Annotated in this window: 47 protein-coding genes and 3 pseudogenes (2 of these 50 only partly in view); 23 read left to right on the forward strand and 27 right to left on the reverse strand. The window is 72.8% G+C overall.

The features are described 5' to 3' along the window. The 7 genes from AQJ64_RS02205 to AQJ64_RS02235 all read right to left on the reverse strand — a co-directional run. Positions 1–2087 carry the 5' portion of a bi-domain-containing oxidoreductase gene (locus AQJ64_RS02205; RefSeq protein ID WP_055637922.1) on the reverse strand. Its footprint begins 85 nt before the window's first position, so 2087 of the gene's 2172 nt are visible here — the first part of the coding sequence; the start codon lies at positions 2085–2087; the stop codon falls past the left edge of the window. 25 nt (positions 2088–2112) lie between these two features. Further along, positions 2113–4038 (reverse strand): asparagine synthase (glutamine-hydrolyzing), encoded by a 1926-nt coding sequence (asnB, locus tag AQJ64_RS02210; RefSeq protein WP_055637923.1) that lies wholly within the window; start codon positions 4036–4038, stop codon positions 2113–2115. Positions 4039–4041: 3 nt separating this feature from the next. After that, positions 4042–5562, reverse strand: coding sequence for a Wzz/FepE/Etk N-terminal domain-containing protein (locus tag AQJ64_RS02215; protein WP_055637924.1), 1521 nt, complete (start codon positions 5560–5562; stop codon positions 4042–4044). Next, the gene (locus AQJ64_RS02220) at positions 5559–6935 is read right to left on the reverse strand and encodes a Wzz/FepE/Etk N-terminal domain-containing protein (protein WP_055637925.1); all 1377 of its coding nucleotides are present in this window, start codon (positions 6933–6935) and stop codon (positions 5559–5561) included. The genes AQJ64_RS02215 and AQJ64_RS02220 overlap by 4 nt, the downstream gene beginning before the upstream one ends. Beyond that, positions 6925–8196, reverse strand: coding sequence for a glycosyltransferase family 4 protein (locus tag AQJ64_RS02225; RefSeq protein ID WP_055637926.1), 1272 nt, complete (start codon positions 8194–8196; stop codon positions 6925–6927). The genes AQJ64_RS02220 and AQJ64_RS02225 overlap by 11 nt, the downstream gene beginning before the upstream one ends. Beyond that, the gene (locus AQJ64_RS02230; RefSeq protein ID WP_055637927.1) at positions 8186–9505 is read right to left on the reverse strand and encodes a nucleotide sugar dehydrogenase; all 1320 of its coding nucleotides are present in this window, start codon (positions 9503–9505) and stop codon (positions 8186–8188) included. Before AQJ64_RS02230 ends, AQJ64_RS02225 begins: the two co-directional genes overlap by 11 nt. A 73-nt stretch (positions 9506–9578) precedes the next feature. Then, on the reverse strand, positions 9579–11057 hold the full coding sequence (locus AQJ64_RS02235; protein ID WP_055637928.1) for a sugar transferase: 1479 nt from the start codon (positions 11055–11057) through the stop codon (positions 9579–9581). 790 nt (positions 11058–11847) lie between these two features. On the opposite strand from AQJ64_RS02235, the pseudogene AQJ64_RS02240 reads away from it, so the two are divergent. Then, positions 11848–12425 (forward strand): annotated as a pseudogene (locus AQJ64_RS02240) (superoxide dismutase). 138 nt (positions 12426–12563) lie between these two features. Then, complete coding sequence (locus tag AQJ64_RS02245) at positions 12564–13673, forward strand: winged helix DNA-binding domain-containing protein (protein WP_059202360.1); 1110 nt, start codon at positions 12564–12566, stop codon at positions 13671–13673. A gap of 144 nt (positions 13674–13817) precedes the next feature. Here the strand turns inward: AQJ64_RS02245 and AQJ64_RS02250 are convergent, their stop codons facing one another. The 3 genes from AQJ64_RS02250 to AQJ64_RS02260 form a co-directional block, all read right to left on the reverse strand. Further along, positions 13818–14609 carry a S1 family peptidase gene (locus AQJ64_RS02250; RefSeq protein WP_055635421.1) on the reverse strand — a complete coding sequence of 264 codons (792 nt, stop codon included), beginning with the start codon at positions 14607–14609 and terminating at the stop codon, positions 13818–13820. A gap of 244 nt (positions 14610–14853) precedes the next feature. Further along, positions 14854–17673 (reverse strand): AAA family ATPase, encoded by a 2820-nt coding sequence (locus AQJ64_RS02255; RefSeq protein WP_055635422.1) that lies wholly within the window; start codon positions 17671–17673, stop codon positions 14854–14856. A 322-nt stretch (positions 17674–17995) separates the two neighbouring features. Continuing rightward, on the reverse strand, positions 17996–18835 hold the full coding sequence (locus AQJ64_RS02260; protein ID WP_055635423.1) for a helix-turn-helix transcriptional regulator: 840 nt from the start codon (positions 18833–18835) through the stop codon (positions 17996–17998). 150 nt (positions 18836–18985) lie between these two features. On the opposite strand from AQJ64_RS02260, the gene AQJ64_RS02265 reads away from it, so the two are divergent. Next, a complete protein-coding gene (locus AQJ64_RS02265) occupies positions 18986–20656 on the forward strand; it encodes an AMP-binding protein (RefSeq protein WP_055635424.1) in 1671 nt (556 codons plus the stop codon). Further along, positions 20653–22239, forward strand: a complete 1587-nt coding sequence (locus tag AQJ64_RS02270) for an AMP-binding protein (protein ID WP_055635425.1) — start codon at positions 20653–20655, stop codon at positions 22237–22239. The genes AQJ64_RS02265 and AQJ64_RS02270 overlap by 4 nt, the downstream gene beginning before the upstream one ends. A 21-nt stretch (positions 22240–22260) precedes the next feature. Here the strand turns inward: AQJ64_RS02270 and AQJ64_RS02275 are convergent, their stop codons facing one another. After that, positions 22261–22968, reverse strand: a complete 708-nt coding sequence (locus AQJ64_RS02275) for a hypothetical protein (protein WP_055635426.1) — start codon at positions 22966–22968, stop codon at positions 22261–22263. Positions 22969–23139: 171 nt separating this feature from the next. Here AQJ64_RS02275 and gcl point away from each other — a divergent pair. Then, positions 23140–24754: pseudogene (gcl, locus tag AQJ64_RS02280) on the forward strand (glyoxylate carboligase). A gap of 101 nt (positions 24755–24855) precedes the next feature. Here the strand turns inward: gcl and AQJ64_RS02285 are convergent. The 3 genes from AQJ64_RS02285 to AQJ64_RS02295 all read right to left on the reverse strand — a co-directional run bounded on the left by AQJ64_RS02285 (position 24856) and on the right by AQJ64_RS02295 (position 27023). Further along, complete coding sequence (locus AQJ64_RS02285; RefSeq protein ID WP_055635427.1) at positions 24856–25101, reverse strand: hypothetical protein; 246 nt, start codon at positions 25099–25101, stop codon at positions 24856–24858. Between the two features lie 162 nt (positions 25102–25263). Then, positions 25264–26145 carry a 2-hydroxy-3-oxopropionate reductase gene (locus AQJ64_RS02290; RefSeq protein ID WP_276206678.1) on the reverse strand — a complete coding sequence of 294 codons (882 nt, stop codon included), beginning with the start codon at positions 26143–26145 and terminating at the stop codon, positions 25264–25266. A gap of 38 nt (positions 26146–26183) precedes the next feature. Continuing rightward, entirely contained in the window at positions 26184–27023 is an 840-nt protein-coding gene (locus AQJ64_RS02295; RefSeq protein ID WP_055635429.1) for a TIM barrel protein, read from the reverse strand. A gap of 192 nt (positions 27024–27215) precedes the next feature. Here AQJ64_RS02295 and AQJ64_RS02300 point away from each other — a divergent pair, with 192 nt between their 5' ends. The 6 genes from AQJ64_RS02300 to AQJ64_RS02325 all read left to right on the forward strand — a co-directional run bounded on the left by AQJ64_RS02300 (position 27216) and on the right by AQJ64_RS02325 (position 31160). Continuing rightward, positions 27216–27479, forward strand: coding sequence for a hypothetical protein (locus AQJ64_RS02300; protein ID WP_055635430.1), 264 nt, complete (start codon positions 27216–27218; stop codon positions 27477–27479). Beyond that, positions 27476–27844 carry a helix-turn-helix domain-containing protein gene (locus tag AQJ64_RS02305; protein ID WP_055635431.1) on the forward strand — a complete coding sequence of 123 codons (369 nt, stop codon included), beginning with the start codon at positions 27476–27478 and terminating at the stop codon, positions 27842–27844. The genes AQJ64_RS02300 and AQJ64_RS02305 overlap by 4 nt, the downstream gene beginning before the upstream one ends. A 90-nt stretch (positions 27845–27934) precedes the next feature. Beyond that, entirely contained in the window at positions 27935–28465 is a 531-nt protein-coding gene (uraD, locus tag AQJ64_RS02310) for a 2-oxo-4-hydroxy-4-carboxy-5-ureidoimidazoline decarboxylase (RefSeq protein WP_055635432.1), read from the forward strand. Continuing rightward, positions 28462–28857, forward strand: a complete 396-nt coding sequence (gene uraH / locus AQJ64_RS02315) for a hydroxyisourate hydrolase (RefSeq protein WP_055635433.1) — start codon at positions 28462–28464, stop codon at positions 28855–28857. The genes uraD and uraH overlap by 4 nt, the downstream gene beginning before the upstream one ends. 6 nt (positions 28858–28863) lie before the next feature. Continuing rightward, complete coding sequence (gene pucL / locus AQJ64_RS02320; protein ID WP_055635434.1) at positions 28864–29769, forward strand: factor-independent urate hydroxylase; 906 nt, start codon at positions 28864–28866, stop codon at positions 29767–29769. A gap of 11 nt (positions 29770–29780) precedes the next feature. Further along, entirely contained in the window at positions 29781–31160 is a 1380-nt protein-coding gene (locus tag AQJ64_RS02325) for an 8-oxoguanine deaminase (protein ID WP_055635435.1), read from the forward strand. A gap of 50 nt (positions 31161–31210) precedes the next feature. Here the strand turns inward: AQJ64_RS02325 and AQJ64_RS02330 are convergent, their stop codons facing one another. The 3 genes from AQJ64_RS02330 to AQJ64_RS02340 all read right to left on the reverse strand — a co-directional run bounded on the left by AQJ64_RS02330 (position 31211) and on the right by AQJ64_RS02340 (position 33497). Next, on the reverse strand, positions 31211–32050 hold the full coding sequence (locus tag AQJ64_RS02330) for a chitosanase (RefSeq protein ID WP_055635436.1): 840 nt from the start codon (positions 32048–32050) through the stop codon (positions 31211–31213). Positions 32051–32211: 161 nt separating this feature from the next. Beyond that, entirely contained in the window at positions 32212–32853 is a 642-nt protein-coding gene (locus AQJ64_RS02335; RefSeq protein WP_055635437.1) for a hypothetical protein, read from the reverse strand. Positions 32854–32903: 50 nt separating this feature from the next. Continuing rightward, complete coding sequence (locus AQJ64_RS02340; protein WP_055635438.1) at positions 32904–33497, reverse strand: histidine phosphatase family protein; 594 nt, start codon at positions 33495–33497, stop codon at positions 32904–32906. A 164-nt stretch (positions 33498–33661) separates the two neighbouring features. On the opposite strand from AQJ64_RS02340, the gene AQJ64_RS02345 reads away from it, so the two are divergent. Continuing rightward, positions 33662–36490, forward strand: a complete 2829-nt coding sequence (locus AQJ64_RS02345; protein ID WP_055635439.1) for a hypothetical protein — start codon at positions 33662–33664, stop codon at positions 36488–36490. 7 nt (positions 36491–36497) lie between these two features. On the opposite strand, the gene AQJ64_RS02350 is transcribed toward AQJ64_RS02345, so the two are convergent. Next, positions 36498–37706 (reverse strand): pyridoxal phosphate-dependent aminotransferase, encoded by a 1209-nt coding sequence (locus AQJ64_RS02350; RefSeq protein ID WP_055635440.1) that lies wholly within the window; start codon positions 37704–37706, stop codon positions 36498–36500. Between the two features lie 87 nt (positions 37707–37793). Between AQJ64_RS02350 and AQJ64_RS02355 the strand changes: the two genes are divergently transcribed. After that, complete coding sequence (locus tag AQJ64_RS02355) at positions 37794–38420, forward strand: winged helix-turn-helix transcriptional regulator (RefSeq protein WP_055635441.1); 627 nt, start codon at positions 37794–37796, stop codon at positions 38418–38420. Between the two features lie 60 nt (positions 38421–38480). On the opposite strand, the gene AQJ64_RS02360 is transcribed toward AQJ64_RS02355, so the two are convergent. The 3 genes from AQJ64_RS02360 to AQJ64_RS02370 form a co-directional block, all read right to left on the reverse strand. After that, entirely contained in the window at positions 38481–39290 is an 810-nt protein-coding gene (locus AQJ64_RS02360) for a hypothetical protein (RefSeq protein ID WP_055635442.1), read from the reverse strand. Next, positions 39290–40552 (reverse strand): VWA domain-containing protein, encoded by a 1263-nt coding sequence (locus AQJ64_RS02365; protein ID WP_055635443.1) that lies wholly within the window; start codon positions 40550–40552, stop codon positions 39290–39292. Before AQJ64_RS02365 ends, AQJ64_RS02360 begins: the two co-directional genes overlap by 1 nt. Positions 40553–40631: 79 nt before the next feature. After that, on the reverse strand, positions 40632–42140 hold the full coding sequence (locus AQJ64_RS02370) for an IucA/IucC family protein (protein ID WP_055635444.1): 1509 nt from the start codon (positions 42138–42140) through the stop codon (positions 40632–40634). A 95-nt stretch (positions 42141–42235) separates the two neighbouring features. Here AQJ64_RS02370 and AQJ64_RS02375 point away from each other — a divergent pair, with 95 nt between their 5' ends. From AQJ64_RS02375 to AQJ64_RS02385, 3 genes are read left to right on the forward strand one after another with little or no spacing between them, the layout of a single operon-like run. After that, on the forward strand, positions 42236–43774 hold the full coding sequence (locus AQJ64_RS02375) for an IucA/IucC family protein (protein WP_059202361.1): 1539 nt from the start codon (positions 42236–42238) through the stop codon (positions 43772–43774). Between the two features lie 33 nt (positions 43775–43807). Then, positions 43808–44722 (forward strand): HipA family kinase, encoded by a 915-nt coding sequence (locus AQJ64_RS02380; RefSeq protein ID WP_055638730.1) that lies wholly within the window; start codon positions 43808–43810, stop codon positions 44720–44722. After that, positions 44719–45012 (forward strand): Rdx family protein, encoded by a 294-nt coding sequence (locus AQJ64_RS02385; RefSeq protein WP_055638731.1) that lies wholly within the window; start codon positions 44719–44721, stop codon positions 45010–45012. Before AQJ64_RS02380 ends, AQJ64_RS02385 begins: the two co-directional genes overlap by 4 nt. Here the strand turns inward: AQJ64_RS02385 and aceB are convergent. Continuing rightward, positions 45002–46627 carry a malate synthase A gene (gene aceB / locus AQJ64_RS02390; RefSeq protein ID WP_055638732.1) on the reverse strand — a complete coding sequence of 542 codons (1626 nt, stop codon included), beginning with the start codon at positions 46625–46627 and terminating at the stop codon, positions 45002–45004. The genes AQJ64_RS02385 and aceB overlap by 11 nt on opposite strands. A gap of 93 nt (positions 46628–46720) precedes the next feature. Beyond that, entirely contained in the window at positions 46721–47338 is a 618-nt protein-coding gene (locus AQJ64_RS02395; RefSeq protein ID WP_055638733.1) for a nucleotidyltransferase family protein, read from the reverse strand. Between the two features lie 182 nt (positions 47339–47520). Between AQJ64_RS02395 and AQJ64_RS02400 the strand changes: the two genes are divergently transcribed. Further along, the gene (locus tag AQJ64_RS02400) at positions 47521–47835 is read left to right on the forward strand and encodes a DUF5955 family protein (RefSeq protein ID WP_063788881.1); all 315 of its coding nucleotides are present in this window, start codon (positions 47521–47523) and stop codon (positions 47833–47835) included. A gap of 229 nt (positions 47836–48064) precedes the next feature. Here AQJ64_RS02400 and AQJ64_RS02405 read toward each other — a convergent pair whose 3' ends face one another. Beyond that, positions 48065–48862 carry an IclR family transcriptional regulator gene (locus AQJ64_RS02405; protein ID WP_055638735.1) on the reverse strand — a complete coding sequence of 266 codons (798 nt, stop codon included), beginning with the start codon at positions 48860–48862 and terminating at the stop codon, positions 48065–48067. 251 nt (positions 48863–49113) lie between these two features. Here AQJ64_RS02405 and allB point away from each other — a divergent pair, with 251 nt between their 5' ends. Both allB and alc read left to right on the forward strand, forming a co-directional pair. Continuing rightward, positions 49114–50454 carry an allantoinase AllB gene (allB, locus tag AQJ64_RS02410; protein ID WP_055638736.1) on the forward strand — a complete coding sequence of 447 codons (1341 nt, stop codon included), beginning with the start codon at positions 49114–49116 and terminating at the stop codon, positions 50452–50454. 37 nt (positions 50455–50491) lie between these two features. After that, on the forward strand, positions 50492–51607 hold the full coding sequence (gene alc / locus AQJ64_RS02415) for an allantoicase (RefSeq protein WP_059202362.1): 1116 nt from the start codon (positions 50492–50494) through the stop codon (positions 51605–51607). A gap of 64 nt (positions 51608–51671) precedes the next feature. On the opposite strand, the pseudogene AQJ64_RS02420 reads toward alc, so the two are convergent. Further along, a pseudogene (locus tag AQJ64_RS02420) lies at positions 51672–52432 on the reverse strand (SDR family oxidoreductase). 110 nt (positions 52433–52542) lie between these two features. Here AQJ64_RS02420 and AQJ64_RS02425 point away from each other — a divergent pair. From AQJ64_RS02425 to AQJ64_RS02440, 4 genes are all read left to right on the forward strand, one after another. Continuing rightward, entirely contained in the window at positions 52543–53364 is an 822-nt protein-coding gene (locus tag AQJ64_RS02425; RefSeq protein ID WP_079061422.1) for an AIM24 family protein, read from the forward strand. 84 nt (positions 53365–53448) lie between these two features. Next, a complete protein-coding gene (locus AQJ64_RS02430) occupies positions 53449–54075 on the forward strand; it encodes a dihydrofolate reductase family protein (protein ID WP_055635814.1) in 627 nt (208 codons plus the stop codon). 142 nt (positions 54076–54217) lie between these two features. After that, positions 54218–54604 carry a guanyl-specific ribonuclease gene (locus AQJ64_RS02435; protein ID WP_059202363.1) on the forward strand — a complete coding sequence of 129 codons (387 nt, stop codon included), beginning with the start codon at positions 54218–54220 and terminating at the stop codon, positions 54602–54604. 220 nt (positions 54605–54824) lie between these two features. Continuing rightward, positions 54825–55514 (forward strand): SDR family oxidoreductase, encoded by a 690-nt coding sequence (locus AQJ64_RS02440; protein ID WP_055637528.1) that lies wholly within the window; start codon positions 54825–54827, stop codon positions 55512–55514. Here AQJ64_RS02440 and AQJ64_RS02445 read toward each other — a convergent pair. Then, positions 55450–57306 carry an ABC transporter ATP-binding protein gene (locus tag AQJ64_RS02445; RefSeq protein ID WP_055637529.1) on the reverse strand — a complete coding sequence of 619 codons (1857 nt, stop codon included), beginning with the start codon at positions 57304–57306 and terminating at the stop codon, positions 55450–55452. The two genes, AQJ64_RS02440 and AQJ64_RS02445, sit on opposite strands and share 65 nt — an antisense overlap. 46 nt (positions 57307–57352) lie before the next feature. Next, a protein-coding gene (locus AQJ64_RS02450) for an ABC transporter ATP-binding protein (protein ID WP_240512889.1) crosses the window boundary here: on the reverse strand, positions 57353–57671 show its 3' end. Its footprint extends 1379 nt past the window's final position; only the last 319 of its 1698 coding nucleotides appear in the window; its start codon lies beyond the right edge, outside the window; the stop codon is at positions 57353–57355.

Here is a 57671-nt window from a genome sequence, read left to right on the forward strand (position 1 = left end):
GACCGGAGCGGCACCGGCATCGGCCCGCCGGTCCGCACGGCCTTGACGAACGCCGCCAGTTCGGCGGACTGGCCCTTGTCCCGGGCCTTGGGCAGCCGCGAACTGACCCACCGCTTGCGGCCGTACACCGAGGCACGGACGAAGTCGTCGAGCCGCAGCACCTTGCCGTCCGCGACCAGGTCCAGCGTCTCCTTGGGGAAGCCGGGCGCGCCGCTGGTGACGTAGCTGATGGTGGCCGTCGACCCGTCCGGGTAGCTCAGTACGACCTGGAGGTCCTCGTTGCCGGACGTGGCGACCGCGTACACCGAGACCGGGTCGGCCTCCAGCAGCCAGCTCGCCGTGTCGATGAAGTGCCCGCCCTCGCCGGCGAACCGCGAGCCCTCGGTGCCCTGCCGGAGGTACCAGCTGCCGTGGTCCAGCCGGCCCGCGTTGACCAGGTAGCGCAGGCTCGCCGGACCGGTCCGGGCGCCGAACCGCTCCCTGGCCTCCTGGAGCAGCGGGGCGAACCGGCGGTTGAAGCCCACCTGCAACCGGTCGTTGCCGGACTCCTCCACCGCCGCGAGCACACCGGCCAGTTCGTCCTCGGTGAGCGCCAACGGCTTCTCCACGAACACCGCCTTGCCGGCCAGCAGCGCCCTGCGGGTCAGGTCGGCGTGCGAGCTGTGCCGGGTGACCACGAACACCGCGTCGATCGACTTGTCGCCGAGCACGGCGTCGAGATCGGTGGTCGCCCCGGCGAAGCCGAACTTGCGCTGCGCGTTGGCCGCGGACAGCGCCGTCGTGGTGACGACCGTGGACAGCTCGACGCCGTCGCGCTGGGCCAGATGCGGCAGCAGCATCGACGACGCGTAGTTCCCCGCGCCGACGAACGCCAGCCGCACCGGCGTCCCGGCGGCCCGGGCCGGCCTCGGCTTCACGTCCACCGTGGGCACGGCCACCGCCGGAGCCTTGGCCTCCACCCCCTGTCCGGGATACCGGAACAGCACGGCGACGGCCTTCAGTTCGCCGTCCTTCAGGCTCTGGTACGTCTCGACGGCGTCGTCGAAGTCGGCGATGTGGGAGACCAGGGGCTCCACGTCGACGCTGCCACGGGCGACGAGGTCGAGGAAGCACGCCAGGTTGCGGCGCTCGGTCCAGCGCACATAGCCGATCGGGTAGTCCCGCCCCTGGAGCTCGTACTCCGGGTCGTAGCGTCCGGGGCCGTAACTCCGGGAGAACCGGACGTCGAGCTCCTTCTCGTAGTACGCGTTCCACGGCAGGTCCAGACGGCACTTGCCGATGTCGACGACCCGGCCGCGGTCCCGGCTCAGCCGCGCGGCCAGCTCGACGGGCTGGTTGCTGCCGCCGCCGGCGGCCAGGTACACCTGGTCCACGCCGTGACCGCCGGTCAGTTCGGCGACGGCGGTCTCCACGGCCGCGGAGGCCGGATCGCCGCAGGCCACCGCGCCCAGGCGCCCGGCGAGCTCGCAGCGCACCGGGTCGGGGTCGGCCCCGACGACACGGACCCCCGAGGCGGCCAGCAGCTGCACCACCAGCTGCCCGATCAGCCCGAGGCCGATGACCAGCGCCACCTCGCCGAGCCGTGACTCGCCCTGGCGGACACCCTGCAACGCGATCGAGCCGACGGTGCCGAAGGCCGCGTGGCGCGGCGCGAGGCCGTCCGGCACCGGGGCGTAGAGGTTCTTCGGCACCCAGTTCAGCTCGGCGTGCAACGCGTGCTCGTTGCCGGCGCAGGCCACCAGGTCGCCGACCTTCACGTCGTCGATCCCGGCGCCCACCTGCTCGACCACCCCGCACAGCGAGTAGCCCAGCGGCGTGTAGGAGTCCAGCTTGCCCATCACCTTGCGGTAGGTGGCGGGCACCCCGTTGGTGGCCACGCTCTGCACGACCTTGGCCACCTGGTCCGGCCGGGAGCGGGCCTTGCCCAGCATCGACATGCCGGCCTCGGACACCTTCATCAGCTCGGTCCCGGTGGAGATCAGCGAGTAGGCGCTCCGCACCAGCACACCGTCCGGCTTGCACCCCGGCACCGGCACGTCGAGCAGCGCCAGCTCGCCGCTCTTGTAGTTCTGCACGACCTGTTTCACCCGAAGTCCTCTTGTCTCTACGCAGTCAGGAAGAGTTCTGGCCGGACCCGGAGGTCGCGCCGCGGTACCAGTACTCGAGGGTCAGCACATGCCACAGATGTTTGGAGAAGTCCCGGTGCCCGGCGGCGTCCTCGGCGACCATGCGCGCCAGCGCGTCGCGCCGCAGGAGCCCGGAACGGACGAGCTCGCCGTCGTTGACGACCTCGCGCACCAGCGGTGCCAGATCCCGGCTCATCCAGGCCCGCAGCGGGGCGCTGAACAGGCCCTTGGGCCGGTACACGATCTCCCGGGGCAGGACCGAGGCCGCCGCCTCCTTCAGGACCGCCTTGCCCTGCCGTCCGACGATCTTGCGGTCACCGGGCACGGCGAACGCCGCCCTGACCACCTCGACGTCCACGTACGGCACCCGCACCTCGGTCGAGGCGGCCATGCTCGACCGGTCGGTGTACGTGAGGTTCAGGCCCGGCAGGAACATCCGGGCGTCGCCCAGGCACATGCGGTTGACGAAGTCGTCGAGGTCGTTGTCCCGGTAGACGTCCGCGTGCTCGGTCAGCACGTCGTCGACCGTCCCGGCCAGGTCCGGGTCGATCAGGGCGAGCAGCTCGTCCCGGTCGTACATGGTGTAGCTGCGCCGGAACGCGGTCTCCTCCGGCAGATCGGCGAAGGAGAGGAACCGCTTCGCGAAGCGCACCGACCGGTACCCCCGGCGGCTCGTCGCGACCGGCAGCCGGTCCACGGCCGCGGACAGGCCGCGCCGCAGGGGCCGCGGGACGCGCTGGTAGCGCAGCGCGATCAGGTTGGCCAGGTGCTTGCGGTAGCCGGCGAACAACTCGTCGGCACCCATCCCGGAGAGCATCACCTTGACCCCGGCCTCCCGGGCGGCCGAGCAGATCAGGAACGTGTTGATCGCGGCGGGGTCGCCGATCGGCTCGTCCAGATGGTGCGTCATCTGCGGCAGCAGGTCGAGCACGTTCGGAGCGATCTCGATCTCGTGCAGGTCGACGCCGAACCGCTCGGCCACCTGCCGGGCGTAGCGCAGGTCGTCCGGCATCGCCTCGAACCTGGCGTCCTCGGCGCGGAACCCGATCGTGTAGGCGGAGATCCCGGGCCGCTCGCGGGCCGCCAGCGCGGTCAGATAGCTGGAGTCGAGACCGCCGGAGAGGAAGGTCGCCACGGGGACGTCGGAGAGCAGGTGGCGCCGGGTCGACTCCTCGACGACGGCCGCGACATCCGGCAGTTCACCGCTGCGGGCCCGGTCCCGGCCCTCGGCGGCGACGTCCCGGAGGTTCCAGTACCGGCCGCGCTCCACCCGGCCGTCGGGCCGGCACCTCAGCCAGCTCCCCGGCGGCAGCTTCTCCGCCTCGCGGAACGCGCACCGTGAGTCCGGCACCCAGTAGTACAGCAGCGAGGCCACCAGCGCCGCATGGTCCACCTGCAGCGACCCGCCGGTCACGGCGGCGAGCGCCTTCAGCTCGGAGGCGAACACCAGCCCCTCGCCGCGCCGCAGCAGGAACAGCGGCTTGATGCCGAGCTGGTCGCGGGCGAGCACCAGCTCACCGGTCCGCTCGTCGAAGATCCCGAACGCGAACATGCCGCGCAGCCGGGGCAGACAGTCGGTGCCCCAGCGCCGCCAGGCCTCCAGCAGCACCTCGGTGTCGGAGGTACCGCGGAAGCGCACCCCGGTGGCCGCCAGCTCGGCACGCAGCTCGGGCGCGTTGTACAGCTCGCCGTTGTACGTCAGGACGAGGCCGTCCGAGACCATCGGCTGGGCGCCGGTCTCGGACAGGTCGATGATGGCCAGCCGGCGGTGCCCGAGGTGCACTTCGCCGTCACCGGCGGAGTGGCTGTACCGGCCCGCTCCGTCCGGCCCGCGGTGGGCGAGGACATCGGTGAGCCGGTCGGTCACGGCCTTCCCGTCCGGCCATCGGTAAGTTCCTGCGATGCCACACATGACCTACTGAGCCTCCTGGTCGCTGTCCGGAACCCGTGCCGCCCACAGCGGCAGCCGCTCCGTCCGCCGCCGGTCCGTGTTCTTCTGCCGGGCCGGCCGCTCGTGCTGGCCACGCAGCGCGGTGTGCAGCCCGTCCCACAGCGTGCCGTCGGTCCGGTCCCGCGGATCGGGGTCGATCAGCACCACACCGATCACCGCGATGCGCTGGTCCGCGAGCTGCCGTGCCACGGTGTGCAGCCATGCGGCGCTGCCGTGCCCGGCCCGCACGACGAGCACGGTCTGCGTGCCGAGGTACTGCAGGTCGGTCCACGCCGTGCCGGGCGCCACCGAGCCGACGCCGATCCGGAGCTCCTGGGACGACCGGGCGGCGGCACTCCCGCCGCTGACCACGGTCGGGTCTCCCGGCTTCGGGCGGCGGCCCGCGAGCTGCCGGCCGGGCAGGCCGTCGACGACGACCACCGGCCCGTCCGCCGCCAGTTCTCCGGCGAGGGCCAGGGCGATCACGCTCGTGCTGCGCGCACAGCCCAGTTCCAGCAGCGACACCGGTTCCGCGGAGCCGCGTACGGTGCGGGCCAGGGACGCGGTGAGCCGTTCGCGTGTCGCCCGGATCCATCGGCGCTGCCACAGCCTGCCCGACCGGTGGGGCAGCTCCGCGATGACGGAGGCGCCGAGGTTCGCCGCGATCTCCCGGCGCAGCACGGGACGGTCCGCCACCACCGCGCCGACCGCGGCCATCGCGAGCCCGAGGAAGAGCCCGAGGAAGAGCCCGATCCCGGCGTCGGTGGCAGCGGCCCTGGGCAGCGAGCGCCGCACCGCGTACGGGGCGTCCACGATCTGCGTGCCGGCCACGAGCCGGGGGGTGCCGATGCTCGCCTCCGCGGCGCGCTGGCCGAAATCGGTGATCTGCGAGGTGAGTTCGGCCCGGCGGGCGTAGAGCGACTCCAGGTCCGCCGACGACTCCGGCCCGTTCGTCTGCGTTCCGTCCCCGATCGCCTTGTTGACCTGGGCCAGTTGGTCCTTCAGCTGGTCACGCTGGTCGATCAGGGCCTTGGCCTCGGCGTCCGCGGTCTCCTGTATCCGCTTCACATGGTCCGCGACGAACGCGTCGGCCAACGCCTTGGCGCGGGCCACCGCTTCCGCGTCGCTGTCACCGGTCACGGTGATCTGCAGCACGTTGTTGGTCAGACCGATCCCGCTGTAGTCCTGCATGAAGTCCTCGGCCCGTTCCTGGGACTTGAGGGACTTCAGGGCCTTGTCGGCGATCCGTGTGGTCTGCAGCAGCGCGACGTCGGTGCGGATCAGGGTGCCCGGGTCGTTCGGCTGGTCCTCCTCGTGCGCGACCAGCACCTTGGTCACCGCGGTCGGCGGCTGCGGCAGCAGGAACGCCACCGCCGCGCCGACGAGCAGCCCCAGCAGCGCGAGGGAGCACCACAGGCGGCGCCGTCTGCGCACCGCGGCCACCAGGGCCTGCAGATCGAGCAGTGGAGCGGCGGTCGACGACTCCGCGGTCGTACTCGTCGTCACCCTGTGACTCCCGTCGCGTCGTCCAGTTCGCCGTCGAGGTCCGCGAGCGCCGGTACGGCGGCGTGCCGGGCGTCGTCGGCCGACCGTGTGGCACGGACCGGGCCGGCGAGGATGATGCCGACGACCGTGTGCTTGGCGTCCGCACACGCCTCGGCGATGCCGGAGAGCTCCCCCGCGGTCCAGCTGCCGGCGCTGAGCACGACCAGGGCACCGGACTCGAAGCCGCGGTCCGGCACCATCGGCCGGGACACCGAGACCGCCACCGCCCGCAGCAGCGGATCGCTCCCGGCCTCGACGACGAGCTGCCCGGCGGCCCGGCCGGCGATCTCGTCACCCTCGGGGAAGACGACCAGCAGCCGTCGCGGGGAAGGAAGCTGCTCCCGCAGACGGGAGCACGCCCGGCGGTAGCGGATCCGCCTGCTGGCCTCGTCGCCGGACGTCTGCGGGGTCGGGATGTCCCACCGGACGTCGAGGCCCGCCAGCCGGCGGAGCCAGGCCCGTGGGCCACGGCCCTCCATCCGGTGCAGGGGCCGTTCAACGGGTACGTCGACGGTACCCAGCAGCGCCGAGCCCAGTGCCGCGGTGATCTCCGCTTCGCCGCGCAGCCGGCGGCTCATCCGCGCGGCGGTGAGATGGCCGACCACCGCGAACAGGAAGAAGAGCAGCGCTCCGCCGGCGATGAGCTGGGTCCTCGTCGGCGGTGCCTCGCCGGTGGGCCGGGCCGCCGACCCCATGACGACCATGTTCTTCGCCTGGTCCTCGGCCGGATCGGCCTGCTCCAGCGTGTTGATGGCCTCGCGCAGCGCGGTGCGCAGCTTCTCCAGCTCGGTGCGGGTCTGCACGCTCTCCACGGTCTGCCCCGGATCGGCCGCGTCGGCCAGCCGGCTGATGCGGCGGCTGGTGTCCTCCACCGACTTCTGGAGCGCGGCGAGCTCCTGTGTCGCCTCGGGGTCGGCGCTCTCGCTCGCGATCCGTGTGGCGTAGGAGACGAACTCCTTGGCCACCTGGTCGGAGAGCCGCTGGGCGCGCTCCGGGGTGTCGGCCGTGCCGGAGATCTTGATGATGTTCCCGTCGGTGGCCTTGGCGCTGACCTGCTCCTTCAGGTCGGCGCCGCTCACCCCGGTCCAGCCGAGCGTGGCGGCCGCGCGGTCGACCACCACCGAACTGGTGGCCACCTCCGTCTGCGTCAGCAGCTCGCGCTCCTCCCACGTTCCCGGCAGCAGCACCGATGCCGAGGTCGTGTAGCGCGGCGGAAACAGCAAGGAGGTGCCGTAGCCGGCGAGCGCACCCACCAGGGCGAGGAGGGTGAGCAGTCGCCGGCGCCGACGGATGATCCGCCCGATCGTGACCAGGCGTATGGTGTCATCGCTCAAAGGTGCGGCCTTCCCCTGCCCGGTCCGGGTCGCGCGCCGGCACCCGAGCGTGGTCACGGCAGGCGGCGGCGTAGGCGGCGAGCAGTGAGCGCTGGGAGTTGCGCCAGGACAGCGGTCCGCTGATCCGCTCCTGGCCGATCTTGCCCATCAGGGCCCGCTTCTCCGGATCGTCCAGCAGCTGCGCGATGAGCCCGGCGAACTCGGTCTCGTCGTTGGCGGACGCGTAGACGGCGGCGTCACCGGCGGAGACCCGCGCCTCCCGGAGGTCGAACGAGACGAGTGGCCGCCCCATCACCATGTACTCCAGGACCTTGTTCATGGTCGACACGTCGTTGAGCGGATTGTGCGGGTCGGGGGAGAGGCACACGTCCGCGGTGGACAGGTAGCGCACCAGGTCGGCGTCCGGGATGCGCCCGGTGAACTGCACCTGTTCCGAGAGCCCGAGCCGCCGGGACAGTTCCACCATCGCGTCGAAGGTGTCCCCGGCGCCGACGAACACCGCGTGCCAGTCGGTCCGCCCCAGTTCGTCGCGCAGCTTGGCCAGGGCCCGCAAGGCGTAGTCGACGCCGTCCTGCGGGCCCATGACGCCGAGGTAGCACAGCAGATGGGGCTTGCCGCGCTTCAGTTCCGGCTCGGGCGGTACGGGGTGGAAGCGGTCGATGTCGGGTGCGCTGCGCACCACGAAGACGTCCTCCGGCCGACGGCCGCCACGGCGCACCGCCACGTCCCGGTAGCTCTCGTTGGTGGCGAGCACGACGTCCGCGGCCCGGTAGGTCATCCGTTCCAGCGCGCACACGGCGCGGTAGAGCAGGTCCTGGCCGCGGTCGAACCGGGAGAGGTACAGCTCGGGCACCAGGTCGTGCTGGTCGAAGACGAACCGCGCGCCGCGCCGCTTCAGCCACAGGGCCGGCAGGAACAGCAGGTCGGGCGGGTTGCAGGCGTGCACCACATCGACCGGGCCGACCTTCCGGGCCAGCCGGACCGTGTGCCACAGCGCCGATCCGTACTCCCGCAGATATCCGGCCGGTCCTCCGGTGGCGGCGCGCAACGGGTAGCGGTGGATCCGCACCCCGTCGATCTCCGCCTCCGGCTCCGTGTCCCGCTTGCTCCCCCGAGGACAGATGACGTGCACCGTCCAGCCCGCGTCGCGCAGCGTGGTGCACTCCTGCCACACCCGCCGGTCGAAGGGCACCGACAGGTTCTCCACCAGGATCAGCGCGCGCCGGCCCGGCCGGTCGCCGCTGTTCGTTTCACCAGGCAAGGCCCATGTACCCCGGTTCGGCCCGGCGCACGTCGGCGTCGGGAAGGTGGATGAGGTCGACGATGACCGGGCCGCCGTCGCCATGGGGCAGCGCCGACAGCACGGCCGGATCCCTGGTCCCGACCAGGCAGACCTCGGCGTGATCGAGTACTTCCTCGACGGAGTCCGCGAGCAGCTGCGCGAGGTGCGGCAGCCGGGTCTCGATGTACTCGCGGTTCGCGCCGAGCAGCCGGGAGAGGCTCACGTTGGCGTCGTAGATCTTCAGGTCGTACCCCTTGCCGAAGAGCCGCTCCGCCAGCTCGACGAGCGGGCTCTCGCGGAGGTCGTCCGTGCCGGGTTTGAAGGACAGCCCGAACAGACCCGCCCGGCGCTTGCCGGTGCGCTCGACCAGATCCACCGCGCGTTGCAGATGGTCGGAGTTGGAGGGCAGTACATGGGACAGGATGGGCACCGAGACGTCGGCCCGCTGTGCCGCGTGGACCAGGCTGCGCAGGTCCTTGGGCAGGCAGGAGCCACCGAAGGCGAAGCCGGGCCGCAGGTAGGCGGGGCTGATGTTCAGCTTGCGGTCGGCCAGGAACACGTCCATCACCTGGTGCGAGTCCACCCCGAGTGCCTGGCACACCGCGCCCAGCTCGTTCGCGAAGCCGATCTTGAGGCCGTGGAACGCGTTGTCCGCGTACTTGATCGCCTCGGCCGTCGGGATCGGCACCCGGAACACCTCGCCGGGCAGACCGTCGTACAGCGCCAGCACCGCGTCGCCGCTGGCCGTGTCGAGTTCGCCGACGACGGTCTTGGGCGGGTCGAAGAAGTCCCGCACGCTGGTGCCCTCGCGCAGGAACTCCGGGTTGACCGCGACCCCGATGTCCACCCCGGCCGTGCCGCCGACGTACTTCTCCAGGATCGGCACCAGCAGGTTCAGGCAGGTGCCCGGCAGCATGGTGCTGCGGAACACGACGGTGTGCCGTCCTCCCCGCTCGGCCAGCGCGGCGCCGATCTCCTCGGTGACCCGCTCCAAGTACGTGGTGCACAGGCTGCCGTTGGGCTCCGACGGTGTGCCCACGCAGACCAGCGACACCTCGCTGTCCCGGATGGCCTCGCGGACGTCGCCGGTGGCGCGCAGCGCTCCGGTCCGCACGACCTCGGCGATGAGTTCGCCGATCCGCTCCTCGACCACCGGGGCCTGGCCGCCGTTGACCAGGTCGACCTTCACCTGGTTGACGTCGACCCCGATGACCTCGTGACCCATGCTGGCCAGGCACGCGGCCGACACGCAGCCCACGTAGCCGAGCCCGAAAACGCTGACTCTCATGACTCGTTCCTCCCCCCGGGCAGGCACTCCCGGCCTGCGGTCGGCACGCCGGCCGGACGACTGTTTGCGCACATCAGTAGGCCCCCTGCCCGTAGAGCACCGCACGCAGCGTCTTCCACAAGATCACTGTGTCCAGGGCGAGCGACCAGTCCTCCACGTACCGCAGGTCCAGCCGCACCGCCTCCTCCCACGACAGGTCACTGCGTCCGCTGATCTGCCACAGGCCGGTGAGCCCGGGCTTGACCAGCAGCCGCCGCCGGATGTCCGGGCCGTACGCGGCGGACTCCTCCGGCAGCGGAGGCCGCGGACCGACGAGCGACATCGAGCCGGTGAGCACGTTGAACAGCTGCGGGAGCTCGTCGATCGAGTACCGGCGCAGCACCGCTCCCACCCGGGTCACCCGCGGATCCCGGCGGAGCTTGAACAGCGGGCCGGCGCCCTCGTTGAGGTCGGCCAGCTCGGCGCGTGCCCCGTCGGCCCCGGCGACCATGGTGCGGAACTTGAGGATGGTGAACTCGCGGCCGTCCTTGCCGACCCTGCGCTGGCGGTAGAACGCCCCACCCCGGCTGTCCAGCACCACGAGCAGCCCGACGCACACCATCAGCGGCGCGAACAGCAGCAGCAGGATCGCCGCGCCCATCCGGTCGACGACCATCTTCACGGCCCGGCGGCCCCCGGTGAAGGTCGGCATGCTGACCCGCAGCAGCGGTATCCCGAGCACCGCGTCGACGTGCAGCCGCGGGCCGGCCACCTCCATCAGCACGGGGGCCACGACCATCTCGGCGTCGGTGCCTTCGAGGTTCCAGGCCAGCCGTTGCAGCCGCTCCGGTGACCAGTGCGGGTCCGGTGTGACCGCGACGACACGGTAGCCGTCGCCGTGGACGTGCTTGGCGACGTCCGCCAGCCGGCCGACGACCGGCACTCCGTCCAGCAGGTCACCGTCGAGCCCGGGACCGTCCGTCGTGCACACCGCGTCCACCCGCCAGCCGAGGTGCGGGAACTTGCGGGTGCGGGTGATCAGGTCGTGCACGGTGTCCGGGCTCCCGGCGGCGAGCACCGGTCGCAGACACTCTCCGTCCTTGCGCTGCTTGTGCAGCGAGAGCCGCAGCAGGTACCGCACGGTCATGGTGACGACCGCGATCGTGGGGATCGCGACGAAGATCCAGAGTTTGATGTTGCGTGAGGTGAGGGCGATCCCGCCGAGCGCCAGGACGACGGTCGCCGCGAACAGCGAGCGCCCGAGCCGGCGGAACTCCTCGGCGCCCTGGCCGAGCACGGCCGGCGCCCACGAACGGCTCACCGCGAGCGAGCCCAGCACCAGCAGCTCCGTGCCGAAGGCGAGAATCCCCCATTTCTCATGCCAGTTGGCCGCGTCTCGGGCCCCGAAGAAGTTGCCGATCGCGGCCACCACACAGGCGGTGGCCACGGTGTCGCTGGTGATCACGGTACGGCGGTACCGCTGTTCCCAGTCGATCGCGGGCTGGCTGATTGCCCCGTTCGCCAGACGCCCGCGTGCAGACGTGAACGGGCTGACAAGTCCCCCTTGCCGCACAGAACCCCCCAGGTCCCCAGTGGTTCGACGTGTTCGTCCAACACTGTTGCTCCCCCCGGGAGGCGCTCCCGCCCCCCGCACTGTTCTCCCCTCCGGGGCCCCCGCCCCCGCGCCGTGCCGTCGCTCCCCGCGAGAGGCCCCCGCCTCCCGCGCATGGCATCGCGGCTGTCTCAGAGCTGTTTGAACTCACCTCGGTGGCAGTGGACTCGCAGGTCCCGCCGAACGCTCGAGGTGTGCGGAACCCGTCGGAACCCCGGATGCTCCCCGCATCCCAAGTCCCTTGCCGGGCTCACGAATTGATCATCCCCACGCCTGGCGCCGGGGACGCGACTGCTGGTTTTCCGTAGCGCAGGACCTATAGATCATTAATGGTCGCCTCGTCTCCGAACAGCTGAAGCACGGTCAATCTAGACCATCAGACCCGGTATGAAGAGAGGATGTGTGTATTTTGTGCTCAACCTTTGAGACTTGATCGCTTTAGGGTTACCGAGGCATGGCCGAGCGCTGCCGGGCCGGTCACCGGGGGTGGCGGTCGGTTCCGGGGTGATCACTCAGAGTTGATCATGCCCCGCGAAGATCATGTATAAATATGGGCAAATCGCCCATGTCGGGCGATCGTGCAGGGGTGGTCACCCCCTCGGTGCGGATCCGGCATCTGGCCGAAGTTCATTCCGTGACGGGGGCGCGTTCGCGCGGGACGGGGTGCCGCGGAGCTTGATCGGGCATTGTTTGCCAGTGCTCTCAGTACGCAGCTGTACATCATTGGCAATAATGTCGGAGGACGTCGGACATGGCGATCTACACCCTCCCGGAGCTCCCCTGCGACTACGCGGCACTCGCCCCGGTCGTCAGCAGCCCCGAGATCATCGAGCTGCACCACGACAAGCACCACGCGGCGTACGTGAAGGGCGCGAACGACACGCTGGAGCAGCTCGCCGAGGCGCGGGACGGCACAGCATCTACTGGCACGACATGACCGGCGACGGCGGCGGCGAGCCCCTGGCGGCGGACGGTGTGGGCGAACTGGCGGACGCCATCGCCGAGTCCTTCGGCTCCTTCGCGGGCTTCAGGGCCCAGCTGACGAAGGCGTCGGCCACCACCCAGGGCTCCGGCTGGGGCGTCCTCGCCTACGAGCCGCTGGCCGGTCACCCCATCGTCGAGCAGGTCTACGACCACCAGGGCGACGTCGGCCAGGGCTCCACCCCGATCCTGGTCTTCGACGCCTGGGAGCACGCCTTCTATCTGCCGTACAAGAACCAGAAGGTCGACTTCATCGACGCGATGTGGGCCGTCGTCAACTGGCAGGACGTGGCCCGGCGTTACGCCGCCGCCAAGGAGCGCGGCGACAGCCTGCTGCTGGCGCCGTGACCGCGGGGCGGCCGCAGACGTCCTGCTCGTGATCGTCTTCTCACCCTTCACCGGCAGGCAGCACATGGGATGAGGACAGGACAGACCCACGGCAGGAGAGGACAGGAACTGTCCTCGTTCCCCGCTAACTTGCCCACCATGACGAACAAGACGTCCGCGCCCGGCCCCGTGCTCCGCGCCCGCGCCCTCAACCGCGCGACCCTCGACCGGCAGTTCCTCCTGCGGCCCGCCGCGCTGCCGGTGAAGGCGGCCGTGGAGCACCTGCTGGGTCTCCAGGCGCAGAACGTCAGGCCGCCGTACCACGCCCTCGCCGCCCGGCTGGAAGGCTTCGCGCCCGAGCAGCTGTCGGCGCTGATGGGGGACCGTGAGGTGGTCCGGATCGTCACCCTGCGCTCGACCATCCACACCCACACCGCCGACGACTGTCTCACCCTGCGGCCGTTCGTCCAGCCCGCCCGGGACCGTGAGCTGACGCATTTCCGCAGCGGGCTCGCCGGCGTCGACCTCGACCGGCTCGCCGCCCTCGCCCGTGACCTCGTCGAGGCCGAGCCGCGCACCATGAAGCAGCTCCGCGAGGCCCTCTCCGCCGAGTGGCCGGGCGCCGACCCGCAGTCCCTGGCCGTCGCCGCCCGCTGCCGGCTGCCCCTCGTCCAGGTCACCCCGCGCGGACTGTGGGGGAGGAGCGGACAGGTCGCCCTCACCACCGCCGAGCACTGGCTCGGCCGGCCCACGGGGACGGCGCCCGCCCCGGAGACCGTCGTCCGGCGCTATCTCGCCGCCTTCGGCCCCGCCTCCGTCAAGGACATGCAGACCTGGGCCGGACTCACCCGGCTGCGCCCGGCCTTCGAACGCCTGCGGCCCGCGCTCCTCACCTTCCGGGACGAGCACGGCACCGAACTCTTCGACCTCCCGGACGCCCCGCGCCCCGACCCGGACACCCCGGCCCCGCCGCGCTTCCTTCCCGAGTTCGACAACCTGCTGCTGTCGCACGCCGACCGCAGCCGGGTGGTCCCGCCCGCCCTGCACGGCCGCGCCTGGCAGGGCAACCAGGCCTTCCGCACCCTCCTGGTCGACGGCTTCCTCGCGGGCCTGTGGAAACAGGAGGAGGACGCTCTCGTCGTCGAGCCGTTCGGCCGGTTCACCGAGGACCAGCGGGCGGCGGTGACCGCGGAGGCGGAGCGGATGCTGCGGGTGCTGCACCCGGGGACGCCGTACGACATCCGGTTCGGGACCGTCGTGCCCCGGTAGCCCCCGCGGATGGCCCCCGCGCAGGAGGTCAGGGCATGGAAAGGGGGCGCTGCGGGCCGCTCGTGGAGGCTCGCAGCGCCCCCTGGTCGTTCACCTGAGGGGTGCTCAGGACTTCTTGCGGGTCACTCGTTCCCTACTCGTTCCTTACGAGTTGACCTGCGCGGTGACGAGGTCGGAGAAGGTGGTCAGCCGGGTGTACACACCCGGGTAACCGGCCTCCGCGCAGCCCTCGCCCCATGAAGTGATCCCTGCCAGGACGCCCCCGATGAGCAGGGGACCGCCGCTGTCGCCCTGGCAGGTGTCTACGCCGCCGGATGTGTATCCGGCGCAAACCATGTCGGTCGCGACGAAGTCGGAACCGTAGGAGGAGCGGCAGCTCGAGTCGGACACGATCGGGACGGTCGCGGTCCGGAGCTGGTTGGAGGAGCTGCCGTTCTCCGAGGTGGTGCCCCAGCCGAGGACGCGGGCCGTGGTGCCGGCCGCGTACACGCTGGTCTGGGAGGAGGAGACGTACGACGCCGGGGTGTACGACATCGAGGTCGCCAGGGTCAGGACGGCCACGTCGTCGCCGTTGGTGGCGTCCGTGTAGTCCGGGTTGATCCAGATCTTGCTCACCCGGCTGACCGTGCCGTTGGTGCCGTTCAGGTAGGTGCGGCCGCCGACGACCCGCACGCTGCTGGTCGTCTCGCCGACCATACAGTGGGCCGCCGTGACCACCTTGGTCGCCGAGACGAGGGTGCCGCCGCAGAACTGGTTCTGCGAGGCGTCCGTGATCTGCATCATGAACGGGTACGAGGTCGTGGTGGTGGTCGTGCCGCCGACGATCGGCTGCGGCGCTGCGACAGCGGTGGGGGCGCTGAGCAGAGCCGTCGCCGCCGCGGCGGCGGTGGCCGCGACGACAGCCGCGGCCTTCTTGGCACGGTTGAGCGCGAACATGCGTCTCCTCGTGGGGATTTGCCGGTGGGGGATCGCGCGGGTGGGTGTGGGGGGTAGGTCGTGCACGGGGGTCGCGGGACCGACCCCCGTGTGCCCGGGCGAGCGGCACATCCCAAACGCTAGGGGCCGCAGCAGCCTCCTCCCAATGAGGGAACCCCCTAGGGGCGTCGGGGCAGGGAAAACCCTCGGTCGGCCCGCGGGCGCCCCTCGTCAACCCGCGTACGGCAGTTAACCCCCGTGTGGCTCACTTCGCGTGACGCCCCGCCGCCAGCCGGACGATGTCCACCCGGGAGCGGATCCCGAGCTTGCGGTAGACCCGGGTCAGGGTCGCCTCGACCGTCTTGACGCTGATGAACAGCCGTGCCGCGATCTCCCGGTTCGTCGCGCCCTCCATGACCAGCGCGGCCACCTGACGCTCCATCGAGGCCAGGCCTTCCAGGGCGTCGGAGGCGGGCGGCGCCTGCGGGGCGACCGGCACCGCTCCGGTGGCGCCCGCCGCCGCTGCCGCGTCGACCTGTCGCAGCCAGGGCAGCGCCCGGCACCGCCGGAACAGCCGTGCCGCCTCGTCGTACGACGTCGGACCGGGCCGTGGGGCGCGCAGCCGGGCCAGGGCGAACGCGGCCCGCGCCTCCTCCAGGCCGTAGCCCAGCTTGGCCAGCCGGTCCTGAACGGACGTCAGCCGGGCCAGCGCCCCCTCGTGGTCGCCGTGCGCGGCCCGCACCAGGGCCTCCGCCCGGTCGAGGACGGCGAGGACGCTCTCCCGGCCGAGCCGCAGCGCCTGCTCGCGGGCGACGTCGATGACGTCCTGCGCCTCGCCCGGCTCGCCGACGCGGACCAGGGCCTCGGCGAGGTCGCCGTGCCAGCGGCCGCGCGCCGGGTCGGTGATGCGCAGTCCCGTCTCCAGCTCCCGCACCCGGCGCAGCGAGCCGACCGCGGCCGCCGCGTCGCCGGCCACGAGCTGGGCGTGGCCCAGCGCGGCCAGCGCGCGCGAGAGGTACATCTGGTCGCCGTCCTCCTCGGCGCGGTCGGCGGCCTCCCGGGCGAGGGCCAGCGCCCGGTCCAGATCGCCGCCGGAGGCCTCCGCGAGGGAGGCGAGCATCGCGGACGCGCCGAGGCCGATGCCGGAGTCGCGGGCCAGGCGCAGGCTCTCGCGGGACAGGTCGAGGGCGCGTCCGCAGTGCCCGGAGCGCAGTTCGGTCTCGGCGAGGAAGCGCTGGAAGTGCACCTCGCTCTCCACCATGCCGCGCCGGCGCACCTCGCGCAGCAGCGTGGTGATGGTGGCCCGGGCCTCGGGCAGCTGGTCGCTCATCAGCAGCCAGCGGAACCGGGCGGCGCCGACGCCGTTGTGATGGCACGCCACATACGGGTCCTGAGGCTCTTTCAGGGCCCGTTTGATGGTGCTGGGCGCGTTCGGATGGCCCATCAGGGTCTCGGTGTGGGCCTGGAAGGACAGCGACATCAGCTCGGTGCGCCGGTCGCCGCCGCGCGCGGCCAGTTCCGCCGCGTGCGCGGCCTCCTGGCGGGCCTCGGAGAAGTCACCCTCGACGATCAGCGTGCGCCAGGCGAGGTGGTAGTGGACCAGGGCGAGCAGCCGGGGGTCGTCGCCGGCGTCGGCGAGGGCCTGCGGGAAGACGGCGTCGACGTCGCCGAGGGCCTGTCCGGCGGACTCGATGACCACCTCCCAGGCGCGGATCCGGTCGGCGGGCACGGTGGCCCGGGTCAGCACCTCGCGGGCGATGTCCCGCGCCAGGTCCACCTCGCCGGCGGTGATCGCGTCCTCGGCGGCCTTCAGCCGGTGCTCGTCCGGGGCGGGGGTGCCGTCCGGCGGGGTGTGCCGGGCGGCGAGCAGCCCGAGGGAGGCGGCCACGGACGGGGCGCCGCGGTCGCGGGCGAGGGCCGCGGCCTCGGCGAGCCGGGCGGACACCTCCGGGTCGGTGCCGGTGGTGGCGAGGGCGAGGTTGCGGGCCCGCTCGATCGGGTCGGAGGCGGCGGTGGACAGCGCGGCGTGCGCGGCCCGGCGCTCCTGCACGGGCGCCTCCGCGTACAGCGCCGCGGAGATCAGCGGATGCGCGAACCGTACGGCGGGGCCCTCGGGCTCGGTCGCGAGCAGCCCGAGCTGCGCGGCCTGGGCGGTCTCGGCCTCGGCGTTCTCCCGGCCGGCCGCGTGCAGCAGGGCCAGGGTGGGGCGGGCGCCGGCGCTGGCCACCAGCAGGGTGCGGCGGGCCTCGTCGGAGAGCATGTCGAGGCGGCTGAGCACCAGGGCGCGCAGCGAGGTCGGCACCGGCAGCGGCTCGCCGGGGCGCGGCGGGGTCGGGCTCTCGCCGAGCGCCCGGCCGAGTTCCAGCGCGAACAGGGGGTTGCCGCCGCTGGTGCGGTGGATCTCGCGGACCGTGGAGCGGGGCAGGTCGGTGTAGCCGCGGTGGTCGAGCAGGGCGGAGACCTGGGCGCGGGAGAGCGGGTTGAGGCGGACCGCGAGGGTGTCGGGCGGGGACGCGCGTAGATGGCGGTCGTACTCCTGGCCCTCGGTGCGGACCGCGCAGAGCAGCTGGACGGGGGTGTCGCCGAGCCGGCGGGCGGCGAAGCCGAGGAGTTCGGCGCTGGCCGAGTCCAGCCACTGGAGGTCGTCGGCGACGAGCAGGACGGGGCCGGAGGCCGCGAGGGCACGCAGGGCGGAGAGCACGGCGAGGCGCAGGGCGAGTCCGTCGCGTTGCAGGGTGGACTCGCCGCGGCCGGTCAGGGCCGATTCCAGTGCGGTGCGCTGGGCGGTCGGCAGCTTGTCCGAGATCTCGTCGAGGACCAGGCCGAACAGGTCGGCCAGGGCCAGGAAGGGGAGGTGGGATTCGGACTCGGTCGCCGAGCAGCGCAACACGGTGTGCGCGGCGTCGCCGTAATCCGCGGTCAATGCCCGCAGCACGGTCGACTTTCCTATTCCGGCGGGTCCGTGGAGCAGCACACTGCCGCCGCGCGCCAACTGGTCACGGGCGGAGGTGAACAGCTCCTCCCTGCCTATGACCAGGTCGGGGCGGCACCTGGCAGGCTCCTTGAAGTCCCGTCGCACGGTCACCGCTCCCTTCCGAGTGTCGTGTCCGGGCCAAATTCTAGGCAACGTCTCTTTGAAATTCGGAGGGACGGCGTGGTGAGGGAGATAACAACGTTACGCATAAGTAAATTCACTGCGGCGGCGAATGAATGAGTAGTCGTCGTGGTGGCCCCTCCCTGGCTTGATCCCATCGCTCCCGACCCCCCGCGCGCCGGGCGCCGCGACAGGTGTGGGAGCACTCTTCCATGCCCTTGTTACCGACGGGAACCACTCGAGGGACCTGGAGAACCGGACCCGGGGGACCGGACCGGGGGACCCGCGGGACGGAGCCGACGGACCCGGGAGCCTAGGGCAGGAGCCCCGACCGGCGGGCCGCGGCCACCGCCTCGCCGCGGGTGTGGGCGCCCAGGCGGCGCATCGCCGAGCGGAGATAGGCCTTCACGGTCTCCGGCCGCAGACCGAGGCGGTCGGCCGCGGACGCGTTCGTCGCGCCCGTCGCCACGCACGCGAGGACATCCAGCTCACGGGGGGCGAGCACGGCCTGCTCACCGGCCTCGCCCGGGGTCAGCAGACCGCACGCCTCGAGCAGCTCCGCGCGCAGCGCCGGGTCACCGATCCTCGGGGCCAGCGCGCGCAGCGCGGCATGCGCCTCGCGCACCTGCTCCCAGCCGGGCCCCGGCCCGCCGGCGGGGTCGGGAGCGGGCCTGGACCGGGCATCGGCCAGCAGTCCGCGCGCCTCGTCCTCGACGACCAGCGCCTGCTCCACGTCCCGCGCCACGTCGACGGCCGCGTTCAGCGTGCGGTCGCCCAGCGGCTGGGCGGTGCGCAGGGCGCCGTACAGCACTCCGCGCACCCGGCGCCGTACCACCACCGGGATCGCCAGCACCGAGCGCAGCCCCTCCTCGGCGACCACCGCGTCGTACTCGTGGCTGATCTGCCGGGAGAGCGAGTAGTCGGTCACCGCGCACGGGCGGGCCCGCGCGACCGCCTTGCCGCCGAGGCCGTTGCCCGAGATCACGTGGAGGCCGCTGAGCGCGAACGTGGTCGCGCCGCTGAACTCGCTGATCCGCATCCGGGCACGCCCCGGCTCCACCAGGCCGCCGAAGGCGACCGGCAGCCCCGTCATGCGCCGCAGGCGCGCCAGCGCCCCGCGGATCTCCGCCGTACCGGCTGGGTCTGCTGCCACGTCCTCGCCCTTTCCGCGTGGCTGGGGATGATCCCACATGTCACCCCCGCGCACCGCACTCCCCCCGTTCGGGGGTAGTGAGACCTGCATCACGGATTACACGATGGCAGAGAGCCGCCCGGCAATGGCCCGGCACCTAGGAGGACACCGATGACGACGGCCACCGAGCAGTTCCGCAGGGCGCGGGACTTCCTGCTGGAACACCGTGAGGACTACACCGCCGCCTACGAGGGCTTCACCTGGCCCCGCCCCGAGCACTTCAACTGGGCCCTCGACTGGTTCGACGTCATCGCGCGCGGCAACGACCGCACCGCCCTGCACATCGTCGAGGAGGACGGCACCGAGACCCGGCTGACCTTCGCCGAGCTGTCCGACCGCTCCGACCGGGTCGCCACCTGGCTGCGCGGGCACGGGGTCGCCGCCGAGGACCGGATCCTCGTCATGCTCGGCAACCAGGCCGAACTGTGGGAGACCGCGCTGGCCGCGATGAAGCTGCGCGCCGTCGTCATCCCGGCCACCCCGCTGCTCGGCCCCGCCGACCTGCGCGACCGCGTGGAGCGCGGCCGGGTCGCGCACGTCCTCGCGCGCTCCGAGGACACCGGCAAGTTCGACGAGGTGCCCGGCGGCTACACCCGGATCGCGGTCGGCGGCGCGCCGGAGGGCTGGCAGGCGTACGAGGGCGCGTACGCCGCGCCCGCCGGCTTCACCCCCGACGGCCCCACCCTCGCCGACGACCCCCTGATGCTGTACTTCACCTCCGGTACGACCGCCCGCCCCAAGCTGGTCGAGCACACCCACACCTCGTACCCGATCGGGCATCTGGCCACGATGTACTGGATCGGGCTGAAGCCCGGTGACGTGCATCTGAACATCTCCTCGCCGGGCTGGGCCAAGCACGCCTGGTCGAACCTCTTCGCGCCGTGGAACGCGGAGGCGACCGTCTTCATCCACCACTACACACGCTTCGACCCGGCCCGGCTGATGGCGGAGATGGACCGGGCCGGTGTCACCACCTTCTGCGCCCCGCCCACCGTGTGGCGGATGCTCATCCAGGCCGATCTGACCCAGCTGGGCACCCCGCCGAGGGAGGTGGTGGCGGCCGGCGAGCCGCTCAACCCCGAGGTGATCGAGCAGGTGCGGCGGGCGTGGCGGGTGACGATCCGCGACGGCTTCGGGCAGACCGAGACGGCCGTACAGGTCGCCAACAGCCCCGGGCAGGAGCTGAAGACCGGCTCGATGGGCCGGCCGAGCCCCGGCTACCGGGTGGAGCTGCTGGACCCCGTCTCGGGCGCCCCGGGCGCGACCGAGGGCGAGATCGCCATCGACCTGTCGGCCCGGCCGGTGGGCCTGATGACCGGCTACCACGGCGACCCCGACCGTACGGCGGAGGCGATGGCCGGCGGCTACTACCGCACCGGCGACATCGGCGCCCGCGACGCCGACGGCTACATCACCTACGTGGGCCGCGCCGACGACGTGTTCAAGGCCTCCGACTACAAGATCAGCCCGTTCGAGCTGGAGAGCGCGCTGCTGGAGCACGAGGCGGTGGCCGAGGCGGCCGTCGTGCCCGCGCCGGACGAGCTGCGCCTCGCCGTACCGAAGGCGTACGTGGTCCTCGCGGAGGGCTGGCAGCCGGGTCCGGACACGGCGAAGGTGCTCTTCGAGCACTCCCGCGAGGTCCTCGCCCCCTACAAGCGCATCCGCCGTCTGGAGTTCGCCCCGCTGCCCAAGACCGTCTCCGGCAAGATCCGCCGGATCGAGCTCCGCGAGGCGACGGCGGCCGGCTCGGCCGGCGAGTACCGCGAGGAGGACTTCCGGTGAGGAGGCTTTCCTACACACACGGGACCAGCGGGACCGCCCTGCTCGGCGACACCATCGGGGCGAGCCTGGACCGGGCGGTGGCCGCCTGGCCGGACCGCGAGGCGCTCGTCGACGTGCCCTCGGGACGGCGCTGGACCTACGCCCGGTTCGCCGCCGACGTCGACGAGCTGGCGTACGCGCTGCTGGCGAGCGGGATCGCCAAGGGCGACCGGGTGGGCATCTGGGCGGTCAACTGCCCGGAGTGGGTCCTGGTCCAGTACGCCACCGCCCGCATCGGGGCGATCATGGTGAACATCAACCCGGCCTACCGCACCCACGAGGTGGAGTACGTCCTCAACCAGGCGGGGGTCTCGCTGCTCTTCGCCTCGCTGCGGCACAAGACCAGCGACTACCGGGCGATGGTCGAGCAGGTGCGGGGCGGATGCCCGGAGCTGAGGGAGACGGTCTTCATCGGGGATCCGAGCTGGGAGGCCCTGACCGCCCGGGCCAGGCCGGTGCCCTTCCCGGACCTGTCCTGCGACGACCCCATCAACATCCAGTACACCTCGGGGACCACGGGCTTCCCCAAGGGGGCCACCCTCTCCCACCACAACATCCTCAACAACGGTTACTTCGTGGGCGAGATGATCGCCTACACCGAGCAGGACCGGATCTGCATCCCGGTGCCCTTCTACCACTGTTTCGGCATGGTGATGGGCAACCTCGCGGCCACCTCGCACGGCGCCTGCATGGTGATCCCCGCCCCCTCCTTCGAACCGCGGGCCACCCTGGAGGCGGTCCAGCAGGAGCGCTGCACCTCCCTGTACGGCGTGCCGACCATGTTCATCGCGGAGCTCAACCTCCCCGACTTCGCGTCGTACGACCTCTCCACCCTGCGCACCGGCATCATGGCGGGCTCGCCCTGCCCGGTGGAGGTGATGAAGAGGGTCGTCTCGGAGATGAACATGGCCGAGGTGTCGATCTGTTACGGCATGACCGAGACCTCGCCCGTCTCCACCCAGACCCGCCGCGACGACGACCTGGGGCACCGCACCGGCACGGTCGGCCGGGTGCTCCCGCACATCGAGGTGAAGGTCGTCGACCCCGCGACCGGGGTGACACAACCGCGCGGCACGGCGGGCGAGTTGTGCACCCGCGGCTACAGCGTGATGCTCGGCTACTGGAACGAGCCGGGGAAGACCGCCGAGGCGATCGACGCGGGCCGCTGGATGCACACCGGGGATCTGGCGGTGATGCGCGAGGACGGTTACCTGGAGATCGTCGGCCGCATCAAGGACATGATCATCCGGGGCGGCGAGAACATCTACCCGCGCGAGATCGAGGAGTTCCTCTACGGCCATCCCAAGATCCAGGACGTCCAGGTGGTCGGCGTCCCGCACGAGCGGTACGGCGAGGAGGTCCTCGCCTGTGTCGTCCCGAGCGACCCGGCCGACCCGCCGACCCTCGAGGAACTGCGCGCCCACTGCGAGGGGCGGCTCGCGCACTACAAGGTGCCCAGCAGGCTCCAGGTGCTTCAGGCGTTCCCGATGACCGTGTCCGGGAAGGTCCGCAAGATCGAGCTGCGGGAGACGTACGGCGTCTGAGGCCCGGCGGCGGCCGTCGCCTCAGGCGCCCCGGGCGTGGAGGGCGGCGGCCGCCGCGTTCACCGGCTGCGGGGTGCCCGTCAGGTCCAGCAGGAACAGCGGGACCCGCAGCCGGTCGGCGCCGGCCCGGGCCTCGTCGGCGTACCCGGCGAGGGAGAAGTACACACAGTCCGCGGACTGGGTCATCGCCGTCAGCCACAGACACTCCACGTCCCGCAGCGCGGCCGGGCGCACACTCGGGTCGACCTGGGCCAGCAGTCCGGCGGCGGCGAGACCGATCCCCGAGGTGGGCCGCTGATCGGCCCGCCGGACCTCGCCGTGGCCCAGCCAGCGCAGATAGAGGGCGGCCGCGGTGACCGCGTCGAGGGCGGTCCGGATGGTGACGGAGCGGAAGGCGGGGCGGTGCGGCCCGGCGGGCTCCACCTCCGGTTCCCGTCGCGGTGCCTCGGGTTGCGCGCGCCGGGGCCGGGTCCCGGTCACCGGCAGCCGCAGCGCCGTACCGCACGGGCAGCCCAGTTCCGGGTGCGGCCACTGGCCGTCGCGGCCGCAGGTGCCGCAGTGCAGGGTGACCCAGTCCTCGTCCCAGGCGCGGTGCACGACGGCCGTCGGTGCCGCCCCCGGATCGAGCGCCGGGGCGACGGGGGCGCCGCACGCGCACAGATAGGACGGCACGGTGTAGAGGCGCTCGCGCCGGCAGGCCGGGCAGCGCACCGGCACGCTCTCGGACATGGCCCCATCGTCCTCCTCCGGCCCCCTCCTGTCCGTGTCTTGACGACCTTCGGGCACCCCTTTACATTGCTTCCAGATAGAAGAAAACATTTTCCACATAGTGGAAGTTCTCACGGTGGGCGCGACGGGAGAGCGATTCGCACAGCCGAAGAGGAGCACGCGACGGCTCGTATGACCGCTGCCCGCGCGGCAGTCGAGATCATCGACCACACCCTCGCCCGCCATGCCGAGGGCGCCTCGCACATGGCCGAGGGCTACACCCGCACCCACCCCGGCAACATCGGCGTCTGCCTCGGCACCTCCGGACCGGCCGGCACCGACATGATCACCGGGCTCTGCTCCGCGACCGGCGACTCGATCCCGATCCTGTGCATCACGGGCCAGGCCCCGACCGCCGTGATCCACAAGGAGGACTTCCAGGCCGTCGACATCGCCGCGATCGCCCGGCCGGTGACCAAGATGGCGGTCACCGTCCTGGAGGCGGCCCAGGTCCCCGGTGTGTTCCAGCAGGCCTTCCACCTGATGCGCTCCGGCCGGCCCGGTCCGGTCCTGATCGACCTGCCGGTCGACGTCCAGCTCACGGAGATCGAGTGCGACCCGGACACCTACGCACCGCTGCCGATCCACCGGCCGGCCGCGACCCGCGCCCAGATCGACAAGGCGCTCGGCATGGTGAACGCCGCGCGGCGCCCGCTGATCGTCGCGGGCGGCGGGATCATCGGCGCCGACGCCTGCGCACTCCTCGTGGAGTTCGCCGAGCTGACCGGCACTCCGGTCGTCCCGACCCTGATGGGCTGGGGCGCGATCCCCGACGGTCATGAGCTGAACGCCGGCATGGTGGGTCTGCAGACCTCGCACCGCTACGGCAACGCGACCTTCCTGGAGTCCGACTTCGTCCTCGGCATCGGCAACCCCTGGGCCAACCGCCACACCGGCCGTCTCGACGTCTACACACGGGGCCGCACCTTCGCCCACGTCGACATCGACCCCACCCAGATCGGCCGGATCTTCGCCCCCGCCTACGGCATCCCCTCCGACGCCGGGGCCGCCCTCGCCCTGTTCGTCGAGGCGGCGAAGGAGCTGAAGGCCGCGGGCGCCCTGCCCGACCGGACCGCCTGGGCGGCGGCCGCGCAGCACCGGCGGGCCGCCCTCCAGCGCCGTACGCACTTCGACGACGTCCCGATCAAACCGCAGCGCGTCGGGAGGAGATGAACAAGGCCTTCGGGCCCGAGACCCGCTACGTCACCACCATCGGCCTCTCCCAGATCGCCGGCGCCCAGCTGCTGCACGTCCACCGGCCGCGCCACTGGATCAACTGCGGCCAGGCGGGCCCGCTCGGCTGGACGATCCCGGCGGCGCTCGGCGTCGCCAAGGCCGACCCGGACGCCCAGGTCGTCGCCCTCTCCGGCGACTACGACTTCCAGTTCATGATCGAGGAGCTGGCGGTCGGCGCCCAGCAAACATCGACTTCCAGGTCAGCCTGGAGTTCGAGAACCTCAACGCGCCGGAGCTGGGCGTCTACGGCGTCGACCATGTGAAGGTCGCCGAGGGCCTCGGCTGCAAGGCGATCCGGGCGACGCACCCGGACGAACTGGGGGCGGCCTTCGAGCGGGCCCGCAAGCTCGCCGCCGAGTTCCGGGTGCCGGTCGTCGTCGAGGCGGTCCTGGAGCGGGTCACGAACATCGCCATGAGCGTCACCGACGACATCGGCGAGGTCGTGGAGTTCGAGGAACTCGCCACCGAACCGGGCCACGCCCCGACCTCGATCAGACCGCTGGCGACCTGATGCGCGCGGGGGGACGGCCGCCCGGCGGCCGTCCCCCCGCGCCCTCCGTCACGGACGTCCGCCAAGTCCACCACCCCCCCGTGCCGGCGGGCATCCGCCCTCTACGCCGGTTGCTGTCCGTGGTGCTCCGACAGCCCCGGCCAGTCGTCGGGCCCACCGCCCTGCCACTCGATGAAGTCGCCCTCCTCGAGATCGGTCACATACAGATCGGCCAGGCGCAGGATCTCGCTGACGTCGTCCGCGTGCGTGGCGATCCCCAGCGTCTGGTCGCCCTCGGTCACCCGCCGGGAACCGTCGAGGGCCGGCGGATGCACCACGACATGCGGATGCTCCGTTGGATGTGCCATGCCTTCAGCGTCCCGCCGACGGGGCGGATCCGCACGCGGAAACGGACCGCTCCTCCCGGTGTCTCCCCGTCGTCCTCCGGTGGTGTCCGGGCGGTGTCGCCGCCTGGGCGCGACATGACAGATGTCGGCGGCGGCACCGCCCGGAGTTCTCGGGGACGGGCGTCAGACCACGGCGCCGGAGAGGCGTTCCACGGCGCGCAGCAGCGCCGAGTGGTCCAGGCCGCCGTCGCCCTGGGCCCGCAGCGAGGCCACGAGCTGGGCCACCACGGCACCGGCCGGCAGGGCCGCGCCGACGGTACGGGCCGCGTCGGTGACGATGCCCATGTCCTTGTGGTGCAGATCGACCCGGAAGCCCGGCCGGAAGTCGCGCCGCAGGAAGTTGTCCTTCTTCCGGGTCAGGACCGTCGAGCCGGCGAGACCGCCGTTCAGCACGTCCAGCGCGGCCCCCAGGTCCACGCCCGACTTCTCCAGGAAGACCACGGCCTCGGCGCACGCCTGGAGGTTCATCGCGACGATCAGCTGGTTGGCGGCCTTCACGGTCTGCCCGCAGCCGTGCGGCCCGCACCGCACGACGGTCCTGCCGAGCGCCGCGAAGAGCGGCCGTGCGGCGTCGAAGTCGGCCTGCTCGCCGCCGACCATGATGGACAGCACGGCCTCGACCGCCCCGGCCTCACCGCCGGACACGGGGGCGTCCAGGACCCGGATCCCCTTCTCCCGCGCCGCCCTCGCCAGCTCGACGGAGGTCTGCGGGGTGATCGAGGACATGTCGATGAGCAGGGCGCCGGGGCGGGCGTGCGCCAGGATGCCGTCCGGGCCATGGGCGACGGCCTCGACCTGCGGGGAGGCCGGCACCATCGTGACGATCACCTCGGCGTCCCGCACGGCCTCGGCGATCGAGGCGGCGGCCGTGCCTCCGGCGGCGGCCAGCCGGTCCAGCCTGTCCTGCTCCCGCGTGAATCCGGTGACGTCGTAACCCGCCTTGAGCAGGTTCTCGGACATGGGGGAGCCCATGATGCCGAGACCTGTCCAGGCGACCTTGGGCAGGGGGCGTTGCTCATGGGGGCATGCCTCTCGTGCGGGGGTCAGCGGGCGGCGCGGGCCTCGCGGGGGAGCCAGTCGAAGGCCTCGGCGCTCGGACGGCCGCCCGGCTGGTACTCCAGGCCGATCCAGCCGTCGTAGCCGGCCTTCGCCAGCCGGTCGAGGAGGTCCGCCAGCGGCAGCGAGCCGGTGCCGGGCGCGCCGCGGCCGGGGCTGTCGGCGATCTGGACGTGGCCGGTCCGCGCCGCGTGGGTCTCGATCACCCGGGGCAGGTCCTCGCCGTTCATCGCCAGGTGGTACAGATCCATCAGGAACATCGCGTTGCCGAGGCCCGTCGCCTCGTTCACCCGGTCGGCGACCTCGACCGCGGCCTGCGCGCTCACCAGGGGACAGCGCGGCGACTCGTGCCGGTTCAGGGCCTCGATCAGCAGGATCGCACCGATCCGGTCGGCGGCCCGGGCGGCGAGCGCGAGGTTCTCCAGCGCGAGCGCGTCCTGCTCGGCCGGGTCCACACCGGCGACGCGGTTGCCGTAGAGGGCGTTGAGCGCCGTACAGCCGAGGGAGCCGGCGAAGTCGGCGGCCACCTCGACGTTGGCGCGGAAGCGCGCCGACTCCTCGCCGGGCAGGGAGAGGGCACCGCGGTCCGGGCCCGGGAGCCGGCCGGCGTAGAAGTTCAGCCCCGTCAGCCGCACGCCCGCGTCCTCGATCGCGCCCTTGAGGGCGTCGAGTTGCGGCCGGGCCGGGGTGGGGGAGTCGACCCAGGGCCACCACAGCTCGACCGCGGTGAAGCCGGCCGCGGCGGCGGCCGCGGGGCGCTCCAGGAGCGGGAGTTCCGTGAAGAGGATCGACAGGTTGACGTCGAAGCGCCGGTCTTCGATTCCCATGGGGCGCCGCGCTCCCTTCGCTCTCGGTGGTTCCGTATCGGTCGTGGCCGCGCGTGATTTCCGTATGACGGAATTTGTTTTCTGCTTACTGGAAGGGTGTCGGTGAGGTTCTGGCTTGTCAAGGGCGCCCGCCCGCCCGGTCCGTTAAGGTCGGGGTCCTGGTGAGGCCGGTCGGGGAAGGTGTGGGGCGCGATGCGACTGAAAGTGGAGTTCACCACCGAGCCCTTCGATCTCGACGAGGCACCCGCGCACGCGCTGGTCGCCCGCGAGGTGATCGAGGCCGCCGACCTGGACGCCGTCGACGTCGGGCCGTTCGGCAACACCGCGGAGGGCGGCACCGAGGCCGTGATCGCCGCCGTGGACGCCCTGCTGCGCCGCTCGCTCGGCGCGGGCGCCACCCGGATCACCCTCCAGGTCAACGTCGTCGACGCGGCCGGCGAAGGGGAGCGTGTGTGACCGGCACCGGCGACGAGCCCTTCATCGCGGCCGTGAAGCCGCTGGTCGACGCGATGGGCGGCGAGATGCTCCCGCCCGACGAGGCCGGCCCCGACGACGTGGTCCTCGCCTGGGAGGGTGCCGACGTCGTCGCCGTGCGGCTGCCCCAGCTCGCCGACTCCCTCGACCACATCCTGGCCGCCATGGAGCGCAGGAAGGGCAAGCCCCTCGCGGACCTGGACCGCAAGGCCAAGCAGGAGGTCGTCCGGACACTCGAGGCGCGCGGCGCCTTCTCCGTGCGGCACGGCGTGGAGACCGTGGCGAGCGCCCTCGGGGTGAGCCGCTTCACGGTCTACAACTACCTCAACCGGGAAAAAGGGGCCTGAATCGCGGGCTCCGGCGGGTGCGGCGTCCCGTAACCCGGAATTTTCAACAAAGTGTTGACGTAGGCTCGTGGGGAGGCGTTAGCTGACCCCGTGACTTCGACTTCGACGCCCCCGGGTCTGGCCCGGTTCAACGACCTGGAGGAGCACGCGGCGGCCGCCGCCCTCCACGAGGCGTGCGCGTCCGCCGCCTGGGGGCGGCGCCTGATCGCCGGCCGTCCCTACGCCGACGCCGACGCCCTGTACGCCGCGAGCGACGCCGCCATGGCGGAGCTGACCGAGGCCGACCTGGCGGAGGCGATGGCCGGGCATCCGCCGATCGGGCGCCCCGCACCGGGTGATCCGGCCTCCGCCCGCGAGCAGCGCGGGATGGCCGCGGCCTCCGCGGACCTCAGGGCCGAGATGCTCGAACTCAACCTGGCCTACCAGGAGAAGTTCGGGCACGTCTTCCTGATCTGCGCCACCGGCCGCACCGGCGCCCAGATGCGCGACGCCGCCCGGGAACGCCTCGGCAACACGCCGGAGCGGGAACGCGAGATCGTCCGCACCGAACTGGGCAGGATCAACCTCATCCGGCTGGCCCGGCTCGTCGCCCCCGTCGAAGAGGACCGACCCCGACCATGAGCACCGCCACCACCGCCTCCGTGTCCACCCACATCCTGGACACCTCCGTCGGCCGCCCGGCCCGGGGTGTCGCCGTCGCACTGTCGGCACGCGGCGGCCGGGATGCCGAGTGGCAGACGCTCGGCGGCTCCGCGACCGACGCGGACGGCCGGTGCAAGGACCTCCCGGCCCTGCCGGAGGGAACCACCCGGGTACGGCTCGACTTCGCGGTCGCACCGTACTTCGAGAACCAGCGAGCCGAGGCGCAGCAGGACGCCCCCGCGAATCGGGACAGTGGTGCCGGGGTGTTCTTCCCGGAGGTGGCGATCACGTTCGCCGTCGTACCGGGCGAGCACTACCACGTACCGCTGCTGCTCAACCCGTTCGGCTACTCCGTATACCGAGGGAGCTAGCTGCCCATGCCCACGTTTCTGGGACCGAACCAGTACGGCAAGGCCGAGAACCGCGTCGTCAGGATCACGCGCGACGGCGCCACCCACCACATCAGGGACCTGAACGTGTCGGTGTCGCTCTCCGGCGACATGGACGAGGTCCACTACTCGGGCTCCAACGCCAACGTCCTGCCGACCGACACCACCAAGAACACGGTGTACGCGTTCGCCAAGGAGCACGGCATCGACTCCCCCGAGCAGTTCGGCATCCACCTCGCCCGGCACTTCGTGGCCGGCCAGGACGCCATCCACCGGGCCCGCATCCGCATCGAGGAGTACACCTGGGAGCGCATCGAGCACTCCGGGGAGGGCGCCCACTCCTTCGTCCGCAAGGGGCAGGAGACCCGGCTCACCCAGGTCACCCACGACGGCTCGTCCTGGGAGGTCGTCTCCGGCCTCAGGGACCTGACCGTGATGAACTCGACCGACTCCGAGTTCCGGGGCTACGTCAAGGACAAGTACACGACCCTCCCCGAGGCCCACGACCGGGTCCTCGCCACCGACGTCTCGGCCCGCTGGCGCTTTCGCTGGAGCGACGACGCCGAGGACGCGCCGGACTGGGAGGAGTCGTACGTCCAGGTGAAGGGGCATCTGCTGCGGGCCTTCGCCGAGACGTACTCGCGCTCGCTCCAGCAGACCCTCTACGCGATGGGCGCGCGGATCATCGACCACCGCGACGAGATCGACGAGGTCCGTTTCTCCCTCCCGAACAAGCACCACTTCCTGGTGGACCTGGCGCCGTTCGGGCTCGAGAACGACACCGCCGACGGGGCCGTGTACTTCGCCGCCGACCGCCCCTACGGCCTGATCGAGGCCACCGTCCTCAGGGACGGCCGCGAGGCGAAGATCCCGGCGGACCTCACCAACCTCTGAAGGAACGGACCATGGCAGCCCTCCAGCGCGTCGTCATCGAGAACTGCTCGATCGCCACCGTCGACGCCGACGACACCGAGTACGCGGCCGGACACCTCGTCCTGGCCGGCAACCGCATCGAGGCGGTCGGCGCGGGCCCGGCCCCCGAGGGCCTGGAGAACGTCGCACGCCGTATCGACGCCACCGGTCATCTGGCCACCCCCGGCCTGGTCAACACCCATCACCACTTCTACCAGTGGATCACCCGGGGCCTGGCCACCGACCACAACCTCTTCGACTGGCTGGTCGCCCTGTACCCGACCTGGGCCCGCATCGACGAGCCGATGGTCCGCGCCGCGGCCCGGGGATCCCTGGCGATGATGGCCCGGGGCGGGGTCACCACCGCCATGGACCACCACTACGTCTTCCCCCGGGGCTCCGGCGACCTCTCCGGCGCGATCATCGGCGCCGCCCGGGACATGGGCGTCCGCTTCACCCTGGCCCGTGGCTCGATGGACCGCAGCGAGAAGGACGGCGGACTGCCCCCGGACTTCGCCGTCGAGACCCTCGACGGGGCCCTCACCGCCACCGAGGAGACCGTCGCCGCCCACCACGACGCCTCCTTCGACGCGATGACCCAGGTCGCCGTCGCCCCCTGCTCGCCCTTCTCCGTCTCCACCGAACTCCTGCGGCAGGGCGCCGAACTGGCCCGCCGGCTCGGGGTGCGGCTGCACACCCACGGCTCGGAGACGGTCGAGGAGGAGAAGTTCTGCCACGAACTGTTCGGCATGGGCCCGACCGACTACTTCGAGTCCACCGGCTGGCTCGGCGAGGACGTGTGGATGGCGCACTGCGTCCACATGAACGACTCCGACATCGCCGCCTTCGCCCGGACGAGGACGGGCGTCGCCCACTGTCCGTCGTCCAACGCCCGACTGGCCGCCGGCATCGCCCGCGTCCCCGACATGCTCGCCGCCGGTGTCCCGGTCGGCCTCGGCGTGGACGGCACGGCGTCCAACGAGTCCGGCGAACTCCACACCGAACTGCGCAACGCCCTGCTGGTCAACCGCCTCGGCGCGCACCGCGAGGCCGCCCTGAACGCCCGTCAGGCACTGCGCCTGGGCACCTACGGCGGCGCCCAGGTGCTGGGCCGGGCCCGGGAGATCGGCTCCCTGGAGCCGGGCAAGCTCGCCGACCTGGTGCTGTGGCGGCTGGACACCCTCGCCCACGCCTCCATCGCCGACCCGGTCGCCGCGCTGGTCCTCGGTGCGGCGGCCCCGGTCACCGCCTCCTTCGTGAACGGCCGTCAGATCGTGGAGAACGGCCGGCTGCTCACCGCCGACGAGGACGCGATCGCCCGCGCGACCCGCGAGGAGGCGCGGCGGCTGGCGCGGATCGCCGGGCGGGACTGACCGCAGCGCCCCGACCTCCGGCCGAGGGGGACGGCCCTCGGCCGGTCGCCTCAGTCGATCTCGTAACTGTCGCCGTACACCTTCCACTTGAGCGGCGGTTCCAGATCGAGGTTCCCCTGGTCCAGGAACACCCGCTGGGCCGTCTCCACCCGGCTCACGTCACTGTGCGCCGGCTCCTGCCGCATCGCCCACACCCGGGCGTCGAGGAAGGCGTGCAGATACGTCGTCTCGTCGCCGCCGTCCGCCGGGGTGTCCGCGTGGGCGCGGGCCCGCCCCCGGATACCGCCGAAGCTCAGGGCGTCGGTGCCCGGGCCGTGCATCACGAGGGCGTCGTAGTAGGCGAACTGGCCGAGTGTGCCCACGCCGTCCTTCCTGGCCCGGGCGACCGCCGGGTCGAAGGAGACGCGGTCCCGTTCGTCGCGCTGGGCCTTGCGGAACCCGGCCGTCCTCGCCGCCGTGCGCCAGGCGGCCGGGAAGCCCGGGTCGAGACCCTCGTGCGAGTCGGTGCCGTTCACCGTGCGCAGGGCGGGCAGATACGCGGCCAGCGCGTTGTCCGGGTGCCGCTCGCTGTACAGCCCGACGAGGGCCAGCATGTCGCTCGTACCGGAGCAGAAGCCGATGATCCCGCCGGTGTAGCCGCGGCCGTCACCGATGTCCGCGATGTACTTGTACTGCGCCTTCCAGTTCAGCGACGAGTTCTCCGCGCTGGACACCAGCCGCATCGCGATGTCCTTCTTCTCCGGATCGGCCAGTCCGGTGGCGGTGGCGGTGGCAGTGGCGGTGGCGGTGGCGGCCTCGGCCGAGGGCCACTGCGTGGCGAGCGCCGCGGCACCGAGGGCGGCGAGCAGGGTGCGGCGGGTGGCTCGTGCGTGCGGGAAGGGCAACGTCATCTCCCAAGTAGGGCGCTGTCAAAGGCGGTTGAGCCTGCCGCAGGATCTTGGGAATGCCGTGGGACACAGGTGGGACGGTGCTGTGAGCCGGACACGGCCATGAACCGGCCCGGCCCGCGCCACAGCCCGAACAGGGCCGGGTCCGTCGCCGGCTTCGTCCCTCACACCCGGCGCGGGGAAGCCAGCAGATAGCGCGCCCTGCTCCGGGGATCGGTGTGCTCGCCCACCTGCCAGCCCGCCTTCTCCAGGGTCGCCGCACAGGCGCTCAGCGTCGCGTCGTCCGGTCCGCGCACGGCGACGGCCTCCGGCTGAGGGGTCGCCCGGACCCGGTAGCCGTCGGTGTCCGGCCCGGCGGGGCGGTGCCCCGCGGCCTCCAGGGCGAGGGCGGCGGCTCGCACCAGGTGGGTGCGCTCCCAGCCGCAGGGGCGGTCCACCGCTCCGTCCGGATGGGTCATCCGGCGCAGCTCCAGCAGGCCCTGCCAGGCGCTGTGCACCTCCCGCGCACGAGCCGGGCCGTCCGCGCCGGTGTCCTCCTCACCGCCGACCCGCGCGGCGAACACCCCGGCGCCGGTCTCCCGCTTCGGGGCGTCGGGCGCCGGGGTGTTCGCCGTCTCCGGCTCCGTCTCCCGCATCCGGTGTCCCGCCGGGGTCAGGAAGTGGTCGTGCGGCGGCCGCGGATGCCGGAAGGCGAGCCCCCGCCGCACCAGCGCCGCGAGCTGTGCCTCCGTACCCCTGAGCCGGCCCGTGACGGGTTCGGCTGCGTCGATCACCCGCCGTTGCGCGGCGGTCGGCGGCCGGGTCATGGCGTACTCCCCCCTGTCGAGTCCGGCCCTGCGACGGGCCCACTCGAAGGCTACGGCCCGGGACTGACATTCCAGGCGGCGATCACCGGCCGCCCGTGCTCCGTGCCGAGCCGGCCCAGTGTGCCGGTGGTCAGCCGGAACAGCGCCCCGGCCGACGGGGCGAGTCCGAGGTAGCGGGCGGTCAGCACCCGCAGGAAGTGCCCGTGCGCCACCAGCGCCACATCCTCGTCGGCACCGGCCCCCAGCGCCCTCGCCAGCACCCGGTCGGCCCGCTCGCCGACCTCCTCGGGCGTCTCCCCGGGGTGCTCGGGCGGGCCCGGCGTCACCCCGTCGTCGAACAGGAACCAGCCGGGCCGCCCCCGCTGGATCTCGGCGGTCGTGACGCCCTCGTACCCGCCGTAGTCCCACTCGCGCAGATCGGCGTCGACCCGGGCGTCGTACAGCCCGGCGAGTTCCGCCGTCTCACGGGCCCGCTCCAGCGGGCTGACGTAGGCGGCGCCGATCCGCAGCGACCCGATGAGCGCGGTCAGCCGCCGTGCCTCGTCCCGCCCGTGCTCGGTCAGCGGAACGTCCGTCCAGCCCGTGTGCCGTCCGGAGCGCGACCACTCGGTCTCACCGTGCCGGACGAGGAGGAGATCGGCCACATTTGTCAGGGTACGGCAGTGATCGGCGGCGTACGACACGAGGACGGCCCGGCGCCGTCCGCACTCGTGCGGGTGAAGTCTTCGGCCGTCCGGTCCGTGCGGGCGTCCCGGCCTCCTACCTTCGGAGACCGGCGCCGGGAGCACGAGCGGACGCGGGAGGTCGAGTGGCGGCGTGGGGACAGCGCACGGGCGGGACGGACTACGCGCCCAACAGCGCGACGGACCGGGTGGTGAGACTGTGCACGCAGTTGGTGAGCGAGTTCCATCCGCTGCGCACGCCGATGCCGCTGCTGGCTCTGCACGCGGTGGCGGAGCGGGGCGGTACGGCGACCGCGGACGACGACGTCCGCAAGGGCGTGGAGTTCCTGCGGGAGCTGCACCTGCGGCGGGGGCTGCGGTGCCGGGTGGTCGAGGCGGAGCGGGCGGGCGACGACTTCCAGCGAGGTCTGGCGGTCCTCGTTGACCTGGCCGGCAAGCCGTGGGAGAGCCGCCACCGGCCGCACTCCGAGACGTACGCCTTCCCTCGGTCGGGGTTGCTGGAGGCCGTCGAGCAGGTCGTGGCCGCCGAGGACGAGCAGGGTGTCCTGCCCCGGCTGGAGCGGATGCGCTGGCGGCCCCGCGCGACCGGCGACGCGGGCGACGGCTGGGCGCAGCAGGCGCTGCGGGCGGCGATGAGCCCGGCCAACCTCGTCGGCGCGGCGGTCGTCGCGACGCTCGGGGGTGTCGCGGCGGTGAACGGAGTGCTCGTGGTGGGTCTGCTGGCCGGGCTGCTGCTGGTGGCGCTGGGCGGAGCCTGGTCACGCCACCACGAGGGGCTGCTGCCCTGGCACGGTCCGGCCGGCCGCTGGCTCGCGACCACCACGTTCGTGGCCGCCGCCAGCGAATCCGCGCCGGTCTGGTCGATCTGGCGGCCCCGGCAGTCCCGGGCCACCCGCGCGGCCCGCGTGCACGAGGTGGCCCGGACCTTCCGGCGGGCGTGCGAGGAGACCGAGAGCCCCCAGCGGGAGCGGGCCCGCCAGTTCTATCTCGAACTGCGCACCCTGGCCCTCCTGGACGACCTGCGCCACAACTTCCGGCCCCGCCCGCTGCTGCGGGTCCGCCGGCATGCCACCCCGCCGGTCGTGTTCGTCCCGCGGGCCTGCCGCGCGAACGGAGGGATCACCCTGCTCCGTGTCATCAGCGACGTGCGCAGCCGCCGCAGCGAGCTCGACCCGCTCCTCGTCGTCGCGGGCCTGACCCGGGCGGACGAGGCCGAACTGCACGTCCGCAGCGTGCTGGCGCCGGCGTTCACGCACCCGGACACCGACCCCGATCCCACCGCCCTGTACTGGGCCTGGGTCCGTGACCATCTGAGGGTCGGCCAGTCCCCGAGCGCCGCCGCCAGCCTGCCCTGGGTGCTGCCGATCCGCCTGCCGGCCGCCCTGCTCGACGCGACCGGCACCCAGGCCCACGACGCGTCGCCGATCGGCCCGCCCACCTGGGTGCGGGGCGCTCCGCGCGCGCTCGCCGTGCTGACCGTGACGGGCGTGCTGACCGGCGCCGGGATGTACGCGGGCGCGCAGCCGGAGAACTGCGACCACCGCCGGCTCCACGCCTTCGACCGCGCCACCGAGGTCGTGGAAGGCGAGTGCGTCGGCATCTCGGACGGCAACGTGGTGTTCGCCCCGGACGGCGGGGTGCGGCTGGACGGCAGGGCGTACGGCACCCCCGGCGACGGCAAGGGGGCCGCGGGGACCGATCTGGCCCGTCTGATGGAACGCATCGCGGACGAGAACGCCGACGCCCGGTCCGGGCGGCACGTGGTCGTGTTCTACGCGGGCGAGCTGAGCACCGGCGGCGAGCGCAACGCGGTCACCGCACTGAACGGCCTGAGGGAACTCGCCGGCGTCCACGCCCGGCAGAAGGCCCTCAACGCCCGGGACGGCGCCGGGGACGCCGAGCACCCCGAGGTCGTCGTCGAGGTGGCCAACGGCGGACATCTGATGCGGCAGCAGGCCAAGGCGGTCACCCGCATCGTCGACTACGCGCACGACCACCCGGACGAGGTGCTGGGGGTGGTCGGTTTCAGCAGGGACGACGAGGAGACGCACGGCTCGGTACGGCGTCTGCTGAGGGCGGGACTGAACGTGCTGAGCCCCCAGAACTCCGACGACCGTCTGGCGTCGCGGTACACGAACTACTTCGGTCTCGCGGCCACGAACAAGGAGGAGGCCCGGGCCTTCCAGGAAGCCGTCGACTCGGGCAGGGTGGCCGTGGAGCCCGGCGAGGTGCTGATCCTGACGCCGAGGGGCACCCGGGACATGTACAGCCGGCAGCAGGCGGACGACGCCGAGGCGGCCCTGGAGAAGACCGCGAAGCTCACGGCCGCGAGGGTCGTCTACGACGATGTGGCCGAGGTGCGTGAGGAGCTGTGCGACAGGGACGAGGTGACCGCCCTCTACTTCACGGGCAGGGCCGAGAAACTGCCCGAACTGGCCGACGCGGTCTCGGAATCGGACTGCGTCCCCGAAAAGCTGACGATCATGACCGGGGACGACGCGAGCAAGACGCTGGCCACGGCGAGCCAGGAGCGGCTCACCGGTGATGTGACGCTCTATTACGCGGCGCTGGCGGCTCCCGAGCACACCCTCCCCTCCTCGACGCTGCCCACGCACATCGCCGCCGTCCTGGGCGGGGAGGCGCCGCGGGAGAGCGATCCGCTGTTCGACGACGGGACCATGGCTCTGGCGTACGACGCCACGACCGTCCTGTACGACGCGGCCAAGGTGGCCCGCTTCCGGCCCGAGTTCGTCAACGGGGAGCTGCTGAAGAGGAAGAACGGCAAGGGCGCCGGCGGCCGGATCGATCTGAGCCCCGACCGGCGCCGGGCGCCGTGCGGGCACACCGTGGCCCTCTTCGAGGTCTACCGGGAAGCCGGGGTCCAGCACACGGTCGAGGCCGACTACCGGGGCCTCGGAGGGAAACGGGAAGACCCCTGCCCGCCTGCCGCCTGACCCGCCCCTACTGCCGGTAGCCGCTGAGGAACCGCCCGATCCGCCCGATCGCCGTCTCCAGGTCCTCCGCGTGCGGGAGGGTCAGGATGCGGAAGTGGTCGGGCGTGGGCCAGTTGAAGCCGGTGCCCTGGACCACCTGGATCTTCTCCTGGAGCAGCAGGTCCAGGACGAACTTCTCGTCGTCGTGGATCGGGTGGACCTTGGGGTCGATGCGCGGGAACGCGTACAGCGCGCCCTTCGGCTTCACACAGGACACGCCCGGGATCTCGTTGAGCTTCTCCCAGGCCACGTTCCGCTGCTCGTGCAGCCGGCCGCCCGGCGTGGTGAGGTCGCGGATGGACTGGCGGCCGCCGAGCGCGGCCTGGATGGCGTACTGGGCGGGCGCGTTGGCGCACAGCCGCATGGAGGCCAGCATGGTCAGGCCCTCCAGGTAGTCGCGCGCGTGCTGCCTGGGGCCCGTGACCACCAGCCAGCCCGAGCGGAAGCCCGCCACCCGGTAGGTCTTCGACAGCCCGCAGAAGGTCAGCACGACCAGGTCGGGGGCGAGCGCGGCGGCCGAGTGGTGCACGGCGTCGTCGTACAGGATCTGGTCGTAGATCTCGTCGGCGAAGACCATCAGGCCGTGCCGGCGGGCGAGGTCGAGGATGCCCTCGACGATCTCCTTGGGGTAGACGGCGCCGGTGGGGTTGTTGGGGTTGATGATGACCACGGCCTTGGTGCGGTCCGTGATCTTCGACGCCATGTCGTCCAGGTCGGGGTACCAGTCGGCCTGTTCGTCGCAGAGGTAGTGGACCGCCTTGCCGCCCGCGAGGGTGGTCACCGCCGTCCAGAGGGGGAAGTCGGGGGCGGGGATGAGGATCTCGTCGCCGTCCTCGACCAGCGCCTGTACGGCCATGGCGATCAGTTCGGAGATGCCGTTGCCCAGGAAGACGTCGTCGACGCCGACCTCCAGGCCCAGGGTCTGGTAGCGCTGGGCCACGGCCCGGCGGGCGGAGAGGATGCCGCGCGAGTCGGTGTAGCCGTGCGCCTTCGGCAGCATCCGGATCATGTCCTGGAGGATCTCCTCCGGCGCCTCGAAACCGAAGAGCGCGGGGTTGCCGGTGTTCAGGCGGAGCACGCTGTGGCCCGCCTCCTCCAGTGCGTTGGCGTGCTCGACCACCGGGCCGCGGATCTCGTAGCAGACCTCGCTGAGCTTGTTCGACTGCCGGAACTCCATGCGCGCTCGCCCCTCCGGTTTCGTGTGTTGCTTGGTTTTACCAAGTTCCAGCTTGGAAAGTCCAACGACATGTCTAGACTGCGTCGCATGTCACCTCGTCGAAGCTACGACCAGTACTGTTCCGCCGCCCGCGCGCTCGACGCCGTCGGGGACCGCTGGACCCTGCTGATCGTCCGGGAGCTGCTCGCGGGCCCGCGCCGGTACACGGACCTGCACGCCGACCTGCCGGGCGTCAGCACGGACGTGCTCGCCGGACGGCTGAGGGACATGGAACGCGACGGCCTGGCCAGCCGCCGTCGGCTGCCCCCGCCGGGAGCCGCCTATGTCTACGAACTCACCTCACGCGGGCGGGAGTTGCTGCCGGTGCTCCAGGCGCTGGGCCGGTGGGGCGAGGGCGAACTCGGCGAGCGCCGCCCCACCGACGCGGTCCGCGCCCACTGGTTCGCGCTGCCGCTGCTGCGGGCGCTGGACGGTGAGGGGCTCCTCGAAGTCCACCTGGACGAAGGGGACTTCCACCTGTACGTCGGTGCCCAGGACGGCCCGGTCCACGGCGACGGCCCCGCCCCCCGGGAGCCCGACGCGCGCCTGGTGCTGGACGCCGCCACCTGCGCGGCCGTGGCCCGGGGGGAGCTGGGGGTGCTGGACGCGGTGCGCGCCGGGCGGATCGCCGTCAGCGGGGAGGGGACGCTCGCGAAGGCGTTGCGCGAGGCGTGACCCGAGGCCCGACATGCCGAAGGCCCACCACCGCACGGTGATGGGCCTCCTGGGCGGGCGTCAGGCGCCCGGGGGCGGCGGTACGTGCCGCGGCCGTCTCGAGCCGCGGGTCAGCGTGTAGCCGCCGATACCGGCCAGCGCGGCCAGGATCGCGCCGATCGCGGTCCACACCCAGCGGTCGGACCACCAGCCCGAGGCCCAGCCGTCGTCCGGCTCGATGCTCGACAGCACGGCCGTCGCCGACGCGTCCTCGTCCTCCGCGGCGGACTTGACGGCGATGCCCGGGACGAGCGGCTTCGCCAGCGAGCCGTCCACGGCCGCCGCGCCGCCGATGTCCTTGGAGTCGACGCGCAGTTCGGCGCTCACCGGCTGGCCCAGGTCGGCCGCCTTCAGGCCGACGGCCGTCAGCCGGACGTAGTACGTGCCCGGCAGCGGGTCGTTCGCCCACGGCTCCGACCAGGCGCGGACCGTGCGCAGCACACACGCAAGCTCCACCGCAGCCGCGTCCTGGGCGGCGGTGCGCGTCTGGGCGCCGTACTGGCAGGCCTGACGGCGCCGCAGACCGTCGTACACATCGATCTGCCAGGTCTGGGCGAGGTGGGCCTGAGGCAGCTTCACCGTCGCCTTCACGGTGGGTCGCTGGCCCGAGTCCGCCGGGAACGACCAGTACAGGTAGTCACCCGTGGAGGCGCTCGCGGTGGCCGTCTGTCCCTGCTCCACCTCCACCGCCGTACGGAAGGAGGTGCCCGCCGAGGTCGGCGCGGCACCGTCCCCGGAGGGGCTCGCGGAGGGCGAGGAGTCGGCGGTCGCCGGTCCGGCCGCCAGGCCCAGCGCCAGCAGCGCGCCGCCCAGCACTCGTGTGATCCGCATCAGTTGGTCCTCCAGACCGCGACACGCCAGCGTGACAGCCAGCCCCAGATCAGACCCGCGAGGAAGCCGACCAGCACCAGCAGGCCGAGCAGCCACCAGCCGCGCCCGAGACCGAAGGACGCCACATCGCTCGCCTGCGACGGCGCGTCGACCACGTCCACGGTCAGCTCCACCGGCATACCGGGGGTGGTCTTCACCCCGGCGCCCGCCGAGAAGGAGTTCGTCACCTGGAGGCAGACCGTCTCGGCCGGCGGGTCCTCGTCGTCGCTCTCCGCCTTCGGGTAGCGCAGACCGGTCGAGACCACGTCGGTACGGCCGTTGCCCGCCGCCTCACCGCGCACGATCTCCCGGCCGTGCACCGTGACGGCCCGCAGCAGCACCCCGTAGTCCGGGTTCATCGCCCGGTCGGAGGCCACGCTCACCGAGGCCCGCAGCTCCTGGCCCGGCTCGACGTCCACCCGGTACCAGCGCTCCTGGCCGAACTCCTCGCGGTCGGTGTACAGACCCGACTTCAGGGTGGGCGCGGCCTGGCAGGAGTCCTTGCCCTCGGTGGCGACCGGCGTCACCACCGGGTCGGCCGCCCGGTCCACCAACTGGTTCACCTTGTCGGTGAGTTCGTCGGTGTGCTCGACCGAGGTGTAGGTGCCGCCGGTGGCCTCGGCGATACAGCTGAGCTGCTGGCGCATCTTCGTGTTGGGCACCAGGCCCAGGGTGTCGATGGTCAGCCCGATGCCCTTGGCCGCGATCTCCCGGGCCACCTCGCACGGGTCGAGCGGGGCGCAGGTGTCCTCGCCGTCGCTGATCAGCACGATCCGCTTGGAGCCGGTGCCGCCGTCGAGGTCGTCGGCCGCCTTCAGCAGCGCGGGACCGATCGGCGTCCAGCCGGTGGGGGACAGGGTCGCCACCGCCGCCTTGGCCTCGGTGCGGTCCACCTGGCCGACCGGGTAGAGCTGCGCGGTGTCCTTGCAGCCCGTCTTCTGGTCGTCGCCCGGGTAGTTGGCGCCGAGGGTGCGGATGCCGAGGAGGACGGTCTCCGGGGTCGCGTCCAGCACCTCGTTGAACGCCTGCTTGGCCGCGGCCATCCGCGTCCCGCCGTCGATGTCCTTCGTCCGCATCGAACCGCTGACGTCGAGGACCAGGTCGACCTTGGGCGCGAGGGCGGTGGTCTCGTCGGCGACCGCCCCGGCCGGGAACGCGAGCCCGGCCGTGAGCGCGGCGAGCAGGGCGCAGACGCCCGCCGCCAGCCGTTGTGTTCTGATCATCGGCGGATCTTATTGATCAGGGGTGTCCCGCCACAAAACGGGGTCGACTACAGCGCGTGAACGCACACCGGATACGAGGTCAGTTCCCGTGTTCCGCAAGCGGGTTGGGCAGCTCGGCCCACTGGTCCCCGGCCGTGCCGGACGTAAGCCGCATCAGTGTCAGCGCCTTCGCCGGCAGCGGCCGCTCGCACAGCGCCACCAGATCGGGGGTGCGCGGCAGATCCCGTACGGCGGTGCCGAGCGCCGCGCCCAGGGCCGTACCGCTGCCCGCCGTCGCCGCCAGCGACCCCGCCACCAGCGAGCCGAACAGCTTGCGCCGCAGGGCCCACTCCTCGTCGGTGAGGATCCGCGCGGGCAGGCCCTCGGGCAGCGCGACACCGTGCCGGGCCAGCCGGGCGGGCCCGACGCGGATGTCGGCGAGATCGCGGTAGACCAGCCGCAGCGGGGCCCCCGACGCCGACAGCACCAGAAGCAGATTCTGCCCGTGCGCCTCCAGCGCCACCCCCAGCTCCAGCAGCCGCAGCCCGACGGTGAGGGCCAGGCGGGCGAACCGCGCCGTCCAGGCCGGGGACGCGGGCAGGCCGGTGCCGGCGAGGGCGGCCACCGGGACGACGCGCTCGCCCGGACCGGCGTACACCGCCGGCGACTCCCGCAGCACGGCGGCGAGTTCGGGGGAGTCGGGGGTGGCCGCGCCGAGCGTGCGCGTGACGTGCAGCAGGCCGTCCGTGCGCGCGGCGAGGGTCTCCGCGAACGCCGACAGGGCCGCCGACGCGGCGACGGACCCCACCGAGATGTCCCGCACCGAGGACGTCAGCCGGGCGCTCAGCGAGGTCTTCACATGCGGCCCGCCGGGCAGCGCCAGCGTCCGCAGCGACATCAGCGGATGCGCCGGCACCTCCTGCCCGCCGGACCGCTTCAGGACATGCGCCGCCTGCCACGGATGCACCGGGATCAGCAGCCGCTCCCCGTCCCGCAGGTCGTCCGGCCACTCACCCGACACCACGCACTCCGCGGCCGGCACCGGCACCAGCGCCAGCCGCACCACCGGCCGGTGCTCCGGACCGTACGCCAGCTGCTCGGCGACCGAGAAGCCGGGCCGGGAACGGCAGTTGGGGTGATACGGATGCCCGTCGACCACCCGCTGCTCCCACTCCCAGTCGTGCACCGGCTCCTTCGGTGCCACGGGCTCCTGCCCGGCCCGCGACAGCGCGAGCGACGCCGCGCTGTGCCCCAGCTCGGCGGCGAAGCCCCCGCCGTGGGGCACCGCCAGCGCCGTCATCAGGCGCGCGGGATCGTCGTACGCCGCCGAGTCCAGCCGTACCCGGGTCACATACCCGTCGGTCGCGTACGGGTCGGCGCGCGGTCCGTGCAGCCGGCGGCCGTCCGCCAGCCGCAGCACGAGAGCGTCCCGGCCGAACTCCCGGCCGGTGATCCACGGCAGCGGCTCGTGCGCGAGCGCCCGCCACAGCCGGGTCAGCACGGCCGCCCGGGCGCCGGGCAGCGCCGCGGCGTACCGGGGGACGAGGTCCGGACGCAGCGCGGAGAGTTCGGCGGCCACCTCGGCCTCGGCGGTGGGCGGTCGGTCCACGGATGGGCTCCTCGGGGTGCGGGTACGTGAGTCACGGAGGGGTCGCGACGACAGCGATACTGATCATCTCCGCCCAGAAGAACCGTAGGGAACGAGTGCAACGCGTGGACCTCATCCCCCCGCCCGCCGAGGCCGCCGGGCCCGCCGACCCCGCCGTGGACGACGGCCGGGCCGACGCCTGCGCGGTCGCGCCGCTGCTCAACTGCCTCCTGAGGGAGGTGGCCGAGCCGCTGCCCGAGCCCCCCGGGCCGGACGGCGGGCGCGTGTACCGGCTGCCCGGCACCGGCCGGCTGCTGCGCGTGCGCGGCACCCGCCGCCCCGCCGGACCCGAGCTGCGCACGGCGGACACCTGGCGGCCGCTCGGCCACCCCGAACTCGTCAAACTCGTCGCCGAGGAACTGCGCCGCCACACCGGCCTCTCCAACCACGAGCTGCCCACCGAGATGATCGACAGCCGGGACGCGGTCGCCGCGCTGCTCGCCGCCCGCGCGCGGGCCACCCCGCCCGCCGGCCGCTATCTGCTCTCCGAGCAGTCCCTCGTCACCGGCCACCCCCACCACCCCGCCCCCAAGGCGCGCGGCGGGGGCCCGGTGACCGGCTGGCTGCCGTACGCCCCGGAGGCGCACGCCCGCTTCCCCCTCATCCTCCTGGCCGTCCGCGAGGACCTGGTCGTCGAGGAGGGCGACACCCGTGCGCTCGACGCCCTCGGCGAGGCCCCGGCCGGCTACCGGCTGCTGCCCGCCCACCCCTGGCAGCTCGACCTGACGGCCCGGGACCTGGCCCCCGCGTTCGCCGACGGCCGTCTCCTGCGGCTCGGCACGACCCCCTTCGAGGCCTGGCCGACGGCCGCCGTGCGCACCCTGTACGCGCCCGGGCGCGACCTGTTCCTGAAGTTCAGCCTCGACGTGCGCATCACCAACGACGTCCGCCGGCTGTGGCGGCACGACCTGCTGAAGCTGCGCCGCACCGACGCGGCCGTCACCCGCGCCTTCGCCGCCCTCGACGGCCCGGCGGCCTGGCTCAGCGACCGCGGCTACCGCACCGCGTCCTTCGCCTTCGAGGAACTCGCCGTCCTGGTCCGCGACGGCCTCGACGGCCCGGTGCCGCCCGGTGCCACCCCGCTGCTCGCGGCGGGCCTCACGGAGGGGTTCGCGGGCAGCCCGCTCGACACCGCGACGGACCCGGCGGCCTGGTGGGAGGCGTATCTGCGGGCCGTCGTGCCGCCCGCGCTCACGGTCTTCGCCGAGCACGGCGTCGTCCTCGAGGCGCACCTGCAGAACACGCTGGTCGCCGTCGACGCGGCCGGCCTGCCGGTGCAGGCGCTGTTCCGGGACGCCGAGGGCGTCAAACTCCTCACGGACGTGGAGCGGGCGGCCGGCTGGGAGCGGCTGGTGTACTGCCTGGTCGTCAACCACCTCACCGAGATCGCCGCCGTCCTCGCCGAGCGGCACCCCGGCCTCGACCCCTGGCCCGCGGTCCGCCGCGAGCTGGCCCGCCACGACCTGCCCGAGGCGCACGCCCTGCTCACCGCCCCCACCCTGCCCGGCAAGACCAACCTGCTGCTGCGCTGGACCGGCGCGGACGGTGCCGACGCCCGCTACCTGCCCCTGCCGAACCCGCTGGCCCGCACCTGATCCGAATCAGACATCTCCATTAGGCTGGCGTCCGTGCTGCGCGAAGTGACTGCCGTCCGATACGTGACCCCGCTGCGGTCCGGCGGCTCCGTGCCCGGAGTCGTCGAGGCCGACGACCTCGGGACCTACGTCGTGAAGTTCACCGGCTCCGCGCAGGGCCGCAAGGCGCTGGTCGCCGAGGTGATCGTGGGCGAGCTGGCCCGGGCGCTGGGGCTGCGCTTCCCCGAGCTGGTCCTGGTGCACTTCGACCCCGCGATCGCCGACGACGAGCCCCACCAGGAGGTGCGCGACCTGCACGGCGCGAGCGCGGGCCTCAACCTCGGGATGGACTACCTCCCGGGCGCGCAGGACTTCACACCGGAGGTGGCGAAGGCCTTCCCGGTGGATCCGCGGGAGGCCGGGAAGGTCGTCTGGCTGGACGCCCTCACGGTCAACGTCGACCGCACGGTCCACAGCTCCAACCTGATGATCTGGCCCACCCTCGGCATCGCGCCGCCGCGCCTGTGGCTGATCGACCACGGCGCCGCCCTCGTCTTCCACCACCGCTGGGACGCCTCCGACCCCACCAAGGCCTACGACTTCCGCCACCACGCCCTCGGCCACTACGGCCCGGACGTGCGCGCCGCCGACGCGGAACTGGCACCGAGGGTGACCCGGGAGCTGCTGCGGGACATCGTGGCCGAGGTGCCGGACGCCTGGCTGCTCGGCGAGGAGGGCTTCGCCACGCCGGACGACATCAGGACGGCGTACGTGGACTACCTCCACGCGCGCGTGGAGGCCTCCGCGGCCTGGCTCCCCACCGACTTCCCCGCACGGGAGGAACTCGCCGCCGAGGAGGCCCTCCGGGCGGCACGTACCCAGCAGGGCCGTCCGGGCTGGCTCAAGCGGGTCCCCGACCTGCACGGCAAGCCGGCGGCGGAACAGGATTGGTCGGTGCACCTCGGATGAGTGACAGCCAACGCGTCGAGATCGAGTACTGCACCCAGTGCCGCTGGCTGCCGCGCGCCGCCTGGCTGGCGCAGGAACTGCTGACGACGTTCGAGACCGAGCTGACGGAGCTCGCGCTGAAGCCGGGCAAGGGCGGGGTCTTCGTCGTGCGGGTGAACGACGAGGTGGTGTGGGACCGCCGCGAGCAGGGCTTCCCCGAGCCGACGGCGGTCAAGCGGCTGGTCCGCGACCGGGTGGCCCCGGGGAAGCCCCTGGGCCACTCCGACCGCGCGACGGACGTCAGCCCCTGAGCTGCCGGTACGCGGGCAGGGTGAGGAAGTCGACGTATTCCTCGTCGAGGGCGACCTCCAGGAACAGGTCGTGCGCCTGCTGCCAGTGACCGGCGGCGAAGGCCTCCTCGCCCAGCTCGGCGCGGAGGCCGGCGAGTTCCTCGGCGGCGACCTTCCGGGCCAGTTCCGGGGTCGCCTTCTCGCCGTTCTCGAACTCCACGCCCGCGTTGATCCACTGCCAGACCTGCGAGCGGGAGATCTCGGCGGTGGCCGCGTCCTCCATGAGGTTGAAGATGGCGACCGCGCCCAGGCCGCGCAGCCAGGCCTCGATGTACCGGATGCCCACCTGCACGGCGTTGACCAGCCCCGGGTAGCTGGGCCTGGCGTCCAGCGAGTCGACCGCGATCAGCTCGGCGGCCTCGACCCGGACGTCCTCGCGGAGGCGGTCCTTCTGGTTCGGCCGGTCGCCGAGGACCTTGTCGAAGGACTCCATCGCGATCGGCACCAGGTCGGGGTGGGCGACCCAGGAGCCGTCGAAGCCGTCGCCCGCCTCCCGGTCCTTGTCGGCACGGACCTTCTCGAAGGCCACCTTGTTGACCTCGGGGTCCCGGCGGGAGGGGATGAAGGCCGCCATGCCGCCGATCGCGTGCGCGCCGCGCTTGTGGCAGGTGCGCACCAGGAGTTCGGTGTACGCGCGCATGAACGGGGCGGTCATCGTGACCTGGTTGCGGTCCGGGAGGACGAACTTCGGCCCGCCGTCCCGGAAGTTCTTCACGATGGAGAACAGATAGTCCCAGCGGCCCGCGTTCAGTCCCGAGGCGTGGTCGCGGAGTTCGTAGAGGATCTCCTCCATCTCGTACGCGGCGGTGATCGTCTCGATCAGGACGGTGGCGCGGACCGTGCCCTGCGGGATGCCGATGTGGTCCTGCGCGAAGACGAACACCTCGTTCCACAGCCGGGCTTCGAGGTGCGACTCCGTCTTCGGGAGGTAGAAGTACGGGCCCTTGCCGAGGTCGAGCAGCCGCTGCGCGTTGTGGAAGAAGTACAGGCCGAAGTCGACGAGGGCGCCGGGGACCGGGGTGCCGTCCCCGTCGACCAGGTGCCGCTCGTCGAGGTGCCAGCCGCGCGGGCGCATGACGACCGTCGCCAGCTCCTCGTCCGGCCGCAGGGCGTACGACTTGCCGCTCGCCGCGTCCGTGAAGTCGATGGCGCGGGTGTAGGCGTCGGCCATGTTGACCTGCCCCAGGATCACGTTCTCCCAGGTGGGCGCGGAGGCGTCCTCGAAGTCCGCGAGCCAGATCCGCGCCCCCGAGTTGAGGGCGTTGATGGTCATCTTGCGGTCGGTGGGGCCGGTGATCTCCACCCGGCGGTCCTCCAGGGCGGCCGGGCAGGGGGCCACCCGCCAGGAGTCGTCGGCGCGGATCGCGGCGGTCTCCGGCAGGAAGTCGAGCGTGGAGGTGCGGGCGATCTCGGCGCGGCGCTCCGCGCGGCGGGCGAGGAGTTCGTCGCGGCGCGGGGTGAACCGCCGGTGCAGCTCGGCCACGAAGGCGAGGGCGGCCCCGGTGAGGACCTCCTCCTGCCGCGGCAGGGGCTCGGCGTCGACGATGGCCAGCGGGGACGGCGCTGGTGCGGACATGAACGTCACTTCCTTCAGCGAGCGTGGGACCGGGTGCCCTGGTAAAAGTGGATACTAGTTTCCTCATCGTGGAAGTTCAATGGTTTGTTGATCTCAGGGCGCCTCCGGATCGGGGCTGAGCCGGGCCAGGTCCCCGGGGGTGTCGATGTCGTACGGCAGGCCCGCGTCACCGCACTCGACGAGGACGACCTCGGCCGAGTGCGCCTTCAGATACGCACGCGCCCCCTGGTCGCCCCGCGCGCCCTCCGTCACGCCCGCCCAGTGGGCCGCGCCGAACAGAACGGGATGGCCGCGCACCCCGTCATAGGCCGCCGCGGCCAGCGACTCCTCCCCCTCGTACGCGGCGAGCACCCGGGCCGTCACCTCCGCTCCGATGCCCGGCTGGTCGACGAGCGACACCAGCGCCGCCCGCGCCCCCGTCCCCGCGAGCGAGTCCAGCCCGGCCCGCAGCGAGGAACCCATGCCCTCCTCCCACCCCGGGTTCTCCACCAGCACGCACCCGTCGAGCCGCGCCCGCTCCCGTACGGCCCCCGCGGCGGCCCCCAGGACCACGTGCACGCGCGTACAGCCGGCCGCCCGCAGCACCCCCACCGCATGCTCGACCAGCGGCCGTCCCCGGTGCGTCAGCAGCGCCTTCGGGCGCCCGCCGAGCCGCCGCCCGCCCCCGGCCGCGAGCACCAGCCCGGCGACCTCGTCCACGTCGTACGTCATGGATCCTGCATACCGCACGCGGCCGGCGAGGCGTGGATCACGCTGTGCAGCAACTCGGTGACGCAGCGGACTGGCGCCCATGGCCCGAGGTGGCGTTAACTGGGCGCCCGCACCGACCGGGGCCCGACCGGCACCCGGCGCGGGAACATGCACGCGCACAACGGGGTGCGAGGGGGAGGACTGTGTTGCGGAGCGTGGAGCAGAGGCCTGTGACCGGCAGCGACAAGGACCCGCGGGTGGTGGAGCTGCGCTCCGCCGTGTCCCGGCTGCGCCGGGAACTCGCCGCACACCCCGCCGAGTTCCGGGACCGGGACATCGCGGAGGAGGAACTCGCCGCCCTGGACGCCATGGCCGCCGGCGGTGCCCCCGAGATACCGCGCCTGCGCCGCTCCCTGCTCCTGATCGCCGGGGCCATCGGCTCGGTCAGCGCCCTGACCCGCGGCCTCACCCAGGTCCGTGAGGCGGTCGACCGGTTCGGCGGGCCACCACGCGGCTGAGGGGTGCCGGGCGTGCACGCGCTCGCCGGGTCGACGGCGAAGGTGACGAGACCTAGGGCGTGTGTCGAAAGTCCCGTCTGGCCCGCGACGCCTGGCACGGCGCCTCGCCGCGTTGTCGGGATCGTCCGCGTACGCCCAGTACGCGGACGACCCTCCGCCGTGCGATGCACCGCACCAGACGCCGCGGGCCCCGCCCTCCGGGCGGACGACGCTACTTTCGACACACGCCCTAGGCCGCCGGGCCCGAGTTGGCCAGGGCCCGGGAGAGTTCGCCGGCCACCTGCTGGAGCACCGGGACGATGCGTTCCGTTGCCGAATCCGTGACGCGGCCCGCCGGGCCGGAGATGGAGACGGCCGCCGCGGTGGGGGAGTCGGGGACGGACACCGCGAGGCAGCGGACGCCGATCTCCTGCTCGTTGTCGTCGACCGCGTAGCCCGTGCGTCGTACGTCCGCCAGCGCCGCGAGGAAACCCTCCGGTGTGGTGATCGTCTTCTCGGTCGCGGCCGGCATGCCCGTACGGGCGAGCAGCGCGCGCACCTCGGCGTCCGGGAACCCCGCGAGCAGCGCCTTGCCCACCCCCGTGGAGTGCGGCAGCACCCGCCGCCCCACCTCGGTGAACATCCGCATCGAGTGCTTCGACGGCACCTGGGCCACGTACACGATCTCGTCCCCGTCGAGCAGCGCCATGTTCGCCGTCTCGCCGGTCTCCTCGACCAGGCGGGCCAGATAGGGGCGGGCCCAGGTGCCGAGCAGCCGGGACGCCGACTCGCCGAGCCGGATCAGCCGGGGGCCGAGCGCGTACCGGCGGTTGGGCTGCTGACGGACGTACCCGCAGACGACCAGCGTGCGCATCAGCCGGTGGATGGTGGGCAGCGGCAGCCCGCTGCTCACGGACAGCTCGCTCAGTCCGACCTCGCCGCCCGCGTCCGCCATCCGCTCCAGCAGGTCGAAGGCGCGCTCGAGGGACTGGACCCCTCCGCCGGCGGACCGGGCGGAGTCGGAGGTGCTGGCGCTCGACGTCGGCACGGCGCGTTCCTTTCGACACTGGCGGGAGGAGCTGAAGCCTACCCGGCGGTCGGTTGACTCCCCGGTCGTGCGTAGCTACGTTCTTACGGTTGGAATTATGTTTCCGCTTCATGGAAACATCCAGAGTGGCGGTGGTGGAGGCACCCTGGAGGCGGGGTGCCCTTGACGCTCGCGAGGCGGCGGGGAAGACTCCTTCAACAGAACGTTGAATTCCGTTACGCGGAAGTAAACGGCGGCAGAGAGGGGTCCGGGTGTCCGACGCTGAACTGGTGCTGCGCTCGACGCGCGTCATCACCCCCGAAGGGACGCGCGCCGCCTCGGTCGCCGTCTCCGGCGGGACGATCACGGCCGTACTGCCGTACCACGCCCCCCTCCCTGCGGGGGCCCGCCTGGAGGAGCTCGGCGACGACGTCCTGCTGCCCGGCCTGGTCGACACCCATGTGCACGTCAACGACCCCGGCCGCACCCACTGGGAGGGCTTCTGGACCGCCACCCGCGCCGCGGCGGCCGGCGGCATCACCACCCTCGTCGACATGCCCCTGAACTCCCTGCCGCCCACCACGACCGTCGACCACCTGGGCGTCAAGCGGGAGGTCGCCGCCGACAAGGCGCACATCGACATCGGCTTCTGGGGCGGCGCCCTGCCCGACAACGTCAAGGACCTGCGTCCCCTGCACGACGCCGGTGTCTTCGGCTTCAAGGCGTTCCTGTCCCCGTCCGGCGTGGACGAGTTCCCGCACCTGGACCGGGACGCACTGGCCCGGTCCCTGACCGAGATCGCCGGCTTCGGAGGCCTGCTCATCGTCCACGCCGAGGACCCGCACCACCTCGACACCGCCCCGCAGCGAGGCGGCCCCCGCTACGCCGACTTCCTGGCCAGCCGCCCCCGCGCCGCCGAGGACAGCGCCGTCGCCGCCCTGATCGCCCAGGCGAAACGCCTCCACGCGCGCGTGCACGTCCTGCACCTGTCCTCCAGCGACGCGCTGCCGCTGATCGCGGCCGCCAAGGCGGAGGGGGTCCGCATCACGGCCGAGACCTGCCCCCACTACCTCACCCTCACCGCCGAAGAGGTCCCGGACGGCGCCAGCGAGTTCAAGTGCTGCCCGCCCATCCGTGAGGCCGCCAACCAGGACCTGCTCTGGCAGGCGCTCGCCGACGGAACCATCGACTGCGTGGTCACGGACCACTCCCCGTCGACGGCCGACCTGAAGACCGGCGACTTCGCGACGGCCTGGGGCGGCATCTCCGGCCTCCAGCTGAGCCTCGCGGCGGTCTGGACCGAGGCCCGCCGGCGCGGGCACGGCCTGGAGGACGTCGTCCGCTGGATGTCGGCCAACACCGCGCGGCTCGTGGGCCTGGACACCCGCAAGGGCGCCATCGAGGCGGGCCGCGACGCCGACTTCGCCGTCCTCGCACCCGACGCGAGCTTCACCGTCGACCCGGCCGCCCTCCAGCACCGCAACCGGGTCACCGCGTACGCCGGCCGGACCCTGTACGGCGTCGTGCGGTCGACCTGGCTGCGCGGCGAACGCATCGTCGCGGACGGCGAGTTCACCGCACCGAAGGGCACCCTGCTCACCCGTACCCCCTGAGCGCACCCGCACCGGCCGACTCCGAAAGGCACACCCCGTGGCAGCGATACCGACGTTCACCGGCGACGCGAACCCCTACGGCGGCGGCGACCCGTACGCGGACTACCGCACCGCCGAGTTCCCCTTCACGCACCTCGCCGACCTGGCCGACCGGCAGCTCGGCGCCGCCGTCGTCGCCGCCAACGACGAGTTCTTCGCCGAGCGCGAGAACCTGCTGCTGCCCCGTCGCGCCGAATTCGACCCCGAGCGCTTCGGCCACAAGGGCAAGATCATGGACGGCTGGGAGACCCGCCGCCGCCGCGGTGCCTCCGCCGCCCACCCGTGGCCCACGGCCGACGACCACGACTGGGCGCTGGTCCGCCTCGGCGCCCCCGGGGTGATCCGCGGGATCGTCGTCGACACCGCCCACTTCCGCGGCAACTACCCGCAGGCGGTCTCGGTCGAGGGCACCTCCGTCCCCGGCACCCCGTCCCCGGAGGACCTTCTCGGCGACGACGTGAAATGGACGACCCTGGTCCCGCGCACCCCCGTCGGCGGCCACGCGGCGAACGGGTTCGCCGTCTCCCTCGAACAGCGCTTCACCCACCTGCGCGTCAACCAGCACCCCGACGGCGGCATCGCGCGCCTGCGCGTGTACGGCGAGGTCGTCCCCGACCCCGCGTGGCTCGCGCTGCTCGGCAGCTTCGACGTCGTCGCCCTGGAGAACGGCGGCCGGGCCGAGGACGCCTCCAACCGCTTCTACTCACCCCCGTCGAACACCATCCGCCCCGGCCGCTCCCGCCAGATGGACGACGGCTGGGAGACCCGCCGCCGCCGCGACCAGGGCAACGACTGGATCCGCTACCGCCTGGTCGCCCAGTCCGTGATCCGCGCCGTGGAGATCGACACGGCGTACCTGAAGGGCAACAGCGCCGGCTGGGCGGCGGTCTCCGTCCGCGACGGCGACGACGCCGAGTGGACCGAGATCCTCCCCCGCACCCGCCTCCAGCCCGACACCAACCACCGCTTCCCCCTCCCCACCCCCGCCGTCGCCACCCACGCCCGCGTGGACATCTACCCCGACGGCGGCATCTCCCGCCTCCGCCTCCACGGCACCCTCACCACGGAGGGAGCGAACCGCCTGACGGCCCACCACCGGGAACTGAGCGGCTGACCCCCGGGAGGACGGCCCGCCTCCCTCCCCGCGAGTGGTCCAGGGGGGGGGCGGAGCCTCCCGGTCACGCCCCGTGGCCGCCGTCCACCGCGAACTCCGCCCCGGTGACGTACCCGGCCCCGGCTAGTGCCGCGGCACTAGGTGCGCGACGGTCGCCGCCACCTCCTCCGCCCGCCCGAACCGCCCCAGCGCGGTCATCGCCGCCTGCCCGGCCACGTACGGTCCGTCCGCCGGGTTCATGTCCGTGTCGACCGGCCCGGGGTGCACGATGTTCGCCGTGATCCCCCGCGGCCCCAGCTCCCCGGCCAGGGCCTTCGTCAGCCCCACCAGCGCCGCCTTGCTCATCGCGTACAGCGTCCCCCCGGGCCCCGGCACCCGCCGCACCATGCACGAGCCGACGGTGATGATCCGCCCCCCGTCCGTCATCCGCCCGGCGGCGGCCCGCGAGGCGAGGAACACCCCGCGCACGTTCACCGCCAGCACCCGGTCCACGTCGGCCGGCCCCAGCCCCTCCAGCGGCCCCAGCACGCCCACGCCCGCGTTGTTCACCAGCACGTCGAGCCCGCCGAGCGCCTGTGCCGTCCGCTCCACCGCCCCGGCCGCCTCCTCGGGGTCCCCGGAGTCGGCCCGCAGGGCCACCGCCCGCCGCCCGAGCGCCTCCACGGCCCGTACGACCTCCGCGGCCGCCTCCTCGCCGTTCACGTACGTCACCGCCACGTCCGCGCCCTCCCGGGCCAGCCGCAGCGCCGTGGCGGCACCGATGCCCCGGCCGCCCCCGGTCACCAGGGCCACCTTGCCGTGCAGAGTTCCGCAAGTCGTTGTCATGGGTCCATCCCACCGGCCCGCACCTGCGCGCGCCGGCGGTCGACGGACGCCGACCTCGGCTCACACCCGCGGAGCGGAACTCTTCCCTCCGGCTCCCGCGTTCTCCCTCCGTGACCCTTCAGCAAGAAATCGTCGGCAACGCCATGCAGATGGCGATCGTCAACCTCGCCCCCGGCCAGACCGTGTACTGCGAAGCCGGAAAGTTCCTGTTCAAGACCACGAACGTGACCATGGAGACCCGCCTGGGCGGCCCCTCCGGCAACGGCGGCCGGCAGCCGCAGGACGGCGGCAGCGGCGGCGGCATGGGCGGCATGCTCCGCCAGGCCATGGGCACCGCCATGCAGGTCGGCCAGCGTGCCCTCGCGGGCGAGTCGCTGGCGTTCCAGTACTTCACCGCCCAGGGCGGCGAGGGCACCGTCGGCTTCGCGGGCGTCCTCCCGGGCGAGATGCGCGCCCTGGAGCTGAACGGCACGCGCGCGTGGTTCGCCGAGAAGGACGCCTTCGTCGCGGCCGAGTCCACCGTCGAGTTCGGCATCGCCTTCCAGGGCGGCCGCACCGGCATGAAGGGCGGCGAGGGCTTCGTCCTGGAGAAGTTCACCGGGTACGGCACGGTGATCATCGCGGGCGCGGGCAACTTCATCGACCTGAACCCGGCCGACTTCGGCGGCCGCATCGAGGTCGACACCGGCTGTGTGGTCGCCTTCGAGGAGGGCATCCAGTACGGCGTCCAGCGCGTCGGCGGCCTCAACCGCCAGGGCCTCATGAACGCGGTCTTCGGCGGCGAGGGCCTCTCCCTGGCCACCCTGGAGGGCAACGGCCGCGTCATCCTCCAGTCCCTCACCATCGAGAGCCTCGCCAACGCCCTGAAGAAGGCCCAGGGCGGCGACAAGCAGGGCCCGACGGGCGGGCTGTTCTCGACGAACGCGGGCTGAGTGCGGGCGCACCGATGAGTTGCGGGCTGCTGCGGGGTCTGAGGTGATGACAAGGGACCCCGCACAAGAAAGCAGGCACCCGCCATGGGCAAGCTCGTCTCCACCATCTTCGTCACCCTCGACGGCGTCTACCAGGCCCCCGGCGGTCCCCAGGAGGACACCCGGGACGGTTTCGCGCACGGCGGCTGGAGCTTCGCGTTCGCCGACGCGGACTTCGGCGGCTTCGTCGACGAGGTCTTCGACGGGGTCGGGGCGTTCCTCCTCGGCCGCCGGACCTACGACATCTTCGCGTCGTACTGGCCGAAGGTGACCGACCCCGCCCACCCGGTGGCCGGCAAGCTGAACGCACTGCCGAAGTACGTGCCCTCCTCGACCCTGACCGACCCGCGGTGGTCCGGCACCACGGTCCTCGACGGCGACCTCGCCAAGGAGGTCACGGCCCTGAAGGAGAACACCGACGGCGAACTCCAGGTGCACGGCAGCGGCGCCCTCGTCCAGTCGCTGCTCGCCCTCGACCTCGTCGACACGCTCCATCTGCTGACCTTCCCGGTGGTCCTCGGCACCGGCCTCCGCTTCTTCGCCGAGGGCGCCGTCCCGACGGCCTTCCGCCGCACCGCGGGCCGTGTCACCGGAGCGGGCGTCTCCATCCAGACGTACGACTTCGCGGGCCGCCCGAACTACGGCTCCTTCGGCCCCCCGGAAGAGGCCTGAGCCGGACCGGCACCCGTGGACCCGGGCGGCACAGCCGTGCTCCCGGCATGACGTTAATTCGCGGAAAACTCATGGGACTTGACGGGAAAATCTCCGGAGTTGTCATTGACATGCCATCGTCTACGCGCGTCATCATGAGGTCATGAGATTCCCCCCACGAATCACCCGCACCGGCGCCGCGGCCGCCGTGCTGTCCGCCCTCCTGGTGGGCGGCGCCGTCACCGCCACACCCGCGGCCGCCGCGGTCGGCAGCATCTGCTACGGCGATCTGCCGTCCCAGGCGTATGACACGCTCGAACTGATCGAGCAGGGCGGCCCGTACCCGTACTCGCAGGACGGCAGCGTCTTCCAGAACCGGGAAGGCGTCCTGCCGAGCCGGTCCACCGGCTACTACCACGAGTACACCGTGAAGACCCCCGGGTCCTCCACGCGCGGCGCACGCCGCATCGTCACGGGTCGGCAGTACGAGGAGGACTACTACACCTCCGACCACTACGCGACCTTCGACCTGATCGACTACGACTGCTGAGTCCCCCCACGGACCAGCCCGAGGAACAGCGCGAGCGGCTGAGCATCCGGTTCTGAGTCCAGTCGCCCCCCGCCCCGCGGCCACCCCCCCACGCACCACGGCCGCGGGGCGAGGCATGTCCGCCCGCACGCCCCTCCCACACGCGCCCTCCCACACGCGCCCTCCCGAACTCGCCCTCCCCGCAGGGGGAAAGAACGCCATATTGGGTAAGTATCAGGTTATGGGAGTGTTTCTGATCACAGGTGCCGGTTCCGGCATCGGAGCGGCCCTGGCCGCCCATTTCGCCGAGCGGGGCCACGAGTTGTGGCTGCTGGCGCGGGACGAGACAAGGGCCGGATCACTGCGGGCGCGGTTCCCCCGGAGCCGGACCCTGGTGGCGGACCTGGCCGAGCCGGGCGCGCTGCGCACCCGGCTGGAGACGCAGGCGCTGCCCCCGCGGCTGGACTCGCTGCTGCACGTGGCCGGTGTGGCCGAGTCGGGGCGGGTCGGTGAGGTCGGCGCGGAGGTCTGGGAGCGCACGCTCGCGGTCAACCTCGTCGCTCCGGCGGAGCTCACCCGGCTGCTGCTGCCCGCGCTGCGGGCGGCCCGCGGGCAGGTCGTCTTCATGAACTCGGGAGCGGGCGTGCACGCGCCACCCCGGCTGGGCGCCTACGCGGCGTCCAAGTTCGGTCTGAAGGCGCTGGCCGAGACACTGAGAGCGGAGGAGTACGAGCACGGCGTCCGGGTCACCACCGTCTACCCGGGCGAGACCGACACCCCGATGCAGGTCCGGCTGCACAAGGAGTTCGGGCTGCCCTACCAACCGCAAGCCCATATGAGCCCCGCCTCCGTGGCCGCCGCCGTCGTCACGGCGCTCGGTCTGCCGAAGGACGCGACGATGAGCGATCTGATGCTGCGTCCGGGCTGCTGAGCCGGTTCCCGCCCGCGCCGGGCCCGTCGTCGCCGGGCCCGGCCGTACCGGTGTTCCAGATGCCCACCAGGTCGGCGTAGAACGGCACTTGCGCCAGCAGCGCGTCGTGCGTGCCGACCCACGCGCGCCGCCCGTCCAGGAGGAGCACCTTGTCCGCGCGGCGGGCGAGGGCGAGCCGGTGCGCGAGGGTGACGACCGTCCCGGGCCGCCGCCGGAACGCCTCCTCGACCCGCTGTTCCGCCTCGGCGTCGAGGTGCCGCGTCGCCTCGTCGAGCACGACGAGCGCGGCGGGGGAGAGATGGACCCGCGCCAGCGCGACGAGCTGCCTCTCGCCCGAGGACAGCCCGGCCGGGTCCACCAGGCCGTCGAGCCCGCCCAGCCGCCGTACGACCCGGCCCAGGCCGAGTTCCTCCACGGTGCGGGCGACGACCTCGTCCGGGGTGCCGGGGGCGAGCTGGCAGAGGTTCTCCCGCACCGTCCCCGCGAACACATAGGGGTTCTGCGGCAGCAGGGCCCGAGCCCTGCTCAGATCGTCCCGGGCGACCCGGTCGAGGGGCACGCCCCCCAGGACGACCCGCCCGCGGTCGGGCGGGAGGATCCCGGTGAGAAGGTCGGCCGTCGTGGACTTCCCCACGCCGGAAGGGCCGACCACGGCCAGGTGGTCGCCGTGGGCGAGGGAGAGATCGAGCCCGTCGAGGACCGGCTCGGCGTCCGGGCCGTAGGCGAAGGTGACGTCCGACAGCACGACCGATCCGTCGGCGGGCCGGAGCGCGGGATCGGGGTCCTCGGGCGGCCCGGGATGGTGCGCGGCCCCGGCGAGCCGCTCCGCCGCCACCGACAGCCGCAGCCAGGAGGCGCCGACCCCCTGCACCAGCAGCCGGACGGCGGGTTCGAGCGTGGACAGGACATAACTGAGCACGCCCACGACATCGCCGGGTGTCATGCCGCGGTCCACCAGGCCCGGCGCGGCGAGCACCACCAGCAGCAGCGGGCTGTGCGCGCCCAGCGCCACGATCACCCGGCGCACCGCCGCGACGGTGGCCAGCTTCCGCGAGGCGCGCAACTGGGCCCGCACCGCGTCCAGCACCTCGCGCTCCGCCCGGTCGTGGGTGCCGGTCGCGACGATGTCGCGCAGGGCTCCGACGATCGCGACGGTCTCCCGCGCGAGCGTCTCCTCGGCCTGGAACGCCGCATGCTGGCGACGGACGGTCGCCGGAGCCAGGACGGCGAACACACCCAGCGCCAGTACCAGCGGCACGGCGACGAGCGGTACGGCGGCCGGGGCGATGAACGCGGTGCCCACGACGACGGCCCCGACCGTCAGGACGAACTGCCAGACGAGCATGAGCTGTCCGGCGAGCGCGTCGCGGACCGCCTCCACCTGCCGGGTGAGCTGCGCGACCGCGACGGCGTCGAAGCCGTCCCGCCGAGCGCCGCGCCCCACCGCGCGGCGCAGCGTGCCGGTCACGACGTCGCCGAGGAGACGGTCCCGCAGCGGCTCGACGATCTCGGCCAGCCAGGGGTAGGTCTGCCGGCTCGCCCAGGCCCCGCCCAGGGTGCACAGGGCGAACACGGCCAGGCCCAGGGCCGCCGTCCGGGGGCGGTGCGCCAGGAAACCCTCGTCGACGGCGAGGGCCAGGGCCTTGCCGGAGACAAGGGCGGGCGCGGCCGACACCAGCGTCCACCAGGCCAGCCGGAGCACCGCGGCCCGGCTGTGGGCCAGGGTGCCGCGGACCAGGTGCAGCGCCGCGCCGCTGGTGGTGAGCGGCGCCGGGACCGTCGTACGAGCCATGCGTGCCTGTCCTTTCGTCCGTGGTCCGCGTCCGGCCGTACGGGCCTCAGTCCCCGGAGCGCCCGGGTCCGTCGGGGTCCCCCGTGCCGGTGAAGATGCGGCGGTAGGCCGGTGTCCGCCACAGCTCGTGGTGGGGGGCGACGGCCCGGATGCGTCCCTCGTCCAGCCAGGCGACCGCGTCCGCCCGGGCCGCCGTGGACGTCCGGTGCGTCACGATCAGCCGGGTGCGGTCCCCGTGGGAGACGTCCACGGCGTGCAGCACCGCGGCCTCGGTGGCGGTGTCGAGGCTGGAGGTGGCGTCGTCGAGGACGAGCAGCCGGCAGTCGCGGGCCAGGGCGCGCGCCAGTCCCACCCGCTGCCGTTGC

Source organism: Streptomyces griseoruber (genome assembly GCF_001514205.1).
In the GTDB taxonomy this organism is placed as follows: Bacteria; Actinomycetota; Actinomycetes; order Streptomycetales; family Streptomycetaceae; genus Streptomyces; species Streptomyces griseoruber.

Bases quoted from the DNA above. Each gene is read 5' to 3' on its own strand.
- asnB (WP_055637923.1), bottom strand. From the start codon at position 4,038: ATGTGTGGCATCGCAGGAACTTACCGATGGCCGGACGGGAAGGCCGTG.
- AQJ64_RS02230 (WP_055637927.1), bottom strand. From the start codon at position 9,505: ATGAGAGTCAGCGTTTTCGGGCTCGGCTACGTGGGCTGCGTGTCGGCC.
- AQJ64_RS02245 (WP_059202360.1), top strand. From the start codon at position 12,564: ATGACGAACAAGACGTCCGCGCCCGGCCCCGTGCTCCGCGCCCGCGCC.
- AQJ64_RS02250 (WP_055635421.1), bottom strand. From the start codon at position 14,609: ATGTTCGCGCTCAACCGTGCCAAGAAGGCCGCGGCTGTCGTCGCGGCC.
- AQJ64_RS02265 (WP_055635424.1), top strand. From the start codon at position 18,986: ATGACGACGGCCACCGAGCAGTTCCGCAGGGCGCGGGACTTCCTGCTG.
- AQJ64_RS02275 (WP_055635426.1), bottom strand. From the start codon at position 22,968: ATGTCCGAGAGCGTGCCGGTGCGCTGCCCGGCCTGCCGGCGCGAGCGC.
- AQJ64_RS02285 (WP_055635427.1), bottom strand. From the start codon at position 25,101: ATGGCACATCCAACGGAGCATCCGCATGTCGTGGTGCATCCGCCGGCC.
- AQJ64_RS02295 (WP_055635429.1), bottom strand. From the start codon at position 27,023: ATGGGAATCGAAGACCGGCGCTTCGACGTCAACCTGTCGATCCTCTTC.
- AQJ64_RS02300 (WP_055635430.1), top strand. From the start codon at position 27,216: ATGCGACTGAAAGTGGAGTTCACCACCGAGCCCTTCGATCTCGACGAG.
- uraH (WP_055635433.1), top strand. From the start codon at position 28,462: ATGAGCACCGCCACCACCGCCTCCGTGTCCACCCACATCCTGGACACC.
- pucL (WP_055635434.1), top strand. From the start codon at position 28,864: ATGCCCACGTTTCTGGGACCGAACCAGTACGGCAAGGCCGAGAACCGC.
- AQJ64_RS02325 (WP_055635435.1), top strand. From the start codon at position 29,781: ATGGCAGCCCTCCAGCGCGTCGTCATCGAGAACTGCTCGATCGCCACC.
- AQJ64_RS02330 (WP_055635436.1), bottom strand. From the start codon at position 32,050: ATGACGTTGCCCTTCCCGCACGCACGAGCCACCCGCCGCACCCTGCTC.
- AQJ64_RS02335 (WP_055635437.1), bottom strand. From the start codon at position 32,853: ATGACCCGGCCGCCGACCGCCGCGCAACGGCGGGTGATCGACGCAGCC.
- AQJ64_RS02350 (WP_055635440.1), bottom strand. From the start codon at position 37,706: ATGGAGTTCCGGCAGTCGAACAAGCTCAGCGAGGTCTGCTACGAGATC.
- AQJ64_RS02355 (WP_055635441.1), top strand. From the start codon at position 37,794: ATGTCACCTCGTCGAAGCTACGACCAGTACTGTTCCGCCGCCCGCGCG.
- AQJ64_RS02360 (WP_055635442.1), bottom strand. From the start codon at position 39,290: ATGCGGATCACACGAGTGCTGGGCGGCGCGCTGCTGGCGCTGGGCCTG.
- AQJ64_RS02365 (WP_055635443.1), bottom strand. From the start codon at position 40,552: ATGATCAGAACACAACGGCTGGCGGCGGGCGTCTGCGCCCTGCTCGCC.
- AQJ64_RS02385 (WP_055638731.1), top strand. From the start codon at position 44,719: ATGAGTGACAGCCAACGCGTCGAGATCGAGTACTGCACCCAGTGCCGC.
- aceB (WP_055638732.1), bottom strand. From the start codon at position 46,627: ATGTCCGCACCAGCGCCGTCCCCGCTGGCCATCGTCGACGCCGAGCCC.
- AQJ64_RS02395 (WP_055638733.1), bottom strand. From the start codon at position 47,338: ATGACGTACGACGTGGACGAGGTCGCCGGGCTGGTGCTCGCGGCCGGG.
- AQJ64_RS02430 (WP_055635814.1), top strand. From the start codon at position 53,449: ATGGGCAAGCTCGTCTCCACCATCTTCGTCACCCTCGACGGCGTCTAC.
- AQJ64_RS02435 (WP_059202363.1), top strand. From the start codon at position 54,218: ATGAGATTCCCCCCACGAATCACCCGCACCGGCGCCGCGGCCGCCGTG.
- AQJ64_RS02440 (WP_055637528.1), top strand. From the start codon at position 54,825: ATGGGAGTGTTTCTGATCACAGGTGCCGGTTCCGGCATCGGAGCGGCC.
- AQJ64_RS02445 (WP_055637529.1), bottom strand. From the start codon at position 57,306: ATGGCTCGTACGACGGTCCCGGCGCCGCTCACCACCAGCGGCGCGGCG.